Below are 46,846 nucleotides of genomic sequence, written 5' to 3'. Positions count from 1 at the left end.
CCCGAACAGAGAAGTTAAGCCCCGCAGCGCCGATGGTACTGGGGTTACTCCCGGGAGAGTAGGCCGCCGCCACATTCATCAGCCACCTTGGTTCAGCCAAGGTGGCTTTTTTTATGTATTGAATTTCAGAACCTCAAACGTTCCACTCCTATAAATGGGGGCAATAGCTCATATATGCCGTGAATTGGTTTATCTTTGGGAAATACAGAATTTACCAACATCAAGGACTGAAATGCAAACTCACCGATTTACTATTAACATTTGGATTAATTCAGTAATCATTTACTTTTTACTATGTGCCTGTGGCACTGAACCTTCGGCGACAGAGTCAAGTCAGGCTCAAGAAGAAGTGGTTTCCAATCCCCCGAGACAAAAAGCGAAAATTTCTGAAATAGAGGAAGGAATCAAAGGATTTATAGATGCCTACGCCGAGGAGAATGACGGATATTTTGTGATTGAGGATAAAGGGAATGAACTTAGGCTAAAGCTGGTTAGGGTTCACACCGAATACCTATCCAACCTCGGCCCAGAGCGATTCTTTGCCTGTGTGGACCTAGCCGACCAAAACGGGGATGTTTACGACGTCGACTTTTTTATGGAAGGAGAACCAGGCGCCATGAAAGTAACCTCAACGAGTCTTCATAAGTTAAACGGCAAACCGTTTTATACCTGGCAACAACTTCCGGATAAAACCTGGGAGAAAGTTGCTGTGGATGGGGCTGATGCTGATCTTTTGGGAGTAATAGAAGGAGAAGACAGTTTTCAATTCACTTATAGTTTTGAAATTCCCGAGGTAAAGGGAACTTCCAGGCTGTGGATACCCTTAGCGCAAAGTGATAGTTTTCAGGAAGTGGAGGTAAGAAGCATTACAGTGCCAGTGGAACATCGGTTGCTCAAAGACGACGAATATGGAAACACCGTTGTTTACCTGGAGCTGTCCCCTGAGCATAATGGTGAAGAAATCAGGGTTGTTTACCGTGTAAGAAGGAAAGAGAAAGGGCCTTATGAGAATGGGTTCGAAAATCCTGAAAAATATTTAGAACCAGACAGTCTACTTCCTGTAGGGGGTAGGTTTGCAGAAATCGGAGATAGGATCATCAGGGGAATCGAAAAAGACAATAAACTGGTGCAGGCCCGAGCACTTTATGATTATATCATTGACAACATGAAATATATGAAAACCGGTAATTATGGAAGCGGCGACGCTAATTATGCCTGCGACAGTAAAACCGGTAATTGTACGGAGTTTCACAGTTTTTTTATTTCATTGGCCAGATCCATAGGAATTCCCGCTCGTTTTGCAATAGGTGCTTCTATTCCTTCCGAAAGAAATGAGGGGGGGATTGATGGATATCACTGTTGGGCGGAGTTTTATGCCGAGGAAAAATGGTGGCCTGTGGATATAAGTGAGGGAAATAAATATACGGCCTTATCTACGTACTATTTTGGGCGGCATCCGGCAAACAGGATCGAACTGAGCAGGGGGAGGGACATAAGGGTATCACCAGGCCCACATTCTGGTTCTATTAACTTTCTTGCCTACCCTATAATGGAGGTAGAAAGTGAAAAAGTACCGGTTGCCACCAACTTTTCTTTTGAAAGAATTGTCAGCAACCGGAATTGAACTCCACTAGTTTAGTTAGGGTGTTCCTCACTATCACTTGGATGTTCATCGTTGTCACCAGGATGCTCATCCGAAGGGTGTTCTTGGCTTTCAGTATCACTCGATTCCTTTTTGTTACCGCAGGAACTTAGTGGTGCCACCAACAAGAACCCAAATAATGCCATCCAAAGGGTGAATACTTTCAGTTTGTTTACCTTTCGCATAATTATTTAGAGATGTTTAGTAAAGTTATTTCCTAAGGTACTTTTAAATGAACCCTATTCCAATAATTTCAATTCAAACTTTGGATTAATCTGTAGGCTTGGAACGGTTTTTTTTAAGTAAATTTGGTTAATATTGAAAAAGATGTTCATCTAAACTAACTTGTTTCATGAGTACTACGCTAATTGTAATAATTGTGGCCGCAGTATTGGTCATTTTTGTGGTTTCGCTTTACAACAAACTTATATCCTTTAAAAACAACAGGGAAAATGCCTTTGCAGATATAGATGTTCAACTTAAGCAGAGGCATGATCTAATACCCCAGTTGGTAAATGCAGTCAAAGGCTATATGGAGCATGAGGCAGGTGTCTTGCTTAGAGTCACCGAAGCCAGGGCCAAAGCAATGAATGCCTCCAGTATAGAGGGAAAAATACAGGCTGAACAAGAACTTGGCAGTGCTTTGCAGGGGTTGAGAGTCCAAGTAGAAGCTTATCCAGACCTTAAGGCCAACACCAACTTTTTGCAATTGCAAAATGAAATATCGGATGTGGAAAACAAATTGGCAGCTTCTCGTAGGTATTTTAACTCCGCCACCAGGGAATATAACGTAGCCGTGCAAAGTTTCCCCTCGAATATCATAGCAGGCATGTTTGGTTTTCATAGGGAGCCTATGTTTGATGTGGGTACTTCAGAAAGAGAAAGGTTGGACAAAGCACCTGATATCAAATTTTAATTCTATATGGCATCTTATGTAGGGATTCAGTCCCAAATTAGAAGGAACAACTTTCGTTCTGTTCTCTTGTTGTTGGGCTTTCCGCTCTTGATATTGGGAGCAGTTTACTTATTTGTCTATCTCACCTACCCTAGTGAAGGACAGGCACCTGAGGTAAATGCAGTGAACGAAACCTTTGTTCAGGTAATTCCAGGTGTAATCATAGCGGTAGGAATTTGGTTTGCCATCGCTTTTCTCTTTCACAGTAGCATGATCAATAGTGCAGCTGGAGCCAAACCTTTGGAAAGAAAAGAAAATATGAGGGTATATAACTTGGTCGAAAACCTTTGTATAAGTAAAGGAATGCGTATGCCTAAGGTAAACATCATCGAGGATGATGCTCTTAATGCCTTTGCTAGTGGGATTAACGAAAAAACCTATACGGTTACTCTGACAAGGGGGATAATGAACAAGCTGAATGACGAGGAACTTGAGGGGGTGATTGCCCATGAGTTAATGCATATCAGAAACAGGGATGTTAGGTTACTTATTATTTCTATCATCTTTGTAGGTATATTTTCGTTTATTGCTCAAATTCTCTTCAGAAGCATGCTATATGGGGCAGGTAGAAGGAGGGGTAAGGATGATAACAAGGCTTTAATTATCGCCATGGTAATCGCATTTATTGCCTTTTTACTAAGTATGCTCTTTAGATTTGCAATCTCCAGAAAGCGGGAATATATGGCTGACAGTGGGGCTGCCGAAATGACCAAGAAACCTTGGGCATTGGCTTCTGCTCTTCGCAAAATTTCCGGAAACTACCAGGTGAAAAGTGTAAAAAGCGACGATGTGGCTGAATTGTTTATTGAAAATAGACCGGATAAGTCCTCAGGTATGATGTCGGCCATCACAGGATTATTTGCCACACATCCGCCAATAGAAAAGCGTATTAAGGTTCTGGAACAGTTCTAAAATCTATTTACACCTGTCAATATTTTTTTTGGATCAATATTTGATCTGTTTATTGCAATAACTTATTTATTCCTTTTGGCTTATATTGTTTTATTGGGAAGGCAGGTTTTAATTTAAATAATATGGAAATGTTAACTTGGATAATAGTTTTCTTAATAGTTGTATTTGTTGCGGCTATCTTTGCATTTACCGGTTTGGTAAAGGGATTGGCCTCTCTGGCTAAGATTATTTTTTATCTGTTTCTTACGCTTTTGGCAATAGCCCTTATCATTGGGGTAATAAGTGGATTCTAAAATGAATCTATCAGGGCATCCTGCAGAATGGGGACACCTAAAATTTCTTCTATAAATAATATACTTTCATTGTAAACTTTTTCCCAATCATCTGTAGTGATGCTGGAAGAAATAACGTGATCTCCGGCGTTTGGGAAGGCCAGTTTTCTTTTCTTACCTGCTGGAGTACTTACTTTCTCATACATATCCAGCATGGCATTGACAGATACTACCTTATCTTGGTTTTCTTCATCTTTATAATAATAGCCCATAAACAAAGGTTGCTGAACTTGACCAAAGGTATCCCTGTTCATTTTGCTTTTCAGTAGAATGGCCAGACTGGTATAAGCATTGATGTGATATTCTTCAGACCAATATTTCGCCTTATCCCCTTCTCTTTCCACCATTTGGACACCCTGGTCGTTTGTCATGAAAGCCTTCATGATAACCTTTGACCAAGGCCTAAAAAAAGCACCCAGCGGGTCTCCATAAACCTCTATGCAGGGAGAGTATAGCAAAAGACCTTTGATTTCAGGTCTTTCTGAGGCCAGTACTATTGACAATGCACCACCCATGGATGTCCCAACCACGATAACCGAATCCCCTAATGCCTGAGCAATACTGTAAGCCTCCCTAGCCCCTTCCACCAGTTTCTCTGGAGAAAGATGTGAGAAAGCATCCTCCCTTTTAATGCCATGCTCAGGAAGCCGGCTTAAATATAAATTTGCCTGGAACCTTTCTGCTATTTTTCTATGCACGGGGTCTCCCTCCATTTGGCTCGCCCCAAAGCCATGGATGTAAACAATGCTAAAAGGTGTTTTTGTTTTGTTGCCCTCATCTGCCCAAATGATACGGGCCTCGTTATTGGCCTTCAGGCCTTCCACCGTATCTTCCCTATTAGTAATAAAGGACTCCAGCTCATTAAGATCTGATGGAACTATAGGATACGCCCCTTCCAGAGGCCTTACTTTTTCTTTGGGACCCACCATGTATAGTAGTGCCAAGAGAATGGCAATGCCCATGAGCCAAACAACGATTTTTTTCATTATTTTTCTATGTCTTTGTAGGAGGCAAGGACTCCCCTTACCATGGCAGCACTAAACCCATGATGCTCCATTTCATTAAGGCCTACAATGGTACAGCCCTTGGGGGTGGTAACTTTATCAATAGCCGCTTCCGGATGAATGCCCTTCTTGATGATTAGTTCGGCTGCTCCCTTCACTGTTTGGTTTACAATTTTATTGGCGGTTTTGGCATCAAAACCAATTTGGATCCCGCCTTGGGTCATCGCTCGCATAAACCGCATTACGAAGGCAATACCGCATGCTCCCAATACGGTAGCTGCTTCCATGAGGTGCTCTTCGATGCTTATGGTAATCCCTATGGAATTGAACATTTTGTGTACAATTTCTTCGGTTTTGGGGTTGAAGTTTTTACCACAAATACAAGTAACGGATTCTTGGATATCTGCTGCTATATTAGGCATTACCCTGAATACAGTGGTTTCTTTATCCACAAGACTTAAGATGGTTTCCAAAGTGATTCCTGTGGCCAAGGAAACAATTACCTGCTTATCCTTGTCCAACACAGGATTTATCTCCTGTAATATGCTAGAAACGTTATAGGGTTTCACACCTAGTACCACCATATCTGCCTGCTTGGCCGCCTCCTTGTTGTCTGACAATACATTAATGCCCTGTGCTTTCAGATAAAACAAACTCTCTGGGTGCCTTTTGGTCACGATGAGGTTTTGACCGTAAAACCCCCTGGTATCCAATAGGCCGTTGACGATGGAAAGCCCCAAGTTACCGCAGCCGATAATGGCGATTTTATAATCTTCGTTCATATGGTTTTTATTTCACTGGGCAAAATTAAACTTTATTGTGACAAACCTATAATGTAAAGTCAAATCCTCAAGGGTAGCGTTATTCATAGCGATTTGCCACGTCCAATTTTGCGATATCTATCATCAATTCAGCCATTTTTTTAGTCACGTCTTTAAAGAAACGTTCCCCTTTTTCCGCTGAGGATGCCTTTGGGTTGCCGATTCCTGTGTCTGCCGTTACCATGGACCATCTGCGTTCAGACCATGCCCATCCTTCCCTGATGCCTTTCACCTTGGATTTTTTTTCTTTCCCATCACCGGCTTCCTCCAACGGCAGCACAAGCTTCGGGTGCAAATATTGGATCAGACTGGTTTCCATTTCATCCGCATGGTCACCCTCGTGTTCAAAGTAGCGGGACTTGTCCATGGCCTGAAACCAATTGCAGGTGCTGAAAAACATTTCCGGGTATTGTAGTCCTATTTCACGCAATATGGTTTTGAAATCATTGCCGCCGTGGCTGTTAAAAAGCAGCAGTTTGTAAATCCCCTGCCTATGTAATACCTCTACCAGATCTTTAATAATGGAAAACTGTGTGCTCGGATTTAGGTTTAAATCCAGAAATATATCCGATTGTCCCGTGTTTACCCCAAATGGAACTGTAGGGAAAACCATAACCTTAGCTCCTGATTCCCAAGCTATTTTAGCAGATTCAGCCGCGATGGCATCTGCCTCATATACATCTGTGCCGTATGGGAGATGATAGTTGTGTGCTTCAGTGGCACCCCATGGCAATATTGCCAATTCAATCTTTTCTTTTTTCAGGTTTTTCAGGTTGGTTTCAGCTAAAATATAAGGTCTCATAGTCGTGAATAATCTAATTTTATAATTCTACCAACGTAAATAAACTATAAATTTTTCTTAAAAACCACTTGCGTTTTTTTTCTAGCCTTTATATTTGGGTCAACTTGAAACTGAGATGGAATTCAATTTATGTAAACTCAATAACCGATAAAATGGCTAGCAAAAAAAGTAGAAGAGAATTTGTAAAGAAAAGCGTGCTGGGAATGGTAATGGGATCGGCCTTGGCCACAGCACCTTCGATGGCCAAACCCAATTCAAAAAAAGAGGATCCATTTGATTTAGGGTTCGCAGGATATACATTCAGGCACTTTGACCTCAAGGAATCCCTTGAAATGATCAGCAAGCTGGAGGTGACCTACCTATGCATAAAAGACTTTCACCTTCCCCTTGAAAGCTCAGAGGCAGAAATAAAAGCTTTCCATGAACAGCTTGCAGCTTCCAACGTAAAGGGCTATGCAGTAGGGCCCATCTACATGAAAACCAGAAAAGAAATAGACGAGGGATTCGAGTATGCCAAAAGGGTGGGTGTGGACATGATCGTGGGTATTCCCATGCATGAAGATTTAAAGTACCTTGAAGGCAAGGTGAAGGAATATGATATGAAGTATGCCATTCACAACCACGGCCCTGAGGACAAGCTTTATCCCAATGCCAAGGTAGCAGTGGACTTAATAAAGGACTTGGATGCTAGAATAGGTCTTTGCTTTGACATGGGGCATAATATGAGGGATGGCCGGGACCCTGTGAAAGACCTGGAAACCTATATTGACAGGATCCACGATATTCACCTGAAGAATGTCACTGAGGCAAAGGACGAAGGTAAAACCTGTGAATTAGGCAGGGGGGTGATAGATATTCCGGCCTTCGTAGATATGTTGAGGAAAGTCAATTACGATGGAAAGTGTAGTCTTGAATACGAAAAAGACATGAAAACTCCCCTTCAAGGGATTTCGGAGTCAGTGGGGTATTTCCGTGGTGTACAGGACGCCAGGTAGCTCCATAAGTATCTTAGCATTTTATACAGAAAGCAGTTCATTTTTCCGAACTGCTTTTTTTTTGTTTTTTAATTATTGCATAAACTACAGAATTGAAATATTAAACAGCAGTTTATTTAATGTAAGATAAAAAAGTATGTAAGTTGTTGTTTTCGCAAAATTTTAATTTACTTTTTTACTTGAATCTTTCTTTTTTATTAAATAAATTTACTCTCAGTTTTGGTTTTTGAACTGAAGGGAAGAAGTGCTGAAGTTGAAAGTTTTTAATTTTTAATAACGTTAATAGTATGAAAAATCAAGCAAAATTAATTTGGGCCAACGTTTTTGCCTTAGTGAGTGTATTAGCCATATTGGCCATTGTTGAATTGTTGGAAATAGGTTTGACGACAGGCACAGAGGGTTTCTTAGCTAAATCCATTTTACTTATTGTGCCCCAGTTAGGTTTTGTCTATTACCTGCTAAGGAGCAAATCCACTTTTGGTAAAAAAGCATTGGCTTAACCAAAAAGGAAAAGAAGTTGATTACTAAGAATGAAGTGCGTTTTCTTTTGGAAACCTGCTTCATTCTTTTTTTTAGCCTTACTAAAGCAATGCTTTTTCAGTAGACTTAATTACCGTTTTTAAAAAATATTGAATAAGTACATGATTTATCTGAAAAAATTTATCATTACTTATCCAAGTTGTTTATCTTAGGGGTTGAACATAAACCTAAGTAAAATGAGTAATAAAAGACGCCTTTTCCTAAAACGGTTAGGATTAGCAGGTGCAGCTTCTGCCCTAGTTCCTACGGCCTTTGCTGAAGCTAATAAGCCAGCACCTTTTAATATTATCAGCAGGAATCAAACAACTGCGGCACAAAAGGAAATTAAACTAGCCTTGATCGGTGCAGGGATAATGGGTACGGAAGATCTCAATACTGCCTTGAGGCATACCAATGTAGAAGTGGTAGCAGTTTGCGACCTTTACGATGGTAGGTTGGAGAGCGCCAAGGAAAAATGGGGACAACACCTTTTCGTCACCAAGGACCATAAGGAAATCCTCAAGAGAGAAGATATTGATGCAGTTATCATTGGCACCCCGGACCACTGGCACCAACAGATCAGCATTGATGCATTGAATGCAGGCAAGCATGTTTATTGTGAAAAACCAATGGTCCACTCTGTAAAAGAAGGCCATGCGCTGATTGATGCTTGGAAGAAGTCCGGGAAGGTTTTCATTGTTGGAAGCCAAGGGATTTCCTCCCTAGGAAATGAGAAAGCCAAAGAGTTGCTGGCTCAAGGCGTGATTGGTGACATCAACTATGCGGAGGGGTTTTGGGCCAGGCATTCCCCGGAAGGTGCTTGGCAATATGCCATTCCAAGGGATGCTTCCGCAAACAATGTGGATTGGAAGAGATATATTTCCAATACCGAGGACCGGCCATTTGACCCGCTGCGGTTTTTCAGGTGGAGAAATTACCTTGATTATGGAACAGGTATGTCTGGAGACCTCTTTGTACACCTGTTTACAAGCTTACATTTTATTACGGAATCTCTGGGACCTGACAAAATCTCCGCAATGGGTGGCTTAAGGTATTGGGATGACGGCAGGGAAGTCCCTGATGTTTTACTTGGAATGTTTCAATATCCCGATTCGGAACAGCACCCTGGGTTCAATCTTTCCTTGCGCTGTAACTTCGTAGATGGTACCAGTGGATCCACCTACTTGAAGATTGTTGGTTCCAAAGGTTCCATGGATGTGAAATGGGATGAGGTAGTAGTAAAAACCAATCAGACTGCCGCCAGCAATGATCCTTTTTTGGAGGAACAAGCAAAGATGATACAAGGAGGAGAAGAGCAGCGCAAGAAATTGCTTCCCCCTCCCGAAACCGTTTACAAGGCAGAAAGGGGCTATAAAGGTGCCCATTATGACCACTTCGGAAACTTCTTCAAGGCCATCAGAGAAAATGGAACAGTAATTGAGGATCCAATTTTTGGTTTCAGGGCCGCTGCACCCGCATTGTTATGTAATGACAGTTACTTTGAAGACCGATTCCTTTCTTGGGACCCAGTGAATATGAAAGTGGTTTAACCTTATATAATTATGAAGCTACTTGTTAATTTGCCCAGGCTTTTCAGACTGTTTTTTCTTTCCCTTTTGGTTGCTGCCTGTGGGCAGGGAACCGACCAGAGTGACACGACTGAGGAAAAAATAGTCAAATCACCTACTTCTGACAATACCCTGACAGAAGATGAAAAGGAAGAAGGGTGGAAATTGCTTTTTGACGGAAAGACCGCTGAAGGATGGCGGGGATATAATCAAACCTCCTTACCAGAGAACTGGGTTGTGGAAAATGGTACACTCAAGTCACTCGGAGAAGGAGGAGATGTCGGTGGGGATATTGTATATGAGGGGGAAGAGTTTGAGAACTTTGAGATTGTCATTGACTGGAAAATAGAAGAAGGGGGCAATTCCGGAGTTTTTTACCATATTGTAGAAGGTGAGCAATATCCAGTAGCCTACCATACTGCCCCCGAATACCAGATGATAGACCAATTGGGTTTTCCCCAAAATCTTGAGCCATGGCAGTCGATTGGCGGGGATTATGGCATGTATGATCCCGATTTTGAAGGAGCTGTAAGGCCCGCAGGGGAGTGGAATACTACTAGGATAAGATTTTCGGAGGAGGAAGTTTCCTACTGGTTGAATGGTAAAAAAACGGTTAGCTTTGTACCTTGGTCAGAAGATTGGCAGGAGCGCAAGGGAGCCGGAAAATGGAAGGATTACCCTGACTATGGTGAATCCAGGTCGGGATTGATCGGCTTACAGGACCATGGAAGTCAAATTTGGTTTAAGAATATTAAAATTAGAAGAATATAAAATCGAGCCTGACGGGAGCGTCACGTAGAGTTATGAACAGCAGTTATGCGCGATTCCCCCGAAACATGTCCCCCGATCCCGATAGCTACGGGACGGGGAAGGCAGTGGCAGGCTTCCTGCCTTACTGGGGCAGGTGCGAGCAATTTAAAAACTAAACAAAAAATAATGAAAAAAAGAAATCAACTGGCCATTGCGGCCTTAGGGATAATCGCCGTATTGGGTTTTACCTTTTCGGATGAGATTGAACTTTTCAATGGAAAGGATTTATCGGGATGGATAGTCTATGGTACTGAAAAATGGTATGTTGAGGATGGCGTTTTGGTTTCAGAAAGTGGCCCAGATGCCGAATATGGTTATTTAGGAACTGAAGAAAACTACAAAGACTTTGAGCTAACTGCCAAATTCAAACAAGATAGGGACGGAAACAGCGGTATTTTCTTCCGTTCAAATTTTGAAGGTACTAAAGTATCGGGGTGGCAGGTAGAGGTGGCCCCTCCTGGTGATGATACTGGCGGGATTTATGAATCCTATGGAAGGGGATGGTTGATAAAGCCAGATCCGGAAAAGGATAAGCACCTCAAATTTGGCGAATGGAATGACATTAAAGTAAGAGTGAAGGGAGATCATGTCACCACATGGTTAAACGGAGTAGAAATGGTAGATTACAGTGATGAAAAAATAGGAGAGGGAGAAGGTCAAATAGCTTTACAGATCCACAGCGGTGGAGGATTGAAAATTTCATGGAAGGATATCAAACTTAAGAAGTTGTAAGCGTTTGGGGAGTAGCCAAATTACGGACTATACCTTATTATATACATAGCGGAAGCCCCAGAAATGGGGCTTTGCTGTATATGAATCTTCTATTAATGCCAAATACCTTAATCATTTTTTGTAATTTGCGCCTTCGTAAGTAGTTTGATATGCCAGATTTTGACTCGATAAGACCTTTTTATGACAGTGAGGTCAATTATGCCCTTCGGGAAATTGTGGACCATCCCATGATGGAGGCCATCATGGGTTTTACTTTTCCGGATGTTCCAGAAGAAAAATGGAAGGAACAACTATTAAGGACACATTCTATAAGGGATTTTCAGGTAAATTTCATCTATCATGCGGTTCAGAAGGTATTGGAAAAAAGCTCCCATGGAATTACTACCTCTGGTTTTGAGCATTTGAGTAAAAACACAGCCTACTTGTTTATCTCTAACCATAGGGATATTATATTGGACACCTCCTTTTTGAATACCATGCTCTACGAACATGGTTGTCTAATGACCACCTCGGCAATAGGTGACAACCTGGTTAAGAAGCCCTTTCTGAAATCATTGTCCAAACTAACCAGAAACTTCACCGTTTACAGAAACCTCACCTCTAGAGCAATGCTGGAAAGCTCAATGCTCAATTCCGCCTATATTAAGAAATCTATTTTAAACGAAAACCGCTCGGTTTGGATTGCCCAGAGGGAAGGTAGGACGAAGGACGGTAACGATATGACCCAAAGAGGAGTCTTGAAAATGGTGTCCTTGGCATGCGATAATGGGGATTATAAAAATTACTTTAAGCAACTGAAGATTGTACCGGTAGCCATTTCTTACGAGAATGATCCCACCGATGTGTTGAAAATGCCTGAGCTTATGGCCAAATCAAGGGCAGAGATATACGTAAAGGAGAAAAACGAGGACTTTAAAACCTTACTTAGTGGGATCATGGGGCAAAAGAAACGTATCCACCTGGCCTTGGGTAAACCCTTACAGGAGGAAGTTGACGAAATTTTTGGACAGGATGGAGGATTGAAGAGGCACCTGCAGTTGTTGGGAGAAGAAATAGACAGAGCCATCCTTTCCAATTACAAATTGTGGCCTGCAAACTATGTGGCTATGGATTTGATGTCAGGAAATGAAGAGTTTTCAAATCACTATTCCCCTGCGGACAAGGAAGAATTTATAAGGCGACTTGAAGGTGGGGTGGATAAAGAAGACCCTATCGCAGTGAGGAATTTCTTGGCCATGTATGCCAACCCTGTTGCCAACAAACAAAAATTGATTTCTGTAAAGTGATTTTTGGAAGAGATAAAAACGAGGACACCAGGTCAGAGGATCGAATAATTCCTTCTGACCAGGTGCCATTTACGTAATTTGGTGGGTAGTGCTGAACTTAGGTGGACATGGCCCCGTTTACCTGCACTACTTGCCCGGAGATATAAGTACTCATGTCGGAACCCAAAAAGACACAGGCATCAGCTACCTCTTCTGGTTTGCCCCCTCTTTTCATAGGAATACCATCTCTCCAGCCTTGAACTGTTTTCTCGTCCAGAACAGCAGTCATTTCGGTCTCTATAAAACCAGGAGCAACGGCATTGCAGCGGATATTTCTTGAGCCTAACTCCAGGGCAACCGATTTTGTGAAACCAATTATTCCGGCCTTTGATGCGGCGTAATTTGCTTGTCCTGCATTGCCTTTTACTCCTACTACTGAGGTGATATTGATGATGGAGCCGGATTTAGCTTTCATCATAGTTCTGGTAGCAGCCTTTACGGTATTAAAACAGGATTTTAGATTGATGTTGATCACTTCATCCCAATGCTCTTCCGACATTCTCATTAAAAGGTTATCCCGGGTCACACCTGCATTATTTATAAGGATGTCCAAGGTCCCAAACTCGCCTATGACGCTGTTGATAAGTTCCTCTGCGGCTTTGAAATCGGAAGCGTCCGACCTATACCCTTTGGCTTTTATGCCGAGCTCACTTAATTCCTTTTCTAATGCTTCCCCTTTTTCTACATTCGAGAGGTATGTAAATGCCACATTGGCTCCTTCCTGAGCATATTTGATGGCGATTGCTCTTCCTATCCCCTTGGATGCGCCAGTGACTAGCGCAGTTTTTCCTGATAATAATCCCATGTTTCTTTTAGGTTGGTTTTTATTTTGGGATCAAAATTAAGGATTTATTGGGAATATGAGGAGGAATGAAGAAGAGAGTTCCTAGGAGTCTGGAAATGGAGAAAATCTGAAAGAAACAGGTTGCGTTATGCTTTACTTTTAATTGCTGAGAAAGGGTCATTTGATTTTTATCTTTTATGGATTTTTTAAGTTTCAAGCTTTTTACTCAATTTTAATTAAGGTGCGAAATATTTGAACCAGTGGAAACATAAAAAAATTATTACCCTATTTAAAAAGATTTCAATTCTCACATGTTTCCGAATTTTTCAATTATGTTTTCTTCTTTTGCTTTCTTCCTGTTCTGAATTTCAATTCATTCGGCATAACTTCGGAAGTTAATTTTTTTTCTGTGGTCAAAAAGCTTATTTTTGCATAGCTAATCTGAAATAACAAACTTTATACATATGTCTTCAACAAAATTTGATGTGATCGTGGTAGGTAGCGGTCCCGGTGGCTACGTTGCAGCTATCAGAGCTTCCCAACTAGGATTAAAAACAGCCATTGTAGAAGCCGAGGAGCTTGGCGGTATTTGTTTGAACTGGGGGTGTATACCCACAAAGGCTCTTATCAAAAGTGCTCAGGTGTTTGAATATATCAGCCATGCCGAGGATTATGGCATTAAGGTAGGAAAATCCGAAGTAGATTTTTCCGGAATGATAGGCAGAAGCCGGGAAGTTGCCAATGGGATGAGTAAGGGTATCCAATTTTTAATGAAAAAGAATAAGATTGAGTCTCTCTTGGGTTGGGGGAAGGTTCAGCCCGGCAAAAAAGTGGAGGTTGAAGACAAAGAGGGTAAAAAAACCACCTACAGTGCCGATCACATCATCATAGCTACCGGAGGGCGAGCAAAAGAGTTGCCCAATCTGAAAATTGACAACGAAAAAGTTGTAGGCTACAGAAAAGCCATGACCTTGGATAAAAAACCCGCCAAAATGGTAGTGGTGGGATCTGGAGCCATAGGGGTGGAATTTGCTTATGTATATAGTGCCATAGGAGTGGATGTCACTATTGTGGAGTTTCTGGACAGGATTGTCCCCAATGAAGATGAGGAAGTTTCCAAAACCCTGGAAAAGCTTTATAAAAAGAAAGGCCTTAAGATTATGACCAGTACCGAGGTCACCAACGTGGACACCAAGGGTAAAGGATGCAAGGTGACGGTGAAATCAAAAGATGGCAAAGAGGAAAAGATTGATTGTGACATCGTGCTTTCGGCAGTGGGTGTCGTAGCCAATGTGGAAAATTGCGGATTGGAGGATGTAGGCATTCTTGTCGATAAGGGCAAGGTTAAGGTAGATGAGTTTTATAAGACAAATATGCCAGGATATTATGCGATTGGAGATGTGACTACAGGCCCAGCCTTGGCTCACGTGGCTTCTGCGGAGGGCATCATTTGTGTGGAGAAAATCGCAGGACATAATCCTGAACCCCTGGACTATAACAACATACCTGGATGTACCTATTGTATTCCGGAGATTTCTTCTGTAGGATATACGGAAGCTAAGGCCAAAGAGGCTGGATACGAGTTAAAAGTGGGGAAATTCCCGTTTTCTGCATCCGGAAAGGCTTCGGCGGCAGGTGCTAAAGATGGCTTTGTCAAATTAATTTTTGATGCAAAATACGGGGAGTTGCTAGGAGCACACATGATCGGTTATAATGTCACAGAATTGATTGCTGAAATAGTGGCAATTAGGAAGTTAGAAACCACCGGACATGAGTTGATAAAAACGGTTCATCCGCACCCTACGATGTCGGAGGCAATTATGGAGGCCGCCGCAGCAGCCTACGATGAGGTGATACATTTGTAATTGTCAAAAAGTATATATAAATTTCGAGCACATACAATGTTTTTTGTATGTGCTTTTTTTTTACCCTAACCAATCCATTGGAAGAACAATCACTCATAACAGGGCTTCGGGCCAGGGATAAGCAAACCGTGGAATATGTCTATGACCATTATTCCAGGGCTTTATTCGCTGTTATCAGTAGAATTATTTCTGATAAGGATATTGCAGAGGAGGTTTTTCACGATGCGTTTGTTAAAATAACCCGAAAAATTGATTCCTATGATGAGTCCAAGGGTAGGCTTTATACCTGGATGGCCAATATTTGTAGGAATACAGCTATAGATAAGACTAGGTCGAAGGAATTTTCAGAAAACAGAAAAACTAACTCCATAGACGATTACGTATATGGTATGGAAAGCCAATCAGGGACCTCTGAAAAGGTGGATGGAATCGGCGTGAAGGAATTGGTGGAGCACCTAAATGAGGAACAAAAATTCATAGTAGACTGTATCTACTTCCAAGGCTATACCCACACCGAGGTTTCAGAAAAATTTGGTATTCCACTGGGAACAGTGAAATCGAGAATCCGTGCGGCCATAAATGTCTTAAAAAGAAAAGCAGATAAAATTTAGTGGATATCCAAGCCTACATATCGTCCGGTAAACTTGAACTCTTCGTATTGGGAGAGCTCACTGAAAGAGAGCGGGAGGAAGTTGTTTCCATGGCGAAACAACATCCCGAAATTCAGGAGGAGCTAGACCAAATCGAGGAGGCCATGTTTAATTTTGACAATAGGGCAACCCAGGCGCCATCTGCTGGTCTAAAGACTAAAATTATGGCTGACTTAGAGGGTGAGCTATCTGTAAAGAAAACATCCTCTAAGAAAATGATCCCCCCTGCAGCAGAGACCAACACCAAAACTGTGAAAGTAGGGCCGTGGAAACGCTTTGCAGCAGCTGCTGCTGTGGTTGCCGTCATCTCCAGTATTCTAGCAGTGTTTTTTGCTATTCAATATTACGATGCTGAAGAAAGGTTTACGACACTAGTAGAGCAAAATGCCATCTTAGCAGAGGATCTTCAGAGTAATCAGGTTAGGCTAGAAAGTCTGGACACCCAAATGGACAAACTCCTTAGTGGGAATTTTGAAAGGGTGTTTATGAAAGGGGAAGGATTGCCTATGCAGGAAGATGCCCGGGTAGATGTTTTCTGGGATAGAACCTCTCGAGAGGTGTTGTTGTCAGTGGACAATTTGGCCGTTTTGGACGAGGAGCGGGATTACCAGCTTTGGGCGATAGGTCCTGAAGGACCTATAGGCATAGGACTTGTGGACCCAGGCGAAAGACTCACCTTGCAACAGATGCAGGCAATAGCTGAAGCGGATGCCTTTGCGATTACCATTGAGCCCAAAGGAGGGAGCCAGGCTCCAAATTTGGAACAATTAGTGGTTCTTGGAGAAGTTTAGCCCCTCGTTTATTTAAAAGGAGTTAACCCGGGTCTTTATGGTTTCGGGTTTTTTTGTTTTATCTTTCGGTTTCAGCGCACATTTCAGATCCTTATATATGGAGCTCCAACTTTCCACTCCTGCCCTGTTGTTTTCCGCTATTACCTTAATGATGTTGGCTTATACCAATAGGTTTCTCGCCACAGCCAGTCTCATCAGGGGGCTTCATAAAAAGTACCTTGAGAACCCAGATGAGCAACTCATAGTAGGGCAAATTCAGAATCTCAAAAGCAGGTTGAGTATGATTAAGTACATGCAACTTTTTGGGGTGTTGAGTTTTTTGTTTTGTGTGGTTTGTATGTACCTCATTTTTATTGAGGCAGGGGAGGCAGCCGATTATGTGTTTATTGGAAGCATGCTATCCTTATTGATTTCCCTGGTAATTTCCTTTGTAGAAATTATGGTTTCTACCCAAGCCTTAAAATTGGAAATCCAAGATATGGAAAAGCATTTTCCCTCCGGATCAGGGAAGTTGGACTTCTTGTTTAAAAAGGATAAGCCCGATGAATAAATTTGTTTCCGCTTTTTGGGTGTTCCTATTTATTGCCTGTTCTTCCTGTGACGATAAAAGGACGGAAGTAGATCAACTTGATCTTCATCGGATTTCTTTGAAAAGCACAGAGGAAGCTAAGAAGTTTTTTTCTTGGTCAGCCGATAGAGTTCCTATGGTTTCTGCGCACAGAGGTGGGCCTTATCCGGGTTATCCTGAAAATTCCATAGAGGCATTTGAGCATGTATTGGAACACACCCACGCAATCATTGAATTCGACGTGGCTATCACCAAAGACTCGGTATTGATATTGATGCACGACAATACCCTGGATAGAACTACCACAGGAAGTGGGGAGGTGAGAGACTATACCTTCAAGGAAATACAGGAACTTTATTTGGTTGACAGGGAAGGAGATCGAACGGAGTTTAGGGTTCCCACATTTGAGGATGCCTTGGAGTGGGGGAGGGGAAAGACGGTATTCACCGTGGACATCAAAAGGGAGGTCCCTTTCGAAAAGGTAGTGGAGGCAATTCAAAAATACCATGCGCACTCCTATGCTGCAGTAATCACCTACAATGTGGCTGCCGCCAAGAAAGTACATCAATTAGACCCCGATTTGATGTTATCCCTGACTATAAGGAACGAAGAGGAGTTGAGGATGCACGAGGATTCCGGTATTCCGGTGGAAAACTGGATCGCTTTTACAGGAACTTCTGAAAGGCCTGAGGCTTTTAACCGGCTTCTTCATGGTAAAGGGGTGTTCACCATTCTAGGGGTTATCGGTAACTTAGACAGAAGAGCGGAAGCTAGGGGAGATGCCACCTACCTCCCCTATATAAAAAGGGGGGCAGATATATTGGCCACTGACAGGCCAATTGAAGCAGCCAAGGCTTTGATTGAGCTAATACCGGAAAATTCGAAAATGAAGAGTTTTTTCGATTAAAATCCGCCATACGCAATGTGAGCTTAATCCAAGGGAATGTTTTACTTTCGTAGCATAAATGATCTTTTCATTCTGCTGCCTAAGTTGGAAAACAGGGTTTTCGGGTGAGGAGAATAAAACTAAAAGGGATGACAATTGATTTGCGCTCAGATACGGTCACAAAACCAACCAAGGAAATGCTCGAGGCCATGTACACCGCAGCGGTAGGGGACGATGTGTTTGGTGAGGATCCTACGGTAAATGAACTGGAGCGGAAGGTGGCCACACTATTTGGCAAAGAGGCGGCCTTGTTCTGTCCGTCAGGGACTATGACCAACCAAATCGGCATTACACTTAATGCTGGCCCGCAAAAGGAAGTCATTTGCCATAAGGATTCGCATATTTATCTATATGAAGCAGGAGGGATTATGTCCAATGCCCATGCATCCGTCAAACTTTTGGAAGGGGCATATGGAAAGATTTCGGCTGAGACCATTGCCGAGCACATCAGTCCCGATGATGTACATGCCTGTGAAACTACCCTTTTGGCACTTGAGAATACCATGAACAAGGGTGGGGGAAGTATTTATACTTTGGAAGAGGTACATCCCATAAAGGAACTTTGTAGTAGTCAGGGTATAAAAATGCATTTGGATGGTGCAAGGTTATTTAACGCATTGGCAGTGACGGGTGACCGACCTTCGGATTGGGGGGAGATGTTCGACACCCTTTCCGTTTGCATGAGCAAAGGGCTGGGTTGCCCGGTAGGTTCGCTGCTTTTGGGAAGTAAGAAGGATATCAAGCGAGCCAGGAGAATTCGCAAATCACTCGGGGGCGGAATGAGGCAGGCAGGTTTTCTTGCTGCTGCGGCTATTTACGCACTGGACCATCACGTGCAGCGCCTGGAAGAAGACCATGCAAGAGCAAGGGCAATTGGAGAACTTTTGGACGTGCATCCATCAGTAGAGGAAGTTCTTCCGGTGCAAACTAATATCGTGATAGCCAAACTTAGCGTCATTCCTGAAGAAATGTTGGGTAAATTGGCAGAGATGGGTATAAAGGCTGTCAAGTTTGGTAAAGACCAGATCCGGTTTGTGACACACTTGGATTTCACCGACCATATGCTTGAAGAGTTAAGAAGCAGGCTACAAAACTTAAGTTGATACGAACACTACGCTGTTCAGTCTTGAATTTCCGTGACCATCTTCAATAATGATACCGGCACTGGAGAATGATGATCGCATCCTTTTCTATGCGGTAGACCAATCGATGTTCTAGGTCAATTCTGCGAGACCACCAACCGCAAAGGTCATGTTTGAGGGGTTCCGGTTTACCAGTCCCTGCCAATGGAGTTCTCGTTGCCTCAATAATGAGCTGATTGTATCCCACCGATAACAAGGTCTAGCTAACCACCCAAAAAAAAGCGGCCCCTTTGCGGCCGCTTTAATGGTGTAACATTTATCTGCTATTAAGGATAATCTGGGTTTTGAGGAACCAGATTAGGGTTGTTTTGCATTTCAGGCAGAGGAAAAGGCATTAGCAAATGCATGTTTCGCAACGGCTGATTGGAGCTCAGGTTGACATGTCCTACAAAATTTTCAAAACCATTTGTAAGCTCATTATACACTTTTCTGAGCCGAATCATATCAAACCAGGTAATTTGCTCATAGCATAACTCATGCCACCGCTCTCGCCACACGGCCTCACGGAAAGAGTCTGTGGTGAACTCACCCAATGCAGGGGTAGTGAGGGTGGCTCTATCGCGGATACGCTTTAAGCCTTCATGCGCCAGTGCATTTGGGCCTCCCACCTCATTCTGCGCTTCCGCATACATCAACAAGACTTCCGCAAAACGGATCAAGGGAACATTTAGGTTGTTGGCCCTGTTTCCGGGAACACCAAATGTGCCAAGTGCTGCCCGGTTAAAGTGTTTGAAGATGTAGGGAGCACCCAGGTCGAAAGGTTCTCCGCTGCCATTGGTGTAATAGCTGGTATAGAAAAACCCTTCTTGGTTGACTGTTCGTCTGTCTCCTTGCTCATAGGAATTGTAAAATTCAATAGTTGGCACTGTACTACCAGTTCCTGATGGTCCCTGAAAAGTCACAGGCTTAAAGTTTGGAAACATATTGTTCATGGGATTGCCGGCAACGATCACGTTATATTGGATCATAAAAAGGTGTTCCAACCGATTTCCGCTATTTTCATTGTGCAGGTCGCCATAATTGGGGTATAAGTTTATCAATCCTGGATTAGCATTGGCGTATTCAATGACTTCAAGTGACTTGTTGGCTGCCAGTTGATAGTATTGGTTTCCCTTATTCAGTGGATAGCCTGCCATGGTCAGATAGACTTTCGCTAATTGCGATTTAGCTGCTGCCAGGGATATTCTTCCACTCGGGTCCATCCAAGGCAATCCGGCTGCCTCTGCCGCCAACAAGTCCTCCACAATCAAATTATAAACTTCCTCTTGTGGTGAAGGTGAGGGTTTAAAGTCTTCTGAGCTGGCCGTTTGAGGTGCGGTAATAAGTGGCACATTTCCCCAGAGCCTTACGGCATAGAAGTATGCCCATGCACGTAAGAACCGAGCCTCTCCAATTATTTTTTTCTTTTGGTTTTCATCCATTGGAGAAATTGCCGGAACTCTATCTACCACCATATTTGCCTGGGCAATGACTTTATAAAGCCCGTTCCACCAGTTTATCACATGTTGGGTGCGCCCGTCATAAATTAGTCCGTAGAGGTTGTTCAGGTCGGAATTTTGTGCCGTTTCTGTCGTGGAGGTACCTGTGGGGGCCTCCAGCAATTGCCACGTAGAAGAGAAAATCCCTCCGTCACCTCCATAAAACCTCATATCTGCATAAACCGCGGCAAGTGCTGCCTCTGCATGGTCAGGTATGGTATAGAATGATCCAGGAGTGAGGTTTGATGGATCTTCCTCTTTAAGAAAATCGGTACAGCTGACAATGCTGCTGAGGACTATTCCTATCACTAAACAGGAAATGCTTTTATATTTATTTATGGTATTCATGATTACAATGTTTTAGGTTAAATCCTTTAAAAATTACAGGGTCACCTGAAGCCCTAACATATAGGTGGTGGGCTTTGGGTAGGCGTGCCAGTTCATTCCTTGGGAAAAAACGTTGTTTCCATCTCCTCCCCTTATGGGTGCCACCTCCGGATCACCTATAATGTCCTTTCCTGTGATCAGGAAGAAATTTTGCGCGGTGGAATAAATCCTCAATCTATTCAATTTGATTCTGTTGGCCACTTCTGCGGGAAAGGTGTATCCGATTAGCAGGTTTCGTCCCCTCAAAAATGAACCATCTTTCACCCAATGGGAATCCACATTGGTCACATAGCCGGCACGGGTATCCCTGATTTCCGCAATCATGGTGTTTTGGTTGGTTGGAGTCCAAGCGTTTAGCACCGTGCGGTAGCTATTGGCCAAGGCTTGCCTGTCTTCACTGGGGTGCAGGTTCATGTCCAATATGTCATTGCCATACATGTATTGGAATTCCAGGGTAAAGTCCCAGTTTCTGAAGCGGACACTGTTGTTCATTGCCCCCCACAAGTTGGGATTACCGTTTCCTATGATCATCCGGTCGGAATCATTGATCGCTTTGTCGCCATTTACATCCAAGTATTTGATGTCACCAGGCAGGATGGTGAGGCCGTTTCTATAGCTAACATACTCTGCCGCTTCATCCCTTTCGGCTTCACTCCAGGTGCCCAGTCTCACCAGGCCCCAAAATGACCCTACAGGCTCCCCTACACGGATGATGTTGGTTTGGTTGGTGAAATTAGGGCCTCCTACACCGAAGATATCGGCTGGCGTTGCCAGTGAAAGTACTTTGTTCCGGTTTGCAGAGAGGTTAAAGGAGGTGTTCCAGGTGAAATCGGCCTTCTCGATGTTCACGGTATTCAGCGTAAATTCGATTCCTTGGTTCTGCATGGAACCCACGTTGCTTCGAATGGTGGCATACCCACTCGTTCTAGGGACTGGGGAGTCAAGCAGCATATCGGTGGTTTTACGATAATAATAGTCGAATTCGACAGTTATCCTGTTCATGAATAGCCCTAACTCCAAGCCTATATCACTTTGTGCTGTTTTCTCCCATCTTAAGTCAGGGTTGGCCAACCTGTTGATTCCAGTCCCCCCTACTTGGGATTCGTTGTATATGGCAGAGTAGTTGGAACTCAACAATGCCAATGCGGAATAGGGAGGGATCTCGGAGTTTCCGGTAAGTCCATGGCTTGCTCTAAGTTTTAAATTTGAAATGATGGAGTGGTTTTTCAAAAAACCCTCTTCAGAGAGCCTCCATGCTACTGCCGTAGATGGGAAGTAGGCAAACTTGTTGTTTTCACCAAACTTTGAAGAACCATCCGCCCTCCCGGTGGCGGTGAATAGGTATTTACCGTCCAGGTTGTAATTGATCCTTGCGAAATAAGAACTCAAGGCATGTCTAGATGCTCCTGAACCTACTCTGGGCAATTGAGAACCGGCACCTAAATTGTCAAAAGTGAAGAAATCTGTGGCGAAGTTCTGGATGCTTGCATTCATGGTTGTTAATGTGTTTTCTTGCCATGAAATACCAAGCAGTCCGGTGAAGGAATGCCTTTCCGCAAACACCTTATTGTAGGTAAGGTAATTCTCCAGCGACCAGAAACTGTCCCGTCTCATGCTCTTGGAGGCTGTCCCGTTTTGGGCAATGGACAGCGTACGTGTACTGGATTGGCTGTTCTCCTGTGTCATAATGTTGACCCCCAATACAGTGCGCATTTCTAGACCTTCTGCAAACTTGATATTGGAATAGGCACTCCCTAGAGTAGTCTGGGTGTTCAGCACATATCTCCTACCATAGAGTCTATGCATGGAACTCATGGTGCCTTCAGCAAACGGGTAGTCCCGGTTATTGGCAAAGGTTCCGTCCTCGTACCTTACAGGCATGAAAGGAAAGTCCTCCACAATCTGTCTAGGAACAGCGTCAGAAACGTCTACCAAATTTTCCTCCTGATTGTTATAACTGATGGTGCCACCAATGGTCAACCAGCTTTTCACTTGGTCATCAATCGTGAACCGGGAGGAATACCGGGTCAGGTAGGAGGTTTTCAAAAGTCCTTGGTCATCCCTGTATCCCAATGAGAGGGAATAGGCCGTACGATCATTTCCACCCGTGAAACCAAGTTGATGGTTTTGCGATATTTTATTCTGGGTGGTCTCTTTGAACCAGTCTGTGTCAAACTTAGGGTTTCCGTTTGCATCGAAAATTCGCGGGTCGGTTCTGCGCAGCACAGGGTTCAGATAGGCCCACCTTCCTGCGGCCCAACCTTCCGGGTCATATTTTTCCATGTTTCGCCAAGCAAGTTCTTCCACTTCTAAATATTCTCTTGCATTCAATACTTCAGGGCGATTGGGGCCTATGGTATTCACACTGAAATCTGCATTGTAAGTGACTGTACCTTCCCCGGCTTTTCCCTTTTTGGTGGTCACTAGTATGACACCGTTTGCTCCCCTGGAACCATAAATGGCAGTGGAAGAGGCATCTTTCAGTACCTCTACTGAAACGATGTCGTTGGGGTTGATGTAATCAATCGGGTTGCTGGCTTGATCCATGGTTCCCATAGGCAGCATCACGCCGTCTACCACATAAAGTGGGTTGTTTGAGGAGTTGATAGAGCTGAAGCCGCGAATCCTTACGTTGGTTCTTCCACCGGGTCTGCCTGAGTTTGTGTTGACCTGCACACCTGCTACCCTTCCTGCCAAGGCTTGGTTAAGGGAAGGGGCAGGTCTCTCACTTAGCTCCTGAGCACCTACCGATCCTACAGAGCCAGTAAGGTCAGATTTACGCTGAGTACCATAGCCAATCACCACTACCTCTTCTAAGGCGGAGTCATCTTGCTGCATCTTGATGATTAGCATGGATTGGTTGGTAATTCGAATGATCTGAGACTGATAACCGATAAATGAAACAACCAAATTTGAATTTTCAGGAACAACAATAGAAAAGTCACCGTCTATGTCGGAAATCGTTCCACGGGTGGTCCCCTGAATGGAAATGGTTGCCCCAGGCAGGGGCAAATTGTTTTCATCAGTGACTTTTCCTCTTACGGACACATCATAAACCACATTGGCCAGCTTTCCACTTTTCAGGTTGGATGAAACGGCTTGCACATCATTTACCAGGCTTCCGAGCAAACATCCGGATACCAGGAGACATACTCCCCAGTTTTTTGGGGGCATTTTTAGAAATTTAAACATTGGAAGTAAAGTTTGTATCAACAGCCTTCTGACATGCTGGCTAGGCTAGGTTCCGAAAAAATTGATAATGAAGCTAAAAAATATCACCGGAACTAACTAATCAGTTATTTAGGACACTTGTTGATTGGTTTTTTAAAATACGTGAAATTGTAGATTGTTCGAATTCCGAAATAACTAACTGGTGCTTGCTGCTTTCATAAGAAATAGATTATAATGTTGAAAACTGAAAACATGATTGCAAACCAAAGCGTGAAATGGCCTAGTATTAAAACTATATTTTATAAATACTGATAATAGTAGAACATATGGCTTTAATTACAGTAAATTTAGAATAATATTTATCAGGTTGTCAAGTTTCTTAAATAAATTTTTTGTTAAGAAATCTGGAAGATCTTTAGGTGAATCCAAGAGGGAAAAAACTTGGAAAATCCATTGCCAGAAGAGGCAAAGTTCAACAATAAAAAAGAATTGATTATAGCTTGGAATTTCATTCCAGCCCTACCCATATTTATTGTAATTTTGTAGCATGAACACGACACCTCTGGCAGAACGCATGCGGCCTACCCGTTTGGAAGACCTGATTGGCCAGGAGCACCTAAGCGCACCTTCTGCCTTTCTTTTTAAAGCCATAAAGTCCGGCAATGTGCCCTCCATGTTCCTTTGGGGACCTCCCGGAGTGGGCAAGACCACCATTGCCAATATCATTGCCAATGAAATCAAGGTTCCGTTTTACACCCTAAGCGCCATCAGCTCAGGGGTGAAGGATATTCGTGAGGTAATTGAGAAGGCCAAATTTCAAAGAGGAGTGGTGCTCTTTATTGATGAGATACATCGGTTTAACAAGTCCCAGCAAGATGCCCTGCTAGGTGCGGTGGAGAAGGGGGTCATTCGTCTTATAGGAGCGACTACAGAAAACCCCTCATTTGAAGTAAATGCTGCTTTGCTTTCCAGGTGTCAGGTGTTTACGCTAAACTCACTGGGAAGGCATGAACTGGAAGCGATGCTGCATCAGGCAATGGAAAAGGACGGGGAGTTGCAAACCAAAAATATTGAACTCAAAGAGACAGAGGCGTTACTTCGGCTTTCTGGAGGGGATGGCAGAAAGCTACTAAATCTCTTTGAAATAGTGATCGACAGTATAAACGAGAACGTTTGCGAAATCACCAATGCATTGGTGACGGAAATAGCCCAACGAAAAGTGGCCTTGTACGATAAGTCGGGGGAACAGCATTATGATATAATATCTGCCTTTATAAAGTCCATACGTGGATCTGACCCAAATGCAGCGGTATATTGGTTGGCCAGGATGATAGAAGGGGGCGAAGACGTGAAATTTATCGCCCGTCGTTTGCTAATCCTGGCCTCGGAAGACATCGGAAACGCAAACCCTAATGCCCTTTTGTTGGCCACCAATTGTTTTGAAGCGGTAAAGGTAATAGGGTATCCAGAATCCAGGATCATACTTTCCCAATGCGTGACTTATTTGGCCAGTTCCCCAAAGAGTAACGCCTCGTATAAGGCCATTAACCAGGCCCAGGCTTTGGTAAAGGAAACGGGGGATCTTTCTGTGCCTTTGCACCTTCGAAATGCCCCCACCAAGCTGATGAAGGACTTGAATTACGGGAAAGCTTATAAATACGCGCATGATTTTGAAAACAACTTTATAGAGCAAGAATTCATGCCAGACGAACTAAAGAACAGGCAGCTATACGATCCTGGTCAAAATCCCAGAGAAAACGAACTGAGGAGGTTTTTACTCCAAAGATGGAAGAAAAAATACGGTTACTAAAACAACTGATTACTAATGCCAAAAGGAACACATGATGCCATAGAGGATCCCAGAAATGAAAACATCCTTATTTCTGTAAACGGTGAGCTTTTCCCTCGCAAAGAAGCCAAAATATCGGTTTACGACAGTGGCTACCTGGTAGGGGACGGCGTATGGGAGGGCTTCCGGGTTCACCAGGGCTGCCTGTTGTTTGTGAATGAGCACTTAGACAGGCTTTGGCAATCGGCCAAGGTGATTGGAATGCATTTGCCATTGAGCAGGCAGGAAATCATAAAGGAAGTAAAGCACACACTGGAAGCCAACCAAATGAAGGACCATATCCATGTAAGGCTCATGATAACCAGGGGCATAAAAAAGACCCCTTCTCAAGATCCTCGTCTTACAGTGAGTGGGCCAAATATGGTAATCATAGCAGAACATAAAATAGCCTCTGAGGACACCAAAGAACGAGGCATTACACTTTTTACCAGTACTATACGAAGAGGATCTCCGGACTACCTTGACCCCAGATTAAATTGCCACAGCAAATTGCACGAAGTCCAAGCCCTGATACAGGCCATAGAGGCCGGGGCAGATGAGGCCCTGATGTTGGATATCAACGGATTCGTATCCACCTGCAACGCAACTAATTTTTTCATGGTAAAAAATGGAGAGGTATGGACGTCTACAGGAAAATATTGCATGAATGGAATTACCAGGTCCCATGTCATATCCTGTTGTAAGCGACTAGGGATTCCCTGCAAGCAGAAAGACTTTTCTTTATTCGAAGTTTACGGGGCGGAGGAAGCTTTTGTGACGGGTACCTTTGGAGGAATCACCAAAGTGACCAAAGTAGATGGAAAATCCATAGGCAATGATAAGCATTCACCAATCATTGAAAGACTACAGGTGGCTTATGAAGAAATGATTCAGGAGGAAATCAAAATAAATCTAAAAAATGGATAATAAAGGAGTAGATGAGGTGAAAAGAATTTTTCTATGGTCATGTCCAAGAAACATTTCCACAGCCTTAATGTATAGTTTCGCCCAAAGAAGTGACACGGCAGTGGTAGACGAACCTTTATATGGTCATTACCTGCATCAAACCAGTGCAAAGACCTACCATCCGGGTGCTGATGAAATTTTGAACTCCATGGAAACAGACGGCAGAAAAGTACTTCAATCCATGTTGGAAAGGGAGGATAAACCCGTTATTTTCTATAAAAACATGACCCATCATTTAGAAGGGTTGCCTTTGGAATTTCTGGACAAGGGGTATAATTTACTACTTACCCGAGATCCAAAGGAAATGATCACCTCCTTTACCAAAATAATTCCCAATCCCAGCCTAAAGGACACTGGTTACGAAGACCAGGTATATTTGTATAGACATTGCAGACGGTTAGGAATTCCAGTGAAGGTGGTGGACACTCAGGAAATATTGCTCAATCCGGAAAAACGGCTGAGAGAGATATGCGATTTTTTGAAAATCCCTTTTGAAAAAGCCATGCTGAGTTGGAAACCTGGATCCATACCAGAAGATGGGGTTTGGGCAAAATACTGGTATAAAAACGTGCATCAGTCCCGAGGTTTTCAACCCTACAAGGCAAAGAAGGAGGAAGTCCCTTCAGGTCTTAGCGATTTGTTTGCTATTTGTGAAAGGCATTACAAAGAATTGACTTCGTAGCCACCCTTCTTGCCTGAGGGCAGCGGAAAGGAGAAAAAATGCATCCCTCCAATTTGATCTGGATTCGTTTACTTTGAGGGTGAGCATTCCGATACCAATTATTTTTTAATAACCCTTATCCAATGTCCCTGTACTTCCTTAATCCGGATCAGGTAAACGCCGGCAGGAAGGTAGGATAAGTTTACCCTTCCCCTATCGATGACGGTATGGTCTTGGAATTTCCTTCCTTTGAGGTCGTAAATCTCCAATCGGTCTCCTTGCTTTGCTTGTTCTATGGTTAGGAAATCCCAGAAGGGGTTAGGGTAGATCTCTGTTTTGCTTTCAGGGTTGTTTCTTGGAAGGGAAGCTACCAGAAAGTCCAATCTCTCTATTTTGAAACTCTCCAATCGAATATTGGAAGCCAAGCTTCCCAGGTCAAACACAGCCCTTGAGTTTTCATCAGTAGGACTGTTCATGGTAAATACATAGGAAAAGGTCTTCTTTGATTCTTCAATTTGAAAGCCTTGGTACCCGGTATAGGATGAAAATGGAGCTGTATTTTGGCCAAGATACTGTGTCACTGGCAAGATATCCTCTGCATATGCAGTAAAGCTAACACCATAGATTTGTCCTTCCTCTAAAGTGATATTCCCTTTGCTAAGTTGTACATGCCAACCTTCACTGCCTGTTTGCTGAATCGAGATTTGAAGATGGTCATCCACTAGATGGAGACTGGCCTGGGCCCCTGATTGTGTCAATAGATTCCATCCCTCAGTACTTTCTTCAAAATTGGCTTCATAAATAGTTTGAGGGTAGGATTCCCGTGCCTCTAAAAGTGGTGAATGAAGGAGGGCATTGGCAAGTTCTTCCCGAAGTGTATTTGTGGTTGGGTCATATATGCCAAAACCTGCGCTCCACTCCCAATATGCCCAGCTAAATCCCAGTGATTCTACATGCCTGGCCACAAAGTTTGTCCAACGAATCCTCGAGTCCATATCGGCTTTTTCATAAGCACCAAATTCGCCTATATGTATTGGGATGTTGTGGTTTTCGGAAAATTTCACCAAGGGTTCAAGCTGGGAGGCTATGCCTTCCCGTTCATAGGTCAAATCATACCAATTTGTGCCCAGCCAATCATAGGTATGTTCGCCTACCCAATCTGCCCCTTGGTGGGTAAATGTGAAGGGGTCGTAGTAATGGACAGTAACAATAAGGTGCTCATCTACTGGGGGCTCTAGAGAAAAAATACCACTTACGCCACCAAATTCTGCCGTACCCATAAGTACGACTCTTTCGGGATTCTCCTTTCTAATCAGAGTTAAGGCTTCAGAAAAATATTGGTTCCAAAGTTCAGGGGTTAATTCATCGTGAGGTTCATTCATTACCTCAAAGAGCAGGTCCTCCGTGAAATCTTTAAAGTATTCTGAAATCTGTTGCCACTGGGCCAAAAACCTTTCCTTATGCAAGTTGGGATTTTGGAAAAGGTCGTCATGGTGATGCATATTGATAATTACCAATAGTCCTTGATCCAGGCATAATTGCACTACTTGGGAAACCCGTTCGAAAAATTCAGGCTGAATAGTGTATGGAGATTGCATCAGGGTTCGTTCGGGCGTGTCCCACCGAATTGGTATTCTGACATGTTCAAATCCCAATTCGGCAATTTGAGCAATATACTCCTCCCTAAAGGGATTGCCCCAAGCCTCCTCGGAAGGGGCTTCAAACATGTTTCCAAGGTTAATCCCTTTTCCCAGCCTTTCGTTGACCTGAAATACATTCTGCTTCTGAGCCGACAACAAGGTGGGCAAAAGCCAAACCCAAAGGAATATCCATTTTATCACGACATTAAGTTAATGGTTTTTATTTTTTTTTGAAATGTGCATTAGAAATCCGGGAAAATGGCTCGAACTTCACTTTATTTTGTTATAAATTTCAAAATAGGCTTTAAAAACTTCCATAAGTACCGAATAATACAGTTTCTTCATTGTGGGCATTATGATAAATAATATATTTGCCGGATGATCTAATTTTAAATTTTCCTTTAAGTTGGTAATATGGAACAAGTATTTCTTTATTTGGTGCCTTTTTTGGGGCTAATTGGCCTTTTGGTCATGGCGATAAAATCGGCTTGGGTGAGTAAACAGCCCACCGGCGAGCAGAATATGGTGGAGTTGTCCAGTTATATTGCCCGCGGTGCGATGTCATTTCTAAAAGCTGAGTGGAAGGTGATGGTTTATTTTGTGGTCATCGCTGCCATCATTCTAGGCTGGTCAGGCACCTTGTTGGAGAATTCCAGTCCTGTAATAGCTATTGCCTTTTTAATAGGCTCCGTGGCTTCTGCCTTTGCCGGCTACTTGGGGATGAAAATTGCCACTAAGGCAAATGTAAGAACCACGCAGGCGGCTAAGACCAGCCTGAAAAAAGCCTTGAACGTATCCTTCAATGGGGGAGCCGTGATGGGACTTGGTGTTGCAGGATTGGCTGTCCTGGGGATGGGATCCTTGTTTATCGTGTTTTATTACATGTTTGTAACTTCCCAGGGAGGTGATGTAAATGGGCATGAAATGGAGACTGCTCTGGAGGTTCTGGCGGGGTTTTCACTCGGCGCTGAATCCATTGCGCTTTTCGCCAGAGTTGGTGGGGGGATATACACAAAGGCAGCAGATGTAGGTGCAGACTTGGTTGGCAAGGTAGAAGCAGGTATTCCGGAGGATGATGTTAGGAACCCAGCCACCATCGCTGACAATGTGGGCGACAATGTGGGCGACGTGGCCGGAATGGGAGCTGATCTTTTCGGATCTTATGTAGCCACAATTTTGGCCTCCATGGTTTTGGGTAGAGAGATTATTTCTAATGATAACCTAGGTGGAATAGCTCCTGTACTTTTACCTTTGGTAATTGCCGGCATGGGGCTGATTTTTTCCATAGTAGGTACATTATTTGTTAAAATTGCCGATGAAAATGGCAGTGTACAGGCAGCATTGAACAAGGGGAATTGGATTTCCATTATACTTACGGTTGCAGCTTCTTTTTTCCTGATTGATTTTATGTTGCCGGAAGGTGATTTAGTCATGATGAGAGATCAATCCTTGACTTTCACCAAAATGGGAGTTTTTATGGCGGTTTTCATAGGTTTAATCGTGGGTGCCCTGATGAGTATCATTACGGAATACTATACGGCTATGGGAAGGGGACCTGTGAATTCTATCATAAGGCAGTCCAGTACAGGCCATGCCACCAACATCATAGGTGGGTTGGCAGTTGGTATGCAATCCACCGTTTTGCCTATCCTGGTTTTGGCAGCAGGGATTTTTTGCTCCTATTTAGCAGCAGGCTTGTATGGCGTTGCCATTGCTGCGGCGGGGATGATGGCCACTACCGCCATGCAACTTGCCATAGACGCTTTCGGCCCCATTGCAGACAACGCTGGTGGTATCGCTGAAATGTCGGGTTTACCCAAAGAAGTCAGGGAGAGGACAGACATTTTGGATGCAGTAGGAAACACCACGGCCGCTACAGGAAAAGGGTTTGCTATTGCATCAGCAGCGCTTACCGCTTTGGCTTTATTTGCCGCATATGTGGGGATAGCAGGTATTTCCAGTATCGATATTTATAAGGCAGATGTGTTAGCAGGTCTGTTTGTAGGGGCTATGATTCCATTTATATTTAGCTCCTTGGCCATTGCCGCAGTGGGTAGGGCGGCAATGGACATGGTAAATGAGGTGAGAAGGCAATTTAAAGAAATACCTGGTATCATGGAATACAAGGCCAAGCCTGATTATGAGAAATGCGTGGAGATTTCCACCCAGGCTTCCATTCGAGAGATGGTAGCACCGGGAGCCATAGCTCTTTTGTCCCCCATTGTAGTAGGATTTCTATTTGGTCATGAGGTATTGGGTGGAATGTTAGCGGGAGTGACTGTATCCGGGGTTTTGATGGGCATATTCCAGAACAATGCCGGTGGAGCCTGGGACAACGCAAAGAAATCATTTGAAAAAGGAGTGGAGATAAATGGAGAGATGTTTTATAAAGGGTCTGAGCCCCACAAGGCCTCTGTGACGGGAGATACCGTGGGCGATCCCTTCAAAGACACTTCTGGACCCTCCATGAATATATTGATCAAGCTTACCTCCATTGTTTCCATAGTGATCGCTCCTTTTATCCCAGGAGTTACTCCCTTGGGACTTTCTGGAACAGAGCCAGCTGATCCAATAGAAAAGGTGGTGCACTACACTCCCAACGATATTGCGGATATGGAAGAATTGGAAGTTCACTAATAGCGTCAAATTGACCCTATTCTAAATCGCTAGCAAGATGACTTGCTAGCGATTTTTTTTTGATCTTTTGAATGTCTAGTTATTTACTATAAAGTAAGTTATAATCAATTCATTTTTTTGATAATTAAGGTTATAATTTATTAAATTCATCAATTATTCTGTATATCCGTTAAAATTTAATGTATTTTTTGTGTTTTTTACATGGATATATCTTAATATTAAACTAAAATTAACCTTGTTTTAAATAAGTAAAGCCCTATTAAATAGGGCGAATTGCCAAACAAAAGCGTGAAATTGACAGTTTTAATAAAATATTGTCACTAGGTTAAGGCCTGACCTTGTTTTTGATTTGGAAGAGGTGACAACTTAATTTCTAACCATAACTATAATTGCATGAAAAATCGTTTTACCAATTATTTGCTGGTATCGGTGCTGTGGTTGTTTTTCTTGGGAACCGCCTGGTCTCAAGAAACCGAAGTATCCGGCACTGTCACCTCCCAGGATGACGGAGGGCCTTTACCAGGAGTCAGTGTGATAGTTCAAGGGACTACCACCGGAACAATAACCGATCTAGACGGGAAATATTCGTTATCTGTGCCCTCTGGTGATGCCTCCCTGGAGTACAGCTACATCGGATTCAAGAGCCAGACTGTTCAAGTAAGAAGCAGAAGTACAGTAAATGTGGCCATGGTTCCAGATATCGCCCAGCTTTCCGAGGTAGTGGTCACAGCCTTTGGAATAGAGCAAGATAAAAAGGCATTGGTATCTGCTACCCAGGAGGTAAAGGGCCGGGAATTGTTTCTCTCTAGGGAACCCAATATGGTAGATGCCTTAAACGCGAAAGTGGCAGGGGTACAGGTAACTCGCCAAGGTGGTTCTGCTGGAGCGGCATCTAGTATCGTGATTAGGGGGATGTCTTCCATTTCAGGGGAAAACCAGCCTTTGTTTGTTATTGATGGGGTACCCATAGACAATAGCTTTCGTACGACATCCAGGTCTTCAGGAGTAGATGTGGCAAACCGTGCAATAGACATCAACCCTAATGACATTGAGTCCATCAACGTGTTAAAAGGGCCGGCAGCTACGGCGTTGTATGGCCTGCAGGCTGGAAGTGGTGCGGTTATTATTACTACAAAAAAAGGTAGCCGATCCGATACTCAGAATGTTTCTGTGAATTTTTCTTCCAATACATCGGTGGACAGGATCATGCGGAATTTTCCTGCGCAAATGACATATGCGCAAGGGGATAGGGGTCTTTTCGGTAGGGGTACCTTTGGCCACTTTGGGCCACCCCTAAGTACATTGAGGTTTGACGGTACCCCTGCCCCAGATAATCCCAGAGGGAATTTGGTCGATATGAACCATCCCAATGCAATTGCTTCTGAGACCATGATGCCTGTCAATAACCAAGATGTTTTTTTTCAGGATGGTTTGACACTTGACAACAATATTAGTATATCGGCTGGTAATAAGAACAGTTCCTATTTCCTTTCCGTAGGTGATTTTCATCAAACCGGGATCATTCCAAATAATGAGTATAAAAGAAGGACAATCCGATTGACGGCAGAAACTTCCATTACGGAAAAATTAAGAGTCACCGGGTCTGCTTTTTATACGCATAGCACTAGTGCGAGATTCGGGAGGGGAGATAATTTCGCAGATGTGGTACAAGGTACAATTCGTACACCTCCCAGTTTTGACAATTCAGCTGGTTTTCAATTGGCTGATGGCAGGCAAAGGGCCTTTCGAAACAATTCCCCAGACAATCCTTTCTGGACGGTAAACAACAACCCCTTTACCGATGAGGTGAATAGGCTTTTGGGATATATACAGGTGAACTACGACCCTACTTCATGGCTTAATATCATGTATAGGGTCGGAACGGATGTTGCCTCTGATAAGCGGAAACAGCAATGGGCAGTGGGCAGTTTTGGAGGGGATGCCCTGCCGGGAGGAAGGGTACTCCAGGACACCTACAATGACAGGATATTAAACTCCGACCTAGTGATTACGGGCTCCAAAGAGGTAGGTGATTTTAATCTCAGCCTTATGGTGGGCAACAATTACTTTTCTAGAGCCAATGAAAGACAGTATTTTGATGGAAGAAACTTGGCAATCCCTGGTTTATACAATATCGCCAACACCCAAACAAACCAAGTGCAGATACAAAATTTAAACACCAAAAGAACCGCAGCAGTATTTTCTAGGGCTTCTATAGATTACAAGAATTATTTGTTTGTGGAGATGAATGGTAGAAATGAATGGACCTCTACTCTTCTTCCTCCCAACAATAGTTTCTTTTACGGCTCTATAGGGTCTGGATTTGTGTTTTCGGAGGCATTTGATCTGGATGAGGGGGTGTTCTCCTTTGGTAAGCTCCGTGCATCCTATTCAGAAGCTGGCCGTGACACAGACCCCTACAGGGATCAGACCTACTATAACAGGGCCAATATAAGCGGGGTATGGGGTGGAGGCATTGTCTTTCCCACACCAAGTGGCATAGGTGCCGTAGCCCTTTCTTCTAGTGCAGGAAACCCTACCTTGAGACCGGAAAGAAACAAGACTTGGGAATTTGGAGGAGAATTCAGGTTTTTTGAAAACCGCCTCGGGTTTGATGTCACCTATTATCGGGAAAGGAATATTGATCAGATCATAGCGGTATCTGTACCAGGCAGCACTGGTTTTGCCTCTCAATGGATCAATGCTGGTACTATAGAGAACAGGGGATGGGAAATTGTAGGTAATGCCACTCCTGTGTCCACAGCTGAGTTTTCCTGGGATATTGTGGCTAATTTCACCCGAAACAGAAACACTGTGTTGGATTTACCTGTGGATAGGATTGCCTTGGGAGGGTTCGGTAATTTGAGGCCTCAACTTATAGAAGGGGAACCCTATGGAGTTTTTTATGGAACTGGTTTCCGAAGGGATGGAGAGGGTAATGTGATTATTGGTGCCAATGGATATCCCATGCAGGAACAGCCCTCTGATGAAAATCCATCCGGGGATGTCAGGCTAGGGGATCCTACTCCTGACTTTCTGTTAGGATTACGCAACAACCTTACTTATAAAAACTTCCTGCTCACCTTTCTATGGGACATAAGAGTAGGTGGTGACGTGGCAAATGTCACTGCAAACTGGATGAGGGCTCAGGGAGTGGCCGAGGCCACAACAGATAGGGGAAGCCTGGTGGTTTTCAGGGGAGTATTGGAAGATGGCTCCACCAATAACCAACAGGTATTGATAGATGATCTTAGTTACTATAATGCCAATACTGGAAACAGAAATATTGCTGAGCGCTTTATAGAAGATGGCTCTTGGGTTAGGTTGAGGGATGTAACCCTTACCTATACTTTCCCAAACGCTATAGCTAACCGGTTAAAGATGAAAAGACTGGATGTCTCTGCCTATGGCAGAAACTTGTTGCTTTTCACAGGTTATTCCGGAGTGGATCCAGAGACAAACCTGTATGGGCCGAATTCATCTTTGGGTGTGGATGCCTTTGGTACGCCGACTACCAGAAGTGCTGGTATCAGTTTGACGGCAGGTTTTTAATCATAATTCATGAAGCAATGAAGATTTTAATAAGAAAAATCAAATATATATTTGGGTTAGCAGCCTTTTGTTGGGTGTCTTCCTGTGACTTACAGGAGGCCAATATTAATCCTAATGCTGTCACAGAGGTGGGGGTAAATGTCATGTTGCCAGCTACTCAGGCAAATATGACCTGGGCCATAGCAGACTTTAGCTCCCAATCCACAAGTTCCTTTCTGCAATACATGGCAGGTACACTTAATGTGCAATTGAATATTACCATTTATGACTACCTTCCTGTCAACTTCCAGAGTACTTGGACCAACCACTTTTACGCAGGAGCCATGAAGGATTTAGATAATATCATCCAACTCTCTACCGAAAGTGGGGCACTTCATTATAGGGGAGTGGCCAAAGTACAAATGGCAATGTTGCTAGGGTATTTGGTGGATCTATGGGGAGATGTCCCATATTCTCAAGCGTTGGATTTAGAAAACTATCCCAGACCGGTTTACGACTCTGGAGAGGCCTTGTATGAAGAGATTCAGCGACTATTGGATCAGGGTATTGAGGATTTAGAAGGCAGCAGTAGTTTTTCTCCTGCTACCAATGACTTGATTTTTCCAGCATCCAACGAGAGTAACTGGAGGGCTAACTCCAGGCTTCGGTGGATACAGGCTGCCAAATCAGCAAAGGCAAGGTATTATAATCACCTCAGCAAAATTGACCCAATGGGTTCCGCAGAACTGGCACTTGAAGCCATTGCATCGGGTACCTTTGAAAGCAATGATTCGGAAATGAAAGTGAGCTTTGGAAACACTCCTGATGCGGCAGGCCCATGGCACACCTTTCTACTGGGTACTTTCGGACAAAACAACATTTCAGTGTCCCAAGAATTTATTGACCTGCTCGTGGATAGGGTAGAGCCAGGGGTAAATGATCCCCGTTTGGAATATTATATAAGCAGAAACCCTAGTGGTGAATTTGTGGGTACACCTATTGGTGACCCCATTGTCGCCAACAGGTCTTTTTTGGGACCCTACGTGAATTCGGCCAGTGCAATGACAAATTTAATTACATATAAAGAGGTGAAGTTTATTGAGGCCGAGTCTCATTATAGATTGGGCAATTTTGATAGGGCAGCGGAAGCCTTTAATGAAGCTGTAAAAGCAAGTATCCTAAGGGTAACAGGCAGTGCCCACCAACCCTATGAAGACCGTTTTGCCAGCGAAACAGGCACTACTATTCAGGATAATGGGATGCAAAAGATTTTCACCGAAAAATACATAGCCATGTTTTTGGAAACGGAGGCATGGGCAGACTGGAGGAGAAGTATTCCCGCTGGGGCGGCACCAACCGTTTCTGGAATTCCAGAACTAAGCCCTGCGCCTGGTAACCCCACCAATAATGCCTTCCCAAGAAGGTTCTTGTACCCTACTTCAGAGTTGGACAATAATGCGGCCAATATACCTGAAACCAGTAGGTTGGCGAAGGTTTTTTGGGATTTATAACACTAATAGAAAAGATGAAATCGAGCCTGTCCTGACGGCAGTCAGGGCATGACGCAAACGACACACGGGGGGATGATTATCAAAGCGAGATTCCATCAGACTGCTGAAAAATAAATTATAAACAAATGAAAAAACTGAAATATTACCTTAGTTTCCTCATATTCATAGCACTTTCAGGTTGCTTTGAAACCTACGAAGAGGGATATGATTTGGTGGGTAGAGTGGCTACCATTCCGGTATTCACCCTTTCTCAAAGTGCTGCCCAGCCGGGTACTTCTATTACTGCAAATTACCGCTATTATTCTGAACACGAGCCAGTGACAGGACTCAGGTTGGTTCAAATCCTCAACGGGGAATCCTCGGAGGTTGACAGCAGAAGCGTTTCCGGGCATAATTTGAGGGACTCTTATGAGGGTTCCTTTACCTATAATGTCCCTCAGTTGGCAGAGGGTACCGTGATAACCCTACGGCTTGAAGTGATTACGGCCAATGAACTGAGCAATGGAAGAAATGCAAACCTGCAAGTAGAAACCCCGGAAAATTTATAGTTCTAAAAACCCTCACACCAAATACCTCCTTCAGACGTGAATGAAGGAGGTATTTTTATATCCGTTCCAAAAAGTGAGGAAACCCAAACAAGAAAGGTACTCGGCGTCCCATTAAGGTTTAGGTAAAAAACAACCCGCCATCCTCAAGCACTTGCTGATACTTTTTACAATCAAAGGAATACAGAAATGGTGCCCGATGTGCTACTCCTTTTTTTACCTCATCTAGTCTTGTTACCACCCCGGTTTTCAATATTTTTTTTTGGAAGTTCCTAGGGTCAATTTTCTTTTGGAGAATGGCCTCATACAGACGCTGCAATTCCGGCATGGTGAATTTTTTCGGCAAGAGGTTGTATCCTATGGGTTGAAAATTGAGTTCCAACCTGAGAGAGTGATGGGCTTTGTCTAAGATTTGTTTATGGTCAAAAAGTAGGGTGGGCAGATCATGTAGATCCCACCATTCGCAGTCGTCCGTAAATTCATCCGGATTGGGAAAAACCGATTTATAATCTACCAAGGCATAGTATCCAATGGAAATCGCCCTTTCATACCATAAATTTCTTTCAATAAGGTGGGATAAAAGATTCCGGTGTCTTTCCAGGTCATACCTTTTTACCTCCCCAAAGGTATGAAACTGCCTTAGAAAAATGTCTTTTAAACCCGTCCTTTCCTTCAATATTCTTTTAGCAGCCTCGTCTATGGACTCCTCTTGCATGACTACACTTCCAGGCAGGCTCCACCCCTTCGTGTTTTTCCATTTAAGCAATAAAATTTTCAGGTTACTGTCATGAAATCCAAAAACTACACAGTCTATAGTAAGGTGGGGGATTAAATTGGGCTCATCCTTTGTTTTAATGGGTTTAATTTCTTCCTTCATTGGAGTTTAATGTAACTATTACATAATGAAAAATAATTTCTATATTTAAACACTAAAAGTTTAAAGCTATTGAAATCAGAGAATAATTCAAATATATGTTGAGAAAATTTGTTTTCACCTTGCCTTTATTTTGGTGCCTCATTCAGGTTAATGGGGTGCTTTCCCAACGCCTATCTGAAGGGCCGCAGGTCCTATCATTTCATTCAGAAGCAGATGACACCGACCAACCCTACGCTATCTTCCTTCCCGGAGACTTCGACGAAACCAAGAGATATCCTTTGGTTATCATGCTTCACGGTGCGGGATCCAATCACAGGCTTGCCTTAAAGAGGGTTTTTGGAAAGTCAAATGAAGGAGATGAAACGGATGTGGAAGCAAGTCGCTATTTTCAAGAATGGGAGAGTGTGGACTATATAGTAGCTGCCCCATACGCTAGAGGAACGGCCGGTTACCAGGGAATTCCGGAGCAGGATGTATATGCCGTGCTGGATGATGTGAAAGAGAGGTTTACCATCGATGAAAACCGGATATATCTGACCGGCCTTTCCATGGGAGGGGGAGGAACACTTTGGTTAGGGTTAACCAAACCGGATATCTGGGCTGCCATTGCACCGGTGTGCCCTGCACCCCCGCAGGGTAGCCAGGAACTGGCCCCAAATGCACAACATCTTCCGGTACATTTTTTCCATGGAGATGCGGATCCGGTAGTACCTATATCCGGAACGAGAGATTGGGTGGATCGACTTCAGCAACTTGGGGTGCAGGTTTACCTGGAAGAATACGAGGGGGTAGCCCATGATAGCTGGGAAAATGCATATGATGGGGGTAGGATTTTTGAGTGGCTGGGTCAATTTGAAAGAAACCCATACCCGGATAAGGTCCACCACGTAGCAAAACACCTGAAGTACGGCAAGGCTTTTTGGGTAGCCATAAGTTCTATAGCACCAGGTGAAACGGCAACAATAAAGGTGTCCTTTGCAGAAGACGGTGTCTTGCAAGCGGAGTGTGACGGTATTTTTGCATTTGAACTGGACCTGACCGGGCATCCAAAAAGCAAAGATGAAATGAAGTTAAACATCGAGGGCAAGGAATTGGCCTTTCGGTCTGGCGATCCAACCTTGGTATCAAAAGATGGTGCTGGAAATTGGGCAATAGGTAAGGATAAGCCTCAAAATAGAACAAAAAGGGTAGGTCAAGAAGGTCCAGTTTATGATGCCTTTTCCTCAAGACATGTGTATGTTTATGGTACCTCTGATGATCCAGGGGATGAAATTTTGGAAAGCCGAAAAAGACTTGCAGAGGAGGCCGCCTATTGGTCTAGGTATAGGGGGGAGTTTTTGGGAAGAATTATGTTTTTTCCCAGGGTATTGGCCGATAATCAGGTCCGCAAGAGCGATATGGAAGAAGCCAACCTCATATTGTTCGGTGATGCTTCCAGTAATTCTATCATCAAAAATATGGAGGACAAGTTACCGATGAAATTAAAGGATGAATCCGGGAAGAAGGGGCTTTTGTATGTTTACCCAAAAGAGAAAGGGTACGTAGTCATCAACGAAGGGGCAGCTTGGTGGGAAATTGACAAGGCACAAGGATACAGGTTCCTGTCACCAATCCATCAAAACCTTTCCCAATTCAAGGATTTTCAGTTGTATGATACTGAAAATGGAGAGATGTTGCATGAGGGATATTTTGACAACAATTGGAAAATCCAAGAGGAAGACAAGGACTCTTTAAGCGAGTTGGGTATTTTATCCTATTAAGTGTCAAGATGATAAAAATCATGGAATTAATTCCCACCTTGGTTTTTAATTCGTTAATTCCCTTGTTTATTTTTGCAGTCAGAACCTTTGCACTTACAAAATGTTTGATAGCGACTCCAGGTATGCCGCCATAAAGTGGTACAGAAGGCTTAAGTTGAATTGGGTGTTTACCACTTCTACTTTTGTAGGCAATTTTGTCTTGGCTATAGTGATCACCTATTTCTTCCGTAAGTTGGGGTATGGTATTGCTGTGGACTATGTTTTTCTGATAAGTATATTGTCCATCGGGCTTTGGGTTACGGAGGCAATTCCCCCTTTTGCCGTGGGCATATTTATCATCGCTAGTTTGTTGGTGGGATTCAGCACCGATTTTTTGTTTGACAAGACCGCCCCCCCTGAACTGTATGTAAGTACCTGGACCAGTAACGTAGTATGGCTTCTTCTGGGGGGATTCTTTTTGGCAGAAGGTATGAGCATGGTGGAATTGGACAAGGCTCTTTTTGCTTTTACCGTAAAAAGGTTTGGCAATATACCCGAACGATTACTTTTGGGATTGATGATGATGACTGCTCTGGCAAGCATGGTCATGTCCAACACGGCTACTACAGCGATGATGATTTCCTCTATTGTGCCCCTGGTTCACTTTCTGGGTAAAGACTCCCCCTATTCCAAGGCCCTGCTCACAGCCATTCCTGCTGCAGCCTCGGTAGGTGGGGTTGGAACGATTATCGGAAGTACCCCTAATGCCATCGCAGTGGGTGCCCTTCAAGAAAAAGGAATTAACCTCACCTTTGTGGAGTGGATGGCTGTAGGTTTTCCAACTGCCATATTCCTGGTTTGGTTATTTTGGAAGTTCCTTTGTAAGCGGTATGATTTTTCTTCCGTTAGTTTGGACTTAACTCAACTGAAAAAATCCAGCAATAGCGTAAACCCTTTTAAAAAGAAGGCCGTGATCTTTACTTTAACCCTTACGGTGCTGATGTGGCTTACCGAGCCCTTGCATGGAATCCCCATTGCAGCCACCTCTGCGGTACCCATTGTGCTGCTTACCCTCACGCAGGTAATAGCTGCAGAACAGGTAAGAACACTTCCCTGGGACACCCTTATGCTGGTGGCAGGCGGCCTTGCCCTTGGGATTGCCTTAGTGGAGGTGGGCCTGGCAGAAATAGTGATGGATAAGGTAAACCAACTTCCCATACCCATGGTAGCCGTAGCCTTATTATTTTGCTTAATCGGGGTCTTATTGTCTAATGTGATGAGCAATACGGCTGCTGCTTCCATTTTGGTGCCTTTGGGATTGGCCTTGCCCGGGCTTTATGGTATCGCGGTGCCAGTAATGGTTGCCATTAGTTGTTCTTGTTCCCTTTTGCTACCTGTTTCTACCCCCTCCAATGCTATATCCTACAGCACAGGCCTATTGGAACAAAAGGACTTTCGGCTAGGAGGCGTCTTTTTTATTTTCATTGGACCTTTAGCAGCCTTTTCAGCAGTTTTTGTTTGGGCTTTGTTTTATGTTTAGCAAAACAAACGATTAGGGATTAAAGGAGTAACCTAAATTGGTCTATTGTACTTTTGCTACCAGTGATTTCATTTTATCCAGACCGGTTTTGGCCACCTCCAAAGGGTCTTTTTCCCAGTAGCTGCGATTAAAAAGTTCTAGAGAAAGGATTTTTTCGCCACCCATTTGGTTTAAATCAGAAAGAATTTGTTCCATTGGGGCTGCACCGTCTCCAGGGTAAACCCTATCCTTATCCTCTTGTTTTTCCCTTGGGATATTGTCCACATAATCGTTCATATGAAAAATATCTATGGATTGGCCGCTGAGCAATTTTAAGCCATCATAGCCGGAACCGCCACGAAAGAGATGATACACATCGGCTAATATCTTGGCATCGGGGTCATTAGCCACTGCTGCCACCATCATGGTCTGTCCAAGGTGGTGAAATGGCCCAAATGCACCCCAAAACTCCAACTGAGGCATTACCCCTTTGCTTCTTCCCAGTTCGATCAATTCCTTGTACTGTTTTCCGGCACGCATTAGGTCTATGGGGCCTTCGTTGCCGATGGCAGGTGCGGCTACCCTTTTACACCCAATGGAGGCCAGCATGTCCATTTCTTTTCCCATTTGCTCAAAACCAGCCTTGCTTTTTTCTTCATCTGCTGCCATCCAGGGGGCAAAACCTATGGCGTTTTCCACCTTGATGCCGTTATCTTCAATAATTTTTTTAAGTCTATTTGCACTATTGGCTTCGATAAAGTTTTTGATGTCTTCTACCCAAAGCTCTATGCCCTCGTATCCTGCTTTGGCAGCTATCTCAATGTATTTGATCAAACCTGGGTTCTGGCCTCTAATGGTACTGGTATTAAGGCAGTATTTAAAATTTGCAGCTTTTGGACTAGGAGCTGGTACAAAACCGCTTCCTAAAACAACGGCTGAGGATAATCCCATGGTTTTGATAAAATCTCTTCTTTTGGTCATTTTCTCAGGTTTAATGTGGTTTGGATAAGAACAGATAAATAAATTAACGAAAAGGTTTTTAGTTAAACGGACTAAATATAATGGAAAGCTGGTGGAAATTAAAAACCAATTTACAAGAAAGGATAATGGACTTGGCTAGAGTCACCCTAATATTTGCTAAAAATTTGTGAGGACTTCCCTGTTCTTAGCACATAAATACCCTTTCCTAATGCAATTACAGTAATTTCCTTTTTTTGCGGGCTGATCTCCTTGATTTCAACAAGCGATTCCATACTTTGCCCAAATGTATTGGTGATCAGGATTTCTTTCAGTTCTTCCTCCTCGCCTTCAACTATTAGGATGTGGTTGACGGGATTGGGGAATATCTTGGTTTTTTTTAATACCGGTTTTACTTTTAAAGCAATTACTTCAGAAAACGAGAAGCTGTTATCAAAATCAACCTGTTTAATGCGGAAGAAATAATTTCCCTCTGGAAGCTGGGGAAGGGTATATTGGTAGTTCTTCTTTTCGGTAGTATACCCCTGTCCTTCCATTCGGCCCGCACTTTTCCATTTACTTGCATCTCGGGAATATTGTACCTCGAAGTAATCATTCCCTTTCTCCTTGGAGGTGGACCAGGCAATGTTTATCTCTCCAGTGGCCGATTGGGTAGCTGAAATCGACAGAAAATCCACGGGCAGAGGGATATGTACTACCTCTATGGTTACAGTCGCCTCATCACATTGTAGTTCACTTGAACCACAGATCTCATAGATAAATTGGTCTATTCCATAAAATCCTTTATTGGGAAGGTAATTGACAATTCCTGTATTGGAATCTATCGTCACTTGTCCATTTGATGGTGGTGTGATAATCCTTAAGGTGTTGAGATCCAGAATCTCAATGGGTAAGTCATTGCTCAAAATGGCGATGTCCACAGGGGTTTCCTGATTGGTGCTTTCTTGGTCATTGTTTGCCGCTACTATGTCAAAAACCCCAACTTTATAGGCGGCAAAGGCAGGGTCGCTTGTGCCGTTTAGCCTGTACCGCATGCTTCGTACCAGATGGTAATTATCCTGGTTAATTCCGAAGGCACTTAAATCCGCTCCCCATAACCGTAAATCTCTGGTGCCTTTAATAAAAGCTGCGCCGGCACCATCAATATTATAAAAGTCCGCCACCCACTTCCCCAACCGGGGAATGTTGGTATGGTTGATCGTTAAGCGGTTGCCGACTACATTGCCATCGGCATCCGCCATAAATATTTCATCTAATGTAGTGCTTGGGTCGGCAAATTGCGTAACCAAAACATCTGGGATCCCATCCCCGATTTGGGTGGGGTCGATGATACCCGTGAAATCGAAAATTAGGTTCCCTGCTGCGATATTGGCAACCCCGGTTCCAAAGTCAAGGCCCTGTAGGCCCATGGTGAGGAATGAAGCCAAGTTTGGTGGCACGGGAAAGGGGGGAGGGTTGGAAATGCCATTGTCCACCCCATCGTACAATTGGCCTAGGCCAATATAGGTACCACTGGGTTTTGCCTGTATGTTTCGTACCGGAAAAGCCTGATACACCTGCGCGGAAAATGTTACATTATTCCCCACTAAGTTGCCGTCGTCCACACCAGTGGAATAGGTATTTCCCATCCAGGTAAACCCCAGCAGGTGATGACTGTTTTCAGGTGTTTCGGTTTCATCAAAATTAGTGGATCCTGAAGACCAAAACCCATTGTAATCGGTATATAGCCAAGATGCTCCACCAAAGGCCTGGGCCTTTGTTTCAGAAATGGGTGAAAAGAAAATAGCGGATAGACAGACGGATAATTGACATGCACGACTATATAACCTAAAAAGTCTTTTTAAGGTTAAGCTTGCCAAGTTCACACCTTCCCCACATTCCATCCTCATACTCAAACAATCGTACCTCTAATCAAAAAAAATGCAAATTGCCAAATCGCACTATTGATTGTCGTAAAAATACAATTAATAATTGGTATTTTATTGGTTATCGGGTATTTTTTCGAGTGGTGAAAAATTTTAAAAGTGCTATATATGGTTTTCTATTTGAATTTTAGCCGCATTGCTCGAAGAGATCCATCCTTTGCAGGGAGCTAAAGCAAACACCAGAGTTTGGTCTTACCGAGGAGCGGTTTTTGGGAAAGGAAAGGGTACCTTCTACCACAATTGGGTTTTACTGTCCTGCTACCGAACACTGCCAGAGGCATGCGGGGCAGTTATGGGCCACAATAGCCTGGAGGAAGAGACTCAACAAAGGGGATATTAGGGAGCTTTAGTGAAATTTATTTTGATTATTGTTTTTTTATTTTGGCGGAATTTTTACTTTTACAACTATAATAATGTTTTTTGTATAATAATATTTCCATTTAATAAGAATTAGTAACTATTTGAAAGGGGATCGATCTTTTTTGATTTGGGTGGGAATATTCTTTGAAAAAAAACAATTTTATTAACAAACGATAAAGCCAGATTTTTATGAAAACAAAAATTACCAATTTGTTCCTATGTGGAATATTGCTTCTTTTCTTCCTTTTTGGTTGTGTAGAAAATGAGTTGCTGGAAACAGATCAACCAGGGGATGTTTCCGAGAGTGAACTGGATATTGATTTTATTACTGAAGAGTGGAGTTCTAATTTCACCAGGCCTACATTTGAGGGTCTCAAATTTCAGGAGCCCAATTATGACAGCTTGTTCAACGTCAATTTATCGATGGAGTCGGTAAAGGAATTTGTAAGCGGGTCAGGAAATGAGGTAGCAAACGAAAATGCCTGGACCCTTCTTAAACAAAAAATTGAATCCTCCACTCCTGAAATAAAATCCTTTTTTGAAAATGCCGACGCGAATACCCTAAAGAACATCATCAACCCCTCCTATAAATTAGAAGAGAGTTTTGAAAATTTCTTTGCGGATTTGTTTAATGATGAATCCCTGGGGTTGTCCTTGCCTTCCCAACAAAACCCTTACAAAAGGCAGGAAATGAGGAAGAAACCTAACAAAGAGGATATATTGGGAAATAGCAACCTAAGGCGTCTGGATCTTATGGAGAACAATTTTCCAAATACCTGTGTAGAGGATGTATATTATCTTAGCGGTGGGTTTAGAAGAGCGCTTAATGTACTGCTGGAGCAAGAGGTCTCGGAAATCGAAATCCATTATAGTAATGAATGGGTAAATGCAGAAGAGAGGTACCTTGAGCGAGGGGACTTAATTGACCTGCTCTATCAAGAAAGAGTGGCGCTTGTGAGCGCCTTGATCGAACAAGGGCTTGCTTTAGCAGCTCAGTCAGGGTTTACAAACACGGAGGGACTCAGAATTCAGATTTACCAACTTGGGGTAGTTTATGCCTACTTTATCCGCACCCAGATGGAGGTGTGGTATGAAGCTGGCAAAGAGCTTAACGAACTTTTATTCGATCGGGAGACGCAAATCATACTAGCCGAAATGCAGCTTAGAATCGAAGAGGTAGAAAAAGAGATAGGAGTGAGGTGGGAATTGGTCACTGATTGGGAGAAAGCAAGGCTGGAAGAATGCGCCACAAAAGGAACATTTACCAGTAGTCGTCCCTATTAGGTTTTCAATCTTATTGAGAAAAAATACATATGCACCTTCCTCCTAAGGGAAGGTGTATTATTTTGTTTAGAACTTTATTCCCATAGCGTTCAAAGCACTTAAAAGTAGTGCATGCAAATTGGTTTTTGCTGTTCTTAATGGCTTCCTGTGGGATGTTTTAGGGGCAGGAGGGTCCCCCCAAGGGGAAAAAGGCGATTTATGAAACACTGGCGAACCAGATGCCAGGGTTTATGTCTTTAGGGAAAACAATTACGTGACAAATCCATCTTATTTGTGGATACCCCGTATCTTGCCCCCACAGATAAACGAGTGCTTTTTTCTGGTGTCCCTAATCGGTACCTCTTTGACTTCGGTTGAAATTCGGCCATTACCATTCTACTGTGGAAATCGGCAGGAAAATCCTTACAAATGCATGAATTTTAATTATCTTAGAGAATGCATCCTTACATTCCCCATCTGCTCGAAGATATAGCGAAGGCTCACCGGAAAGACTCTCCCCAAGAACAGGAAAGTGAGCAGAGCATCGAAGAGCACTTTGAAGAAATCGAACGGTGGATTTCAGAAGACCCACCCCATACTTTTGGCCATTTTTGTGGGTTGAAAGTGGAGGATTTCCCTCCTGCCGGCCAGCTATCGGAAGAGGATA

The 46,846-nt window shown here is 43.4% G+C and carries 39 protein-coding genes and 1 rRNA gene (1 of these 40 only partly in view); 28 read left to right on the top strand and 12 right to left on the bottom strand.

The annotated features are described in order from the left end of the window. Both rrf and DB520_RS23580 read left to right on the top strand, forming a co-directional pair. A 5S ribosomal RNA gene (gene rrf, locus DB520_RS27760) occupies positions 1-75 on the top strand; the annotation flags it as partial. 157 nt (positions 76-232) lie between these two features. Beyond that, entirely contained in the window at positions 233-1,624 is a 1,392-nt protein-coding gene (locus DB520_RS23580) for a transglutaminase-like domain-containing protein (protein WP_114752234.1), read from the top strand. 11 nt (positions 1,625-1,635) lie between these two features. On the opposite strand, the gene DB520_RS23575 is transcribed toward DB520_RS23580, so the two are convergent. After that, entirely contained in the window at positions 1,636-1,827 is a 192-nt protein-coding gene (locus tag DB520_RS23575) for a hypothetical protein (protein ID WP_114752233.1), read from the bottom strand. Between the two features lie 167 nt (positions 1,828-1,994). Between DB520_RS23575 and DB520_RS23570 the strand changes: the two genes are divergently transcribed. The 3 genes from DB520_RS23570 to DB520_RS23560 all read left to right on the top strand — a co-directional run bounded on the left by DB520_RS23570 (position 1,995) and on the right by DB520_RS23560 (position 3,802). Beyond that, positions 1,995-2,558, top strand: coding sequence for a LemA family protein (locus DB520_RS23570; protein WP_114752232.1), 564 nt, complete (start codon positions 1,995-1,997; stop codon positions 2,556-2,558). A gap of 6 nt (positions 2,559-2,564) precedes the next feature. After that, complete coding sequence (locus tag DB520_RS23565; protein ID WP_114752231.1) at positions 2,565-3,509, top strand: M48 family metallopeptidase; 945 nt, start codon at positions 2,565-2,567, stop codon at positions 3,507-3,509. Between the two features lie 128 nt (positions 3,510-3,637). After that, positions 3,638-3,802, top strand: a complete 165-nt coding sequence (locus tag DB520_RS23560; protein ID WP_114752250.1) for a DUF1328 domain-containing protein — start codon at positions 3,638-3,640, stop codon at positions 3,800-3,802. Here the strand turns inward: DB520_RS23560 and DB520_RS23555 are convergent. From DB520_RS23555 to DB520_RS23545, 3 genes are all read right to left on the bottom strand, one after another. Further along, positions 3,799-4,827 carry an alpha/beta hydrolase gene (locus tag DB520_RS23555; RefSeq protein ID WP_114752230.1) on the bottom strand — a complete coding sequence of 343 codons (1,029 nt, stop codon included), beginning with the start codon at positions 4,825-4,827 and terminating at the stop codon, positions 3,799-3,801. The two genes, DB520_RS23560 and DB520_RS23555, sit on opposite strands and share 4 nt — an antisense overlap. Continuing rightward, positions 4,827-5,627 (bottom strand): pyrroline-5-carboxylate reductase, encoded by an 801-nt coding sequence (proC, locus tag DB520_RS23550; protein WP_114752229.1) that lies wholly within the window; start codon positions 5,625-5,627, stop codon positions 4,827-4,829. The genes DB520_RS23555 and proC overlap by 1 nt, the downstream gene beginning before the upstream one ends. A gap of 79 nt (positions 5,628-5,706) precedes the next feature. After that, entirely contained in the window at positions 5,707-6,468 is a 762-nt protein-coding gene (locus DB520_RS23545) for a creatininase family protein (protein ID WP_114752228.1), read from the bottom strand. 152 nt (positions 6,469-6,620) lie between these two features. Between DB520_RS23545 and DB520_RS23540 the strand changes: the two genes are divergently transcribed. The 6 genes from DB520_RS23540 to DB520_RS23515 all read left to right on the top strand — a co-directional run bounded on the left by DB520_RS23540 (position 6,621) and on the right by DB520_RS23515 (position 12,378). Continuing rightward, positions 6,621-7,463, top strand: a complete 843-nt coding sequence (locus DB520_RS23540) for a sugar phosphate isomerase/epimerase family protein (RefSeq protein WP_114752227.1) — start codon at positions 6,621-6,623, stop codon at positions 7,461-7,463. A gap of 287 nt (positions 7,464-7,750) precedes the next feature. Continuing rightward, positions 7,751-7,963, top strand: a complete 213-nt coding sequence (locus tag DB520_RS23535) for a hypothetical protein (RefSeq protein WP_114752226.1) — start codon at positions 7,751-7,753, stop codon at positions 7,961-7,963. A 216-nt stretch (positions 7,964-8,179) separates the two neighbouring features. Beyond that, complete coding sequence (locus DB520_RS23530; RefSeq protein ID WP_114752249.1) at positions 8,180-9,532, top strand: Gfo/Idh/MocA family protein; 1,353 nt, start codon at positions 8,180-8,182, stop codon at positions 9,530-9,532. A gap of 12 nt (positions 9,533-9,544) precedes the next feature. Continuing rightward, complete coding sequence (locus tag DB520_RS23525) at positions 9,545-10,321, top strand: 3-keto-disaccharide hydrolase (protein WP_114752225.1); 777 nt, start codon at positions 9,545-9,547, stop codon at positions 10,319-10,321. Between the two features lie 165 nt (positions 10,322-10,486). Beyond that, entirely contained in the window at positions 10,487-11,092 is a 606-nt protein-coding gene (locus DB520_RS23520; RefSeq protein WP_198675436.1) for a 3-keto-disaccharide hydrolase, read from the top strand. Between the two features lie 149 nt (positions 11,093-11,241). Beyond that, positions 11,242-12,378 carry a 1-acyl-sn-glycerol-3-phosphate acyltransferase gene (locus DB520_RS23515; protein WP_114752224.1) on the top strand — a complete coding sequence of 379 codons (1,137 nt, stop codon included), beginning with the start codon at positions 11,242-11,244 and terminating at the stop codon, positions 12,376-12,378. A 97-nt stretch (positions 12,379-12,475) separates the two neighbouring features. Here DB520_RS23515 and fabG read toward each other — a convergent pair whose 3' ends face one another. Then, positions 12,476-13,222: a 3-oxoacyl-[acyl-carrier-protein] reductase gene (fabG, locus tag DB520_RS23510; RefSeq protein ID WP_114752223.1), complete on the bottom strand. Its 747-nt coding sequence runs from the start codon at positions 13,220-13,222 to the stop codon at positions 12,476-12,478. A gap of 443 nt (positions 13,223-13,665) precedes the next feature. Between fabG and lpdA the strand changes: the two genes are divergently transcribed. From lpdA to DB520_RS23480, 6 genes are all read left to right on the top strand, one after another. Next, on the top strand, positions 13,666-15,066 hold the full coding sequence (gene lpdA, locus DB520_RS23505; protein ID WP_114752222.1) for a dihydrolipoyl dehydrogenase: 1,401 nt from the start codon (positions 13,666-13,668) through the stop codon (positions 15,064-15,066). A gap of 77 nt (positions 15,067-15,143) precedes the next feature. After that, the gene (locus DB520_RS23500) at positions 15,144-15,677 is read left to right on the top strand and encodes an RNA polymerase sigma factor (protein ID WP_114752247.1); all 534 of its coding nucleotides are present in this window, start codon (positions 15,144-15,146) and stop codon (positions 15,675-15,677) included. Then, positions 15,677-16,507 carry an anti-sigma factor gene (locus DB520_RS23495; RefSeq protein ID WP_114752221.1) on the top strand — a complete coding sequence of 277 codons (831 nt, stop codon included), beginning with the start codon at positions 15,677-15,679 and terminating at the stop codon, positions 16,505-16,507. The genes DB520_RS23500 and DB520_RS23495 overlap by 1 nt, the downstream gene beginning before the upstream one ends. 97 nt (positions 16,508-16,604) lie before the next feature. Beyond that, positions 16,605-17,057: a DUF2721 domain-containing protein gene (locus DB520_RS23490; protein WP_114752220.1), complete on the top strand. Its 453-nt coding sequence runs from the start codon at positions 16,605-16,607 to the stop codon at positions 17,055-17,057. Next, the gene (locus tag DB520_RS23485; RefSeq protein ID WP_114752219.1) at positions 17,050-17,982 is read left to right on the top strand and encodes a glycerophosphodiester phosphodiesterase family protein; all 933 of its coding nucleotides are present in this window, start codon (positions 17,050-17,052) and stop codon (positions 17,980-17,982) included. Before DB520_RS23490 ends, DB520_RS23485 begins: the two co-directional genes overlap by 8 nt. A gap of 128 nt (positions 17,983-18,110) precedes the next feature. Then, positions 18,111-19,124 (top strand): threonine aldolase family protein, encoded by a 1,014-nt coding sequence (locus DB520_RS23480; protein WP_114752218.1) that lies wholly within the window; start codon positions 18,111-18,113, stop codon positions 19,122-19,124. 43 nt (positions 19,125-19,167) lie between these two features. Here DB520_RS23480 and DB520_RS23475 read toward each other — a convergent pair whose 3' ends face one another. The 3 genes from DB520_RS23475 to DB520_RS23465 all read right to left on the bottom strand — a co-directional run bounded on the left by DB520_RS23475 (position 19,168) and on the right by DB520_RS23465 (position 24,220). Next, complete coding sequence (locus DB520_RS23475; RefSeq protein WP_317047784.1) at positions 19,168-19,350, bottom strand: Txe/YoeB family addiction module toxin; 183 nt, start codon at positions 19,348-19,350, stop codon at positions 19,168-19,170. 79 nt (positions 19,351-19,429) lie between these two features. Beyond that, the gene (locus DB520_RS23470) at positions 19,430-20,989 is read right to left on the bottom strand and encodes a RagB/SusD family nutrient uptake outer membrane protein (RefSeq protein ID WP_114752216.1); all 1,560 of its coding nucleotides are present in this window, start codon (positions 20,987-20,989) and stop codon (positions 19,430-19,432) included. A gap of 33 nt (positions 20,990-21,022) precedes the next feature. Beyond that, positions 21,023-24,220 carry a SusC/RagA family TonB-linked outer membrane protein gene (locus DB520_RS23465; RefSeq protein ID WP_232835125.1) on the bottom strand — a complete coding sequence of 1,066 codons (3,198 nt, stop codon included), beginning with the start codon at positions 24,218-24,220 and terminating at the stop codon, positions 21,023-21,025. A 526-nt stretch (positions 24,221-24,746) separates the two neighbouring features. Between DB520_RS23465 and DB520_RS23460 the strand changes: the two genes are divergently transcribed. From DB520_RS23460 to DB520_RS23450, 3 genes are read left to right on the top strand one after another with little or no spacing between them, the layout of a single operon-like run. After that, positions 24,747-26,009, top strand: coding sequence for a replication-associated recombination protein A (locus DB520_RS23460; protein WP_114752215.1), 1,263 nt, complete (start codon positions 24,747-24,749; stop codon positions 26,007-26,009). Positions 26,010-26,024: 15 nt separating this feature from the next. After that, positions 26,025-26,954 (top strand): aminotransferase class IV, encoded by a 930-nt coding sequence (locus DB520_RS23455; RefSeq protein ID WP_114752214.1) that lies wholly within the window; start codon positions 26,025-26,027, stop codon positions 26,952-26,954. Beyond that, positions 26,947-27,675 carry a sulfotransferase-like domain-containing protein gene (locus DB520_RS23450; protein ID WP_198675435.1) on the top strand — a complete coding sequence of 243 codons (729 nt, stop codon included), beginning with the start codon at positions 26,947-26,949 and terminating at the stop codon, positions 27,673-27,675. The genes DB520_RS23455 and DB520_RS23450 overlap by 8 nt, the downstream gene beginning before the upstream one ends. A gap of 98 nt (positions 27,676-27,773) precedes the next feature. Here DB520_RS23450 and DB520_RS23445 read toward each other — a convergent pair whose 3' ends face one another. Further along, positions 27,774-29,495, bottom strand: coding sequence for a cellulase family glycosylhydrolase (locus DB520_RS23445; RefSeq protein WP_114752212.1), 1,722 nt, complete (start codon positions 29,493-29,495; stop codon positions 27,774-27,776). A 213-nt stretch (positions 29,496-29,708) separates the two neighbouring features. Between DB520_RS23445 and DB520_RS23440 the strand changes: the two genes are divergently transcribed. The 4 genes from DB520_RS23440 (at position 29,709) to DB520_RS23425 (ending at position 37,521) form a co-directional block, all read left to right on the top strand. Then, positions 29,709-31,931, top strand: a complete 2,223-nt coding sequence (locus DB520_RS23440) for a sodium-translocating pyrophosphatase (protein WP_114752211.1) — start codon at positions 29,709-29,711, stop codon at positions 31,929-31,931. 393 nt (positions 31,932-32,324) lie between these two features. After that, positions 32,325-35,483, top strand: coding sequence for a SusC/RagA family TonB-linked outer membrane protein (locus DB520_RS23435; protein ID WP_114752210.1), 3,159 nt, complete (start codon positions 32,325-32,327; stop codon positions 35,481-35,483). A gap of 17 nt (positions 35,484-35,500) precedes the next feature. Next, complete coding sequence (locus tag DB520_RS23430) at positions 35,501-36,973, top strand: SusD/RagB family nutrient-binding outer membrane lipoprotein (RefSeq protein ID WP_114752209.1); 1,473 nt, start codon at positions 35,501-35,503, stop codon at positions 36,971-36,973. 125 nt (positions 36,974-37,098) lie between these two features. Then, positions 37,099-37,521, top strand: coding sequence for a hypothetical protein (locus tag DB520_RS23425; RefSeq protein ID WP_114752208.1), 423 nt, complete (start codon positions 37,099-37,101; stop codon positions 37,519-37,521). A 118-nt stretch (positions 37,522-37,639) separates the two neighbouring features. On the opposite strand, the gene DB520_RS23420 is transcribed toward DB520_RS23425, so the two are convergent. Further along, entirely contained in the window at positions 37,640-38,395 is a 756-nt protein-coding gene (locus DB520_RS23420) for an NUDIX hydrolase (RefSeq protein WP_114752207.1), read from the bottom strand. A 95-nt stretch (positions 38,396-38,490) separates the two neighbouring features. Between DB520_RS23420 and DB520_RS23415 the strand changes: the two genes are divergently transcribed. Further along, on the top strand, positions 38,491-40,155 hold the full coding sequence (locus DB520_RS23415; RefSeq protein ID WP_114752206.1) for a carboxylesterase family protein: 1,665 nt from the start codon (positions 38,491-38,493) through the stop codon (positions 40,153-40,155). Between the two features lie 100 nt (positions 40,156-40,255). After that, positions 40,256-41,674, top strand: a complete 1,419-nt coding sequence (locus DB520_RS23410; RefSeq protein ID WP_114752205.1) for an SLC13 family permease — start codon at positions 40,256-40,258, stop codon at positions 41,672-41,674. Positions 41,675-41,716: 42 nt separating this feature from the next. Here DB520_RS23410 and DB520_RS23405 read toward each other — a convergent pair whose 3' ends face one another. Together DB520_RS23405 and DB520_RS23400 are read right to left on the bottom strand one after the other, a co-directional pair. Then, positions 41,717-42,634 carry a sugar phosphate isomerase/epimerase family protein gene (locus DB520_RS23405; RefSeq protein WP_114752204.1) on the bottom strand — a complete coding sequence of 306 codons (918 nt, stop codon included), beginning with the start codon at positions 42,632-42,634 and terminating at the stop codon, positions 41,717-41,719. A 146-nt stretch (positions 42,635-42,780) separates the two neighbouring features. Further along, positions 42,781-44,520 carry an Ig-like domain-containing protein gene (locus tag DB520_RS23400; protein WP_114752203.1) on the bottom strand — a complete coding sequence of 580 codons (1,740 nt, stop codon included), beginning with the start codon at positions 44,518-44,520 and terminating at the stop codon, positions 42,781-42,783. 585 nt (positions 44,521-45,105) lie between these two features. Here DB520_RS23400 and DB520_RS23390 point away from each other — a divergent pair. Next, positions 45,106-46,200: a hypothetical protein gene (locus tag DB520_RS23390; protein ID WP_114752201.1), complete on the top strand. Its 1,095-nt coding sequence runs from the start codon at positions 45,106-45,108 to the stop codon at positions 46,198-46,200. 435 nt (positions 46,201-46,635) lie between these two features. Beyond that, positions 46,636-46,846 carry the 5' portion of a hypothetical protein gene (locus tag DB520_RS23385; protein ID WP_114752200.1) on the top strand. It continues 284 nt past the right edge of the window, so only the first 211 of its 495 coding nucleotides appear in the window; its start codon is at positions 46,636-46,638; its stop codon lies off the right edge, out of view.

Source organism: Pleomorphovibrio marinus, from assembly GCF_003347495.1.
In the GTDB taxonomy this organism is placed as follows: Bacteria; Bacteroidota; Bacteroidia; order Cytophagales; family Cyclobacteriaceae; genus Pleomorphovibrio; species Pleomorphovibrio marinus.
The sequence above is the reverse complement of the archived record's forward strand: the minus strand, read 5'-3'. Positions and strand labels throughout refer to the sequence as shown.

Coding starts and splice junctions, on each gene's coding strand:
- DB520_RS23580 (WP_114752234.1), top strand. CDS start 233: ATGCAAACTCACCGATTTACTATTAACATTTGGATTAATTCAGTAATC.
- DB520_RS23575 (WP_114752233.1), bottom strand. CDS start 1,827: ATGCGAAAGGTAAACAAACTGAAAGTATTCACCCTTTGGATGGCATTA.
- DB520_RS23570 (WP_114752232.1), top strand. CDS start 1,995: ATGAGTACTACGCTAATTGTAATAATTGTGGCCGCAGTATTGGTCATT.
- DB520_RS23565 (WP_114752231.1), top strand. CDS start 2,565: ATGGCATCTTATGTAGGGATTCAGTCCCAAATTAGAAGGAACAACTTT.
- DB520_RS23560 (WP_114752250.1), top strand. CDS start 3,638: ATGTTAACTTGGATAATAGTTTTCTTAATAGTTGTATTTGTTGCGGCT.
- DB520_RS23555 (WP_114752230.1), bottom strand. CDS start 4,827: ATGAAAAAAATCGTTGTTTGGCTCATGGGCATTGCCATTCTCTTGGCA.
- proC (WP_114752229.1), bottom strand. CDS start 5,627: ATGAACGAAGATTATAAAATCGCCATTATCGGCTGCGGTAACTTGGGG.
- DB520_RS23545 (WP_114752228.1), bottom strand. CDS start 6,468: ATGAGACCTTATATTTTAGCTGAAACCAACCTGAAAAACCTGAAAAAA.
- DB520_RS23540 (WP_114752227.1), top strand. CDS start 6,621: ATGGCTAGCAAAAAAAGTAGAAGAGAATTTGTAAAGAAAAGCGTGCTG.
- DB520_RS23535 (WP_114752226.1), top strand. CDS start 7,751: ATGAAAAATCAAGCAAAATTAATTTGGGCCAACGTTTTTGCCTTAGTG.
- DB520_RS23530 (WP_114752249.1), top strand. CDS start 8,180: ATGAGTAATAAAAGACGCCTTTTCCTAAAACGGTTAGGATTAGCAGGT.
- DB520_RS23525 (WP_114752225.1), top strand. CDS start 9,545: ATGAAGCTACTTGTTAATTTGCCCAGGCTTTTCAGACTGTTTTTTCTT.
- DB520_RS23520 (WP_198675436.1), top strand. CDS start 10,487: ATGAAAAAAAGAAATCAACTGGCCATTGCGGCCTTAGGGATAATCGCC.
- DB520_RS23515 (WP_114752224.1), top strand. CDS start 11,242: ATGCCAGATTTTGACTCGATAAGACCTTTTTATGACAGTGAGGTCAAT.
- fabG (WP_114752223.1), bottom strand. CDS start 13,222: ATGGGATTATTATCAGGAAAAACTGCGCTAGTCACTGGCGCATCCAAG.
- lpdA (WP_114752222.1), top strand. CDS start 13,666: ATGTCTTCAACAAAATTTGATGTGATCGTGGTAGGTAGCGGTCCCGGT.
- DB520_RS23490 (WP_114752220.1), top strand. CDS start 16,605: ATGGAGCTCCAACTTTCCACTCCTGCCCTGTTGTTTTCCGCTATTACC.
- DB520_RS23485 (WP_114752219.1), top strand. CDS start 17,050: ATGAATAAATTTGTTTCCGCTTTTTGGGTGTTCCTATTTATTGCCTGT.
- DB520_RS23480 (WP_114752218.1), top strand. CDS start 18,111: ATGACAATTGATTTGCGCTCAGATACGGTCACAAAACCAACCAAGGAA.
- DB520_RS23470 (WP_114752216.1), bottom strand. CDS start 20,989: ATGAATACCATAAATAAATATAAAAGCATTTCCTGTTTAGTGATAGGA.
- DB520_RS23465 (WP_232835125.1), bottom strand. CDS start 24,220: ATGTTTAAATTTCTAAAAATGCCCCCAAAAAACTGGGGAGTATGTCTC.
- DB520_RS23460 (WP_114752215.1), top strand. CDS start 24,747: ATGAACACGACACCTCTGGCAGAACGCATGCGGCCTACCCGTTTGGAA.
- DB520_RS23455 (WP_114752214.1), top strand. CDS start 26,025: ATGCCAAAAGGAACACATGATGCCATAGAGGATCCCAGAAATGAAAAC.
- DB520_RS23450 (WP_198675435.1), top strand. CDS start 26,947: ATGGATAATAAAGGAGTAGATGAGGTGAAAAGAATTTTTCTATGGTCA.
- DB520_RS23440 (WP_114752211.1), top strand. CDS start 29,709: ATGGAACAAGTATTTCTTTATTTGGTGCCTTTTTTGGGGCTAATTGGC.
- DB520_RS23435 (WP_114752210.1), top strand. CDS start 32,325: ATGAAAAATCGTTTTACCAATTATTTGCTGGTATCGGTGCTGTGGTTG.
- DB520_RS23430 (WP_114752209.1), top strand. CDS start 35,501: ATGAAGATTTTAATAAGAAAAATCAAATATATATTTGGGTTAGCAGCC.
- DB520_RS23425 (WP_114752208.1), top strand. CDS start 37,099: ATGAAAAAACTGAAATATTACCTTAGTTTCCTCATATTCATAGCACTT.
- DB520_RS23420 (WP_114752207.1), bottom strand. CDS start 38,395: ATGAAGGAAGAAATTAAACCCATTAAAACAAAGGATGAGCCCAATTTA.
- DB520_RS23415 (WP_114752206.1), top strand. CDS start 38,491: ATGTTGAGAAAATTTGTTTTCACCTTGCCTTTATTTTGGTGCCTCATT.
- DB520_RS23410 (WP_114752205.1), top strand. CDS start 40,256: ATGTTTGATAGCGACTCCAGGTATGCCGCCATAAAGTGGTACAGAAGG.
- DB520_RS23405 (WP_114752204.1), bottom strand. CDS start 42,634: ATGACCAAAAGAAGAGATTTTATCAAAACCATGGGATTATCCTCAGCC.
- DB520_RS23400 (WP_114752203.1), bottom strand. CDS start 44,520: ATGAGGATGGAATGTGGGGAAGGTGTGAACTTGGCAAGCTTAACCTTA.
- DB520_RS23390 (WP_114752201.1), top strand. CDS start 45,106: ATGAAAACAAAAATTACCAATTTGTTCCTATGTGGAATATTGCTTCTT.